Source organism: Pseudomonas sp. App30 (genome assembly GCF_047947025.1).
Classification (GTDB): domain Bacteria; phylum Pseudomonadota; class Gammaproteobacteria; order Pseudomonadales; family Pseudomonadaceae; genus Aquipseudomonas.
Genome location: NZ_CP133165.1, coordinates 5,471,362 through 5,527,857, shown reverse-complemented (window position 1 = coordinate 5,527,857; position 56,496 = coordinate 5,471,362). Strand labels below are relative to the sequence as shown.

Here is a 56,496-nt window from a genome sequence, read left to right as displayed (position 1 = left end):
GCGACAGGGCCTGGCCGAAGCGTTGCTGCGCCTGCATGATCACGCTCAGGGCGGACAGCGAACTGCCGCCCAATTCGAAGAAATCGTCGCTGACGCTGATGGCGTCCATGCCCAGCACCTGCTCGAAGATCTCCACCAGCTGCGCTTCGATGGAGTTGCCCTGGGTGCGCGGCTCGAACTGCGGCGCCGGCACTTGCCGAGCCGGCGCCGCAGTGTTGCCGGGCCAGAAGCGCTGACGCTCGAAGGGGTAGCCGGGCAACGCCACGCGGCGACGGACCGCGCCCTGGTGCAAGGCCGTCCACTGCGGCGCCACGCCCGCTACCCATAGGCGGCCAAGGCCCATGGCCAGGCTGGCACCATCAGCGCCGCTGCTGGCCAGGGTCGCGCTGGCCACGCGGGCATGGGCCGCCAGGGCGTGCTTGCGGATGATCGAGGTGAAGGTCTGCCCCGGCCCCACTTCCAGGAACAACCCACCGGGCACCTGCAGCAAGCGTTCCAGGCCCTCGGCAAAGCGTACTGCCTGGCGCAGGTGGCGCACCCAGTGCGCCGGGTCGGTGGCTTGCTCGGCGGTCACCCAGTCACCCGTGACGTTGGTGAGGTAAGGCGTGGTCGGCGCGTGCAGCGGCACGGCACTGACCTCGGCCATGAACTGCTCCAGCACCGGGTCGAGCATGGCCGAATGGAAGGCATGGGAGGTGGCCACGCGCTTGCAGCGCAGGCCGGCGGCTGCGACTTGCGCCTGCACCGCGTCGATGGCCGCGGGGGCCCCGGCCAGCACGCAGGCGCGCGCAGCGTTGACCACGGCCAGGTCGACGCCGTTGACGGCATACACCTGCAGCTCTTGGGCCGACGCTTCCACGGCGAGCATTGCGCCGCCGGGCAGCGCCTGGATCAATTGGCCACGCCGGGCCACCAGCTGCAACGCATCAGGCAACGCCATGACCCCGGCCAGGCAGGCGGCCACGTACTCGCCCAGGCTGTGCCCCATCATGGCCGCGGGGCGCACACCCCAGTGTTGCAGCTGCTGCGCCAGCGCGTACTCGACCACGAACAGCGCCGGCTGGGTGATGGCGGTCTGCATCAGTTGCTCGCGCGCCGCGTCCGTGGCCGCCGCTGGCGGGTACAGCACGGTGCGAATGTCCAGGCCCATCACCGGCTGCAGCAGCTGTGCGCAGTCATCGATGCAAGCGCGGAACACCACTTCGCTGTCGTACAGCTCACGCCCCATGTTGACCTGCTGCAAGCCTTGCCCGGGGAACAGGAACGTCACCCCGGCGCCAGGGCCGGCCAGGCCGGTGCTGCTGCGCGCGGCGGGCAGCGCCGTGAGCGCCTCGACGGCTGTGGCAGGGGTGTCGCAAACCACCGCGCGGCGGTGCTGGAAGTGGCTGCGGCCCTGTTGCAGGGTGTAGGCGACATCCGCCAGGTCGACACCGGGATTGGCCTGCAGGTGGCTGGCCAGCTGCTTGGTCATGCGCGCCAGGGCCGCCTCGGTTTTTGCCGAAAGCGCCAGCACCTGGCAACCGCCCGCTGGCGGCGCCACGGCAACTGCCGGGGCCTGTTCGAGGATCATGTGGGCGTTGGTGCCGCCAATCCCGAACGAGCTGACGGCCGCGCGGCGCGGCGTGGCCGTGGCCGGCCAATCGCTGAGCGTGGCGCTGACCCGGAACGGGCTCTGCGCCAGCTCGAGCTTGGGGTTGGGCGCCTGGAAATGCAGGGTGCCGGGAATTTGCCCGTGGTGCAGCGCCAGCGCCGCCTTGATCAGGCCGGTGACGCCCGCCGCAGCATCCAGGTGGCCGACGTTGGCCTTGGCCGAACCCAGCACGCAGAACTGCGTGGCGTCGGTGTGACGACGCCAGGCTTGGGTCAGGGCCTGCACTTCGATAGGGTCGCCCAGGTACGTGGCGGTGCCGTGGGCTTCCACCAGGCCAATGGTGGCCGGGTCGACCTTGGCGCGCTGCAGCGCCTGTTCGATCACGTCGGCCTGGCCGTCCACCGCCGGGGCGGTAAAGCCGACCTTGGCGTTGCCGTCGTTGTTGATGGCCGAGCCCTTGATCACCGCCCACACCTGATCGCCGTCGGCTACCGCCGCCGAGAGGCGCTTCAACACCACCAGCGCCCCGCCGCTGCCGCGCACGGTGCCCTGGGCCTGGCTGTCGAACGGCCGGCAGCGGCCGTCACCGGACAGAATGTGGCCGTCCTGGTGCAGGTAGCCGGTGCCATGGGGCACCTCGATCGACACCCCGCCAGCCAGGGCAATGTCGCACTCGCCCAGGATCAGCTGCTGGCAGGCCAGGTGCACCGCCACCAACGAGGTGGAGCACGCGGTCTGCACCGTCAGCGCTGGGCCGCGCAGGTTGAGCTTGTAGGCCAGGCGCGTGGAGAGGAAATCCTTTTCATTGAGGATGGTGGTCTGGAACAGCTCGGCGGCACTGCCCGGGTTGGTTTCCAGGTAGTGCAGCAGGTAACCCGAGCGCCCGGTACCGCCGTACACGCCAATGCGCCCGCTGTAATCGGCATTGGCATAACCGGCGTGCTCCAGGGCGTGCCAGCCGGTTTCCAGGAACAACCGCTGCTGGGGGTCCATCAGCAGCGCTTCGCGTGGCGGGTAGCCGAAGAACGCGGCGTCGAACTGCTCGACCTGATCGAGCACGCCCTTGCGCTTCACGTAGCGCGGGTCGGCCAGCAGCGCGGGGGCGACGCCAGCGGCCAGCAGCTGTTCGTCGCTCAGCTCGCCCACCGACTCGACGCCGGCGGCCAGGTTGCACCAGAACGCCTCGACGTTGGCCGCGCCGGGGAAGCGCCCGGCCATGCCGATGATGGCGATATCGGTGTCCACGCCCACGCTGCTCAGGCGCGGCGCCTGGGGTGCGGGGCGGGTGCCTTGGGGGGCGCCGCGCAGGTGTTCGGCCAGGGTACGGATGTTGGCGAAGCGGAACAGGTCCATGGTCGCCACGCGGTAGCCCAGCACCTTCTCCAGCTCGAGCTCTACCCGCACCAGGTCCAGGGAGTTGCCGCCCACCTCGAAGAAGTTGTCGTCGATGCCCACGGTCTCAAGCTTGAGCACCGTGGTCCAGGCCGCGGCGATCTGCTGTTCCAGCAGGTCCCGGGGGGCGACCAAGTGGCTGCTGGCCCGCTGCTCGGCCGGGCTTGGCAAGGCGGCGCGGTCGATCTTGCCGTTGGGGGTCAGGGGCCAGGCGTCAAGCAGCATGATCGCCGCCGGCACCATGAAATCCGGCAAGATGCCCTGGGCGTGGGCACGGATGTCGGCGGCGGTCACGGTGGCCGCGTCGGCAATGGCGTAGGCCAGCAGCGACGGCGTGCTGCCACCGGCGATCACCAGTGCTTCGCGCACGCCGGCACAGGCGGCAATCACCGCTTCCACTTCGCCCAGTTCGATGCGGAAACCGCGAATTTTCACCTGGTGATCCAGGCGGCCCAGGTACTCCAGGCTGCCATCGGGCAGGTAGCGGGCCAGGTCGCCGGTCTTGTACAGGCGCGCCTCACCGCCCTCGAACGGGTTGGCGATAAAGCGTTCGGCGGTCAGGTCCGGGCGGTTGAGGTAGCCACGGGCCAGGCCCACGCCGGCGATGTGGATCTCGCCGGCGATGCCCACCGGCACCTGTTGCAGGCGCGAGTCGAGCAGGTACAGGCGGGTGTTGGCCAGCGGCTGGCCGAGGGTGACCCGCGTGGTCTCGGCACCCAGCACGGCCATGGTCGCGCACACGGTGGCTTCGGTGGGGCCGTAGGCGTTGAGGAAGCGCCGGCCGGGAGCCCAGCGCTTGACGATGTCCAGGCTGCAGGCCTCCCCCGCCGCCGCCACGGTGCGCAGGGTGGGCACCTCTTCGGGCTGCAGCAGCGCCAGCACCGACGGCGGCAGGGTGACCACCGTGACGGCGTGGCGGGCGATGGTGTTGATCAGCGCCGAGCCGGGCATGATGTCTGCCTTGGCCGCCAGGCACAGCGCTGCGCCGGCGCACAGGGCGGTGAAGATCTCCGACACCGAGGCATCGAAGCTCACCGAGGCGAACTGCAGCACGCGGCTCTGCTCGCTGATGGCGAAGCCCTCGATCTGGGCATGGACCATGTTCGACAGGCCGTAGTGCTCCAGCATCACCCCCTTGGGCCGGCCGGTGGAGCCGGAGGTGTAGATGATGTACGCAAGGTCGTCGGGCCGCGACACCCGCTCGGGGTTGCTGGCAGGCTCCTGGGCGATGGCCGCGGCGTGGGTATCCACGCACAGCTGTTGCACCTTGGCCGAGGCTGGCTCGGCGCCCGCGCCTGCGCGGGTCAGGAGCAGGCTCAGGCCCGAGTCCTCCTGCATGTAGGCCAGGCGGTCCGCCGGGTAGCCGGGGTCCAGGGGCAGGTAGGCGCCACCGGCCTTGACGATGGCAAGGATACCTACCACCAGCTCGGGGCTGCGCTCCATGCTCACGCCCACCGGCTGTCCCGGCTGCAGGCCATTGCGGCGCAGGTAATGGGCCAGGCGGTTGGCCCGGGCGTTGAGCTCGGCGTAGCTGATGGCCTGGTCTTCATGGAGCAGGGCCACGCGGTCCGGCGTGCGCTGGGCCCAGCCTTCCACCCAGTGGTGCACCGGCTCCTGGGGGAAGCGCGCGTCGGTGGCGTTCCAGGCGGCAAAGTTGGCGCGCTCGCCGTCCGTCAGCATCGGCAGGCGGGCAATGGCCTGGGCCGGCGCCTGCACGGCGCTGGCCAGCAGCGCCTGGTAGTGGGCCACCAAGTAGCCGATGCTGCGGGCGTCCCACAGGTCGGTGTTGTACCAGCACACTGCGCGCAGGCAGCCGTCCACCTCCTCGACCACAAAGTCGAGGTCGAATTTCACCCCATGCTGTTCCAGCGGATAGGACTCCAGCGCCAGCCCGCTGAGGTCCACCACCGCGCCGCCCAGGCCCATGCGCGCCGCCGCCACGCCGCTCAGGTGCGCCAGATGGGATTTCTGGTAGGTGAAGGACACCTGGAACACCGGGCTGCGGCTGCTATCGCGGGCCACGTTGAGTTTTTCCACCAGCAGCGGGAACGGGTAGTCCTGGTGCGCCTTGGCGCCCACCAGCACGCTGCGCACATGGCCCAGGAAGTCACTGAACGGCTGCTCGCCGTCCAACTGCGCACGCAAGGCGCACGGGCTGGCGAAATAGCCGACCGTACGCGCATGGCCCTCGGGCGGGCGGCCGAAGCGCGGCGAACCGACGACAATGTCATCCTGCCCGGTGTAGCGGTACAGCAGCACGTAGAAGGCCGCCATCAGCACGGTGTAGAAGGTCACGCCCTGCTCGCGGGCCAGGGCCCGGATCTGCTGGGTGAAGGCCTGGTCGAACTCGAAGGCATGCCCGGCGCCGACGTGGGTCTGCACCCGCGGGCGCGGGCGGTCGGTGGGCAGGTCCAGCACCGGCGGGCGCTGCAGCACCTGCTGCCAGTAGGCCCAATGCTGCTCGCCGGCAGGCGACTCCAGCAGTTGCTGCTGCCAGCCCACGTAGGCCTCGAACGGCAGGCCCATGTCCGGCAGCACCGCCGTTTCGCCCAACACTCGCGCCCGGTACAGCAGGCCCAGCTCTTCCATCAGCACGATCAGCGACCAGGTGTCGGCGGCGATGTGATGGCAGTTCAGGAACAACACCTGCTCATCGGCACGGGCCGAGAACAGCCGGGCGCGAAACACCGGGCCATGCTGCAGGTCGAAGCCCTGGTCGGCCTCCTGGGCCAGGCGTGCATGCAGCGCCTCGGCGCTCCACTGGCTGGCGTCGTGGTGCTGGAAGTCCACCGGCGCCTGGGCATGAATCATCTGCAGCGGCTCGCCCTGGGGGGCCGCGTAGGTGGTGCGCAACACCGGGTGACGATCGACCAGATCCTGCAGGGCACCGGCGAAACCCGCAAGGTCCAGGGCACTGCGAATGGTCCAGGCCATGGGCAGGCCGTACTGTACGCCGTCGGGGTTCAGGCTCCACAAGAACCACATGGCGCGCTGCCCACGGGACAAGGGCGCAGTGGTGATACCAGGGGAAGCAACAACGGGGTGGTCAAGCGAAGAGGTGCCAGGGCGCGAATGCTGCAGAGGGTTGGTCAATCTGGGTTAGCCTAGTGAAGGTCGTTTATTGCCCACGCACTCACCCCCGGCATGGGCGCGCGCTGGGAGGACAGCCACAGGAAAGGGCCAGCCACGGAACGAGGCTCGATGCGGAATACGGGAGAGTCGGGAGTCATCGTGAAACGGGTGGTTCAACGGCGGCTGTGTTTCTGCTGAACCCCCCGATTGCCGGGGTTATCACGCAAACGAATAGCAAACCGCCATCACGCGGCAGTGTACGGAGAATGCGTTCGGCGGTCTATCGAGCAGGGGTGGGGATCCCGACGAACGGTGAGTCGGGATCGCGCCATGGATACAGGGTTTTATGGCTTGTACGGCTCCAGCACCTGCTGGTCCTGCCCTTTCAACACCCACACCAACAACTTCGCCGGCTGGGTCTTGCTGGCATTGCGCGACACCAGGTGCACGGTGCCGGCCGGCTCGTACCAGTACTGCCCCTGCTTGTAGGTCACCGGCGCCTGGCCCTTGAGCTGCGACACCACGCTGCCTTCGAGCACGTAGGCCATCACCGAGCCGGGGTGGCTGTGGGCGTCGGAGGCCTGGCCGGGGGCGTAGTCGACGGTGAGCATGATGGCCTGCTGGCCCGGGGCGTTGGGTGGGCTCTGCTGTTGCAGGATCTTGACGTTGTCGTGGGCGAAGGCGCTGGTGGACAGCAGGGCGGTGGCGAGCAGGATGCGCAGGTTCATCTTCGTGGCCTCTTTTTTGGGGGGATGAGGTGAAGATAGGCCCAGCCGCCGTGGCGTTAAAGCGCCAATGGACGGGAAAAGGGGGTGGCCAATGGCGCGGGACGCGGCCTGCGGCCGCTGCTACGCGGATCGGTGTCAGGGCTCCACGCCGATGGGGAAGAACTCGCCGCTGCTCCACACGCCCAGCCAGCGCTGGCCGTCGATTTCGCGCACGCTGGCCAGTTCGACCAACTGGTAGAAGACGTTGCGGTGCACCAGTGCCTCGAGGTTGCTGCGCACCAGCAGGTATGGCGCCGGTTCCTGGGTGGCAGGGTCGGTCTCCACCCGCAGGGGGTGGTCGGCGTCGGCCACCACGCCATCGTCGACGTTGGTGGTGAAGCGCAGCACCTGGGCTTCGCCCTGCCCCTCCACGTCCAGGGTCACGGCGACGAAGGGCGCATCGTCGACGGTGATGCCGACCTTCTCCACCGGGGTCACCAGCACGTAGTCGTCGCCATCGCGGCGCAGGATGGTGGAGAACAGGCGCACCATGGGCTTGCGGCCGATGGGCGTGCCCAGGTAGTACCAGGTTCCGTCCCGGGCGATGCGCATGTCGATGTGGCCGCAGAAGTCCGGGTTCCACAGGTGCACGGGCGGCAGGCCCTTGCCGCTGCTGGGGATCTGCGCCAACAGATCGTTCGCCTTGCCTGCACCACTCATGCCTTGCTCCTGTAACCGCTTTACGGGCGACTCATGCCCAACAGGATACGAGCGTAATCCTCCAGCGGCGGCTCTAGCAAATCTTCCGGCTTCTGGTTGTGGATGCTCAGCAGGCCACCGCGCATGCGGATGGTGGCGCTGTCGATCAGGTAGCGGGTGTTGGTTTCGATCAGCATCACCTGGATGGTGCCGTTGTCCACGCCCAGGCGGTCGACGGCTTCCTGGTCGGCCCACTCGTCGGCGTTGCCGATACGGTCATCGGCGTTGGCGAAGCGGGTGTACAGCAGGTAGCTGGCGCCGGCGCTGCGAGCCTCGCCCAGGGCTTGCTCCAGGCCCAGGGGCGCGCGGGCGCGGCGGACCATGGGGAAGTAGTCGATGAAGCCGTTGAACGCTGCCTCGGCCACCACGTTAGGCTTGGGGTAGGCGCTGCCCGGCGGGGCGAAGGCGCCCTGGCCGATGTAGATGAACGAATCCGGCTGCAGGCGGAAGTTGTTCAGGCGGCGGGTGTTGCTGTGGTTCAGCACACCGGCGTCGCTCAATTGTTCGCGGGTGGCTTCACCCATATCGCTCACACTCATGCAGCCGCCCAACGCCAACAGCGCGAGCAGCAAGACCAGGCTACGCATCTTTCCTCCAGAGGCCGGTGACGGAAAACCGGCGAATAGCCGCGTGATGCAGCTTTTGCGCCAGTCTGCGTATCCGCCCCGCAAGGTTTAACCGCCGATGATCTTCATCACCGTGGCGCCGCCCGAAAACGCCACCTCCTGCTTGTCGCCCAGGGCCTTCTGCAGCAGGCCCTGCAGAGCCGGCAGCGCCTGTTCGCGGGGCAGTTCCAGCAGGTCGCCGACGTAGTGGCGGTTGCTGGAGGACAGGCAGCCGTGCAGCCACCCGGTGGACGACAGGCGCAAGCGCGAGCAGGTCCGGCAGAACGGCACGCTCTCGTTGGCGATCACGCCAAAATAACCACGCCCTGGCACCTCGTAGCGCAACGCGGTGGCGTCCACCGGTGCGCTGGCCTGTTGGTATTCATAATGTTCGCCGATCAGCGCCAGCAGGGCGTCAAGGCCGATGAACTGGGCGTGAAAGCCGGCGCTGTCGCGGGCCAGGTGGCCCATGCGCATCAGTTCGATGAAACGCAGCTCGAAGCCGCGGTCCAGGCAATAGTCCAGCAGCGGCAGCACCTGGTCGACGTTGCGCCCGCGCAGCGGCACCATATTGACCTTGATGCGCAAGCCCGCCGCCCGCGCCCGCTCCAGGCCGTCGAGCACAGTGCGCAGGTCGCCGCCACGGGCGATGCCGCGGAAGGCGTCGGGGTCCAGGGTGTCGAGGGAGACGTTGAGGCGGCGGATGCCGGTGTCCAGCAGCAGCGGCAGCTTGCGCGACAGCAGCTGGCCGTTGGTGGTGAGGCTGATGTCCGCAAGGCCCAGCGGCGCGACGCCGTGCAGGAACTCTTCAAGGCGTGGGCTGACCAGCGGTTCGCCGCCGGTGATGCGCAGCCGCTCGATGCCGGCGGCTTCGATCAGGTACTGCACGCCGCGCACCAGGGCGGCGGCGGACAACTCGTCCTGCGCGGCCACCAGGCGCTTGCCGTCGGGCACGCAGTAGGTGCAGGCGTAGTTGCAGGCCGCCGTCAGGCTGACGCGCAGGTTGCGGAAGGACCTGCCTTGACGATCGACGATCATGATGACTCCGGCATGGGGGAAGCGGACTGCGAAAATCTGACCGAAAAGTCAGGTTTTTGCAAGCCCCACACATACTTGAGTATGGACCGCGCCATGGGGGTTGGCTTGCCAGCGAGCTTGCCGCAATCAAAAGCTCGCTGGCAAGCCAGCTCCCACAGGGGTTAGGCGGACGGTTCGCTGTCGCGCTTGCGCTTGTTGCCCATGCGTACGCCGATGTCCATCAGGAACTGGAAGAAGCCTTCCTGGTCTTCCAGCACGTTGCTCCAGAACGGCGAGTGGTACAGCGCCACGGCGCCGTGCACCAGGGCCCAGGAGGCGCAGTAATGGAAGTACGGCGGCACGTCCTCGAGCTTGCCCTCGGTGATGCGGCCCTTGATCAGCAGCGTCAGGCGGTCGAAGTTGGAGGCGCGGATCTTGTGCAGCTCCTCGACCATCTCCGGCACCTGGTTGCCCTTCACCACCTTCTCTTCCAGGCGGTCGAACAGGCGGTAGCGCTGCGGGTCACGCATGCGGAATTCGAAGTAGGCGCGCGACAGGGCTTCCTTGTCGCGGTCGACGTCCGCCGAATGCAGCAGTTCGTTCAAGTCGCGCTCGTAGTCGAGCATCAGGCGCAGGTAGATCTCCGCCTTGGACTTGAAGTGCTTGTAAATCGTGCCTTTGCCGATGCCCACGGCATCCGCGATCATCTCGACGGTGACGCTGTCTTCACCCTGTTCCAGGAACAGTTTGAGTGCGGTGTCGAGGATCTCTTGCTCCCGGCGACGAAACTCACGGACCTTACGAGGTTCTTTCTGCATAAGAAGGACTGGATCAAAATCGAAGGCCGGTATTATGCCTAACTTGCAGCAAATTGCACGGAAGTTCCAACCATGACAGCGGTTGCCGACACGTGCCGGTACAATTTTACCACCTGTTTTTTGACGCTTTCAGGGCCCAACCAAGCCAAGAGCACTCAATGGACGCGGACGTATTCCAAATCTGTTTAAAAAACGCTCAATCGCCGGTGGCATAGTGCGCAGGCTAGCCAATACTTGAAGTGTCGACGTGCTCATACCCCCCAAGTGAGACGCCGATAAAGGTGTCAATGGATCGCACGCCTTTGTTTTACTCCTAATGGTCTTAACCCGGATTCACCCCCCAGAACCCGGGTTTTTTTTGCCCCGGATTTGCCTCAGCCGGCGACGTGGGCCAGCGGGAACAGCCGCTTGAAGTTGGCGGTGGTCTGCTCGGCCAGTTGCTCGTAGCTTTCGCCACGCACCAGCGCCAGGAATTCGGCGACTTCGCGCACGTACTGCGGCAGGTTGGGCTTGCCGCGGTGCGGGATGGGCGCCAGGTACGGCGAGTCGGTCTCCACCAGCAGGCGATCGGCCGGCACCTGGCGGGCAACGTCGCGCAGGGCGTCGGCGTTGCGGAAGGTGACGATGCCCGACAGGGAGATGTAATAGCCCATGTCCAGGGCCGCCTTGGCCATGTCCCAGTCCTCGGTGAAGCAGTGCAGCACGCCAGCCTGGGGCAGTTTGGCCTCGCGCAACAGGTCGAGGGTGTCGGCACGGGCACCGCGGGTGTGGATGATCACCGGCTTGCCGATGATGCTGGCCGCTTCCAGGTGCAGGCGGAACGAGGCCTGCTGCAGCTCGGCGGCCTCGGGCTCGTAGTGGTAGTCCAGGCCGGTCTCGCCGATGGCCACCACGCGCGGGTGGTCCAGCTCTTCGAGCAGCCACTTCAGGGCTGGCGCCTCACCGGGCTTGAGGTCCAGCGGGTGGATGCCCACCGAACAGTCGACGTCGGCGTATTGCTCGGCCACGGCCTTGACCGCGCCGGCGTTGTCGGCGCTGACGCCGATGCACAGGAAGTGCCCTACCCCGCGGTCACGGGCCGCCTGCAGGGCGGCATCGAGGGAACCGTCGTGCTGGGCCAGGTCCAGACGATCGAGGTGGCAGTGGGAATCGACAAGCATGGGCATTGGGGCAACTTACATCGTATGAGTGGGGCGGTCGGACTTGATGGCGCCGGCCAGGTAGGTTTCGATCTTGTTACGGGCGGTGTTGTCACCGTCGTTGAACTGCACGCCGACACCGGCGGCGCGGTTGCCCTGGGCGCCCTTGGGGGTGATCCAGGCGACACGGCCGGCGACCGGGATCTTCTCCGGCTCGTCCATCAGGTTCAGCAGCATGAACAGCTCATCGCCCAGCTTGTAGCTCTTGCTGGTGGGGATGAACAGCCCGCCGTTCTTGATGAACGGCATGTAGGCGGCGTAGAGCACCGACTTGTCCTTGATGGTCAGGGACAGGATGCCGTTGCGCGGGCCGGGATTGACTGGCTGATTCATTGAAATTCCTCGATTGCGCCAACTACTGAGGGCCCACCCCGGTGGGCCCCGCTACGCTCTTCAAGCCTGGCCGGGCAAGCCTGCCCAGGACACCAGCAACGCTTCGAGCAACAACACCCGGTTGAGGTTGGCCTTGGCCAGCACCTTCTGGCGCTGCGCCAGGATCCAGTCCTGCGCGGCCAGGACCTTGCCCTGCCCGCTCTTCTGCGCCAGGTACTGCACCACCTTGCGCATGTCCCCCAAGCCTAACCCCTCCTCGTCCTGCGTCAACTGGTAGCGCAGGATCAGGTTGGACCAGTCGCAGAACCAGTCGAACAGCAGCAGCAACGGGATGGCGTTCCAGCTTTCCGCCAGCTGCGTGGGCGAGGCCTGCTGCTTGAGCAGCTTCTTCACCCCGTCCACCACCAGCGCGCGCTGCTCGACCACGCCCTGGGCCTGCAGGCGCACCGCCACCAGCGGCGAGCCAGCGGCCAGGGTCAGCAGCTCTTCGCGCTGCTCGGGTGTGCACTCGGGCAAGGCGCCGGCCAGCCAGTCCAGGCTCATGGCCTGGCTGGGCAACGGGCAGGCCTGCTGCACGCAACGGCTCTTGATGGTGGGCAGCAGGCGGCTGGGCTGGTGGCTGACCAGCAGCAGCACGGTGTTGCCCGAGGGTTCCTCAAGGCTTTTGAGCAAGGCGTTGGCGGCGTTGATGTTCATGGCCTCCACCGGCTCGATCAGCACCACCTTGCGCCCGCCCAGCTGGGCGGTCTGCACCACGAAGCTGACCAGGTCGCGCACCTGGTCGACCTTGATGGCCTTGTCGGCCTCCTCGGGTTCCAGGATGTAGTTGTCCGGGTGGCTGCCTGCTGCCAGCAGGTGGCAGGACTTGCACTGCCCGCAGGCGGCCAGCCCCTGGGGCTGCTGGCACAACAGCAAGGCCATCAGGCGCTCGGCCAGGGCACGCTTGCCGATGCCCTGGGGGCCATGCAGCAGGTACGCGTGGGCGTGCTGGCTACGGCCGGCCAGGTGCTGCCAGAGGCTGTCCTGCCACGGGTAGGCCTCAGCCACGGGCGCGCGCCTCGATGCCAGGCAGCAGGCTGTCGAGTTGCTGCTGCACCTCGCCCAGGGTCAGGGCGGCGTTGACCAGGGTGTAGCGCTCGGGCGCCGCGGCGGCCCGTTGCAGGTAGGTGTTGCGCACCGCGTCGAAGAAGGCCCGGCCTTCCTGCTCGAAGCGGTCCAGGCGGCCCCGCGCGGTGGCGCGGGCCAGGCCCACTTCCACCGGCAGGTCGAACACCAGGGTCAGGTCGGGGCGCAGGTCACCCTGGACGAAGGCTTCCAGGCTGGCGATGCGCGCGTGGCTGAGGCCGCGGCCGCCGCCCTGGTAGGCGTAGGTGGCATCGGTGAAGCGATCGCACAGCACCACCGCGCCACGGGCCAGCGCCGGGCGAATCACTTCGCTCAGGTGCTGGGCGCGGGCGGCGAACACCAACAGTAGCTCGGTGTCGGCGTGCATGGCTTCGTCGCTGGGGGCCAGCAGCAGCTCGCGGATGCCCTCGGCCAGCGGCGTGCCGCCCGGTTCGCGGGTCAGCACCACGTCCAGGCCGGCAGCGCGCAGGCGCTCGGCCAGGTACTCGCGATTGGTGCTCTTGCCCGCGCCTTCGGGGCCTTCAAGGGTAATGAATAAACCGCTCACTGGCTGTCCTTCTGAGTGTCTTGGGGCGCACCGGCTTTGCTGTCGGTGGCCGTGTCGGGGCTTGCCGCCGGTACCGTCGGCGGCTGCGTGGCCGCATCCTGGCCCGGCGCGGGTGCAGGCACCGGGGTGGGCGCAGGGCTGGACCGGTAGTCGGCGCGGCGCTTGAGCTGGAACTCGCGCACGGCGTTGTTGTGCTCGTCGAGGTCGTCGGAGAACACATGGCTGCCGTCGCCGCGGGCGACGAAATACAGGCTGGTGCCGCTGGCCGGGTTCAACGCGGCATGCAGCGCCTCGCGGCCGACCATGGCGATCGGCGTGGGCGGCAGGCCGGCGTTGGTGTAGGTGTTGTACGGCGTTGGCTCGTGCAGGTCGGCGCGGGTCAGCTTGCCGGTGTAGCGCTCGCCCATGCCGTAGATCACCGTGGGGTCGGTCTGCAGCAGCATGCCGGTGGCCAGGCGGCGCACGAACACGCCGGCGATCTGCGAGCGCTCCTGGGGCACGCCGGTTTCCTTCTCCACCAGCGAAGCCATGATCAGCGCCTGGTAGGGCTGGTCATACGGCGCGTCAGGGGCACGGTCGGTCCACTCCTTGGCCAGCACCTCGTCCAGGCGGCTGTAGGCCTGGCCCAGCAGCTCGGCGTCGGTCATGCCGCGCACGTACTTGTAGGTGTCGGGGAAGAACCGGCCTTCGGGGAACACGCCTTCATGGCCCAGGCGGGTCATGACCTCGGCATCGCTCAGCCCGGCCAGGGTGTGCTTGAGCTTCTCCTGCTTGTCGAGGGCAGCGCGCACCTGGCGGAAGTTCCAGCCTTCCACCAGGGTCAGGTTGTACTGCACCACTTCACCGCGCTGCCACACGCCCAGCAGGTCCTTGAGGGTCATGCCCGGGGTCAGGCGGTACTCGCCGCTGTGCAGCGGCGTGCCGGCCAGGTTGAAGCGCCAGTACAGGCGCAGCCAGAAGGCATCGCGCAGCGTGCCCTTGGCCTGCATGCGCATGAAGGTGCCGGTGGGCGTGGAGCCATTGGGCACGTCCAGGAGGTCTTCCTGGGCGACATTAAGGGTTTGGTCCAGTGCGCTGTGCACTTTCCAGGCGGCAACGCCCAGCGTCAGGCCTGCCAGGATAACCAGGGTCTCCAGCAGCACCAAGAATTTACGTCTCACGAATCACACATCCAATAGTGCGCGGGCAAGGCTCTGCAGTTTACGGGTGAGCGGCCCCGGCGACCAGTTCAGTGACGCGAAAGCGCGAACGGGCCAGATGCCATACACGCTGTTGCAGACGAACACTTCGTCGGCCTGCCACAGGTCTTCAGGCCACAGGTCGCGGACCTGCACGGGAATGCCCAGGGCAGCCGCCTGGGCCAACAGCTCGGCGCGCATGACCCCGGCGACGCCACAGCGCACCAGATCAGCGGTCAGCAACTGACCGTCACGCACCAGGAACAGGTTGCTGAACACACCTTCGACCAGGCGCCCGGACATATCCCGCATCAAACCTTCGGCAAAGTCCGGGCCGGACCATTCGGCGCGGGCCAGCACCTGCTCCAGGCGGTTGAGGTGCTTGAGGCCGGCCAGCAGTGGCTGTTCGGCCAGGCGCGTGGCGCAGTCGAACAGGCGCACGCCTTGCTCGGCATGGGCAGCGGGGTAAGCGGCGGGCGGGTTGCCCTGGACCAGGCGCCGGGCCGGCGCCAGGGGGTCGGCGGCGTAGCCGCGCTGGCTGTCGCCACGGGTGACGATGAGCTTGAGCACACCCTCGCCCAGCTGCGCGGCACAGGCCGCCAGTTCAGCCTCGACCAGGGCCGCGTCAAGGCTGATTGCCAGGCGCTGGCAACCCTGCAGCAGGCGCTGCAGGTGGCGCGCCAGCAACAGCGGCTGGCCGGCCTTGACGGCGATGGTCTCGAACAGCCCATCGCCATAGGCCAGGCCGCGGTTCTTCAGCGCCAGCGTGTCCGCCGGCACGCCGTCGACCCAGCTGAGCATCAGCCGTTGAACCGGCGGAACACCAGCGAGCCGTTGGTGCCACCAAAGCCGAACGAGTTGGACAGCACCACGTCGATCGGCATGTTGCGCGCCTGATGCGGGACGAAGTCCAGGTCGCAGCCTTCGTCAGGCTCGTCCAGGTTGATGGTGGGCGGCGCCACCTGGCTGTTGATGGCCAGGACGCTGAAGATCGCTTCCACCGCGCCCGCGGCACCCAGCAGGTGACCGGTCATGGACTTGGTCGAGCTGACCGCGAGCTTGTAGGCGTGGTCGCCGAACACCGACTTGATGGCCGAGGCTTCCGCCAGGTCACCCGCCGAGGTGGAGGTACCGTGGGCGTTGATGTACTGCACATCGCTGCCGTTCACGCCAGCGTCGCGCAGGGCGTTGGCCATGCAGCGGGCGGCACCCGCGCCGTCTTCGGGCGGCGAGGTCATGTGGTAGGCGTCACCGCTCATGCCAAAGCCCACGAGCTCGGCGTAGATGGTGGCACCACGCGCCTTGGCGTGCTCCAGCTCCTCGAGCACCAGGGCGCCGGCACCGTCGGACAACACGAAGCCATCACGGCCCTTGTCCCACGGGCGGCTGGCCCGGGTTGGCTCGTCGTTGCGGGTGGACAGCGCGCGGGAGGCACCGAAGCCGCCCATGCCCAGGCCACAGGCAGCCATTTCGGCGCCACCGGCAATCATCACGTCGGCTTCGCCGTAGGCGATGTTGCGCGCCGCCATGCCGATGCAGTGCGTACCGGTGGTACACGCCGTGGCGATGGCGTAGTTGGGCCCCTGCACGCCCAGGTGGATGGACAGGAAACCGGAAATCATGTTGATGATCGAACCCGGCACGAAGAACGGCGAAATCCGACGCGGCCCGGAGGCGTGCAGGATCTTGCAGGTTTCCTCGATGTTGGTCAGGCCACCGATACCCGAGCCCATGGCCACGCCAATGCGCTCACGGTTGGCATCGGTCACTTCCAGGCCGGCGTTACGCACTGCCTGGAAACCGGCCGCCAGGCCGTACTGAATGAACAGGTCGAGCTTGCGGGCTTCCTTGACCGACAGGTACTCCTCGACGTTGAAGCCTTTGACCGAGCCGCCAAAACGGGTGGAGTAGGCAGAAAGGTCGGTATGCTCGATCAGACCAATGCCACTGCGGCCAGCCAGAATGCCCTGCCAGGTGCTCGGCACATCCGTGCCCAGTGGCGACAGCATACCCATACCGGTGACCACGACGCGTCTACGCGACACAGCGCTCTCCTTATTCTAGGAACAACCTTTACATCTCATCTAAAGAAAAAACCGCACGCCAGCAAAGGCAGTGCGGTTTTTCCATGACAAGAAGCTGCGATTACAAAGTCTTAAGCCTGGTGGCTGGTGACGTAATCGATAGCGGCTTGAACAGTAGTGATCTTCTCAGCTTCTTCGTCAGGGATTTCGGTCTCGAATTCCTCTTCCAGAGCCATCACCAGCTCAACGGTGTCAAGGGAATCGGCACCCAGATCTTCTACGAAGGAAGCAGTGTTCACGACTTCTTCTTCTTTAACGCCCAGTTGCTCGGCGACGATTTTCTTGACGCGTTCTTCGATGGTGCTCATACCTTGTTTTCACTCCTAATGGACATAAGTCAGGCAGCTGGCCAGTGTGCAAGTTTATAGGAAGGCTTCGGCATTTCAAGCTGAAAGCGTCGGCTCCCGATCACACTCACCCGCCACCTAGAATTTGGATGCAGCTTTATAACGGATTTTGAACGACACGTATGACATTTTTTTGAAGCAATCCGTCACATTTCACTTACATGTACATGCCGCCGTTGACCGGGATAGTAGCACCGGTCACATAGGCTGCACCTTCCGAGGCCAGGAAAGCCACCACTTTCGCGATTTCTTCGGCCTGGCCCAGGCGACCCAGAGGGATCTGGGTCTGCAAGGCTTCACGCTGCGCTTCAGGCAGCTCACGGGTCATGTCGGTGTCGATGAAACCAGGGGCCACCGAGTTGACCGTGATTGCACGCGAGCCCACTTCACGGGCCAGCGCGCGGCTGAAGCCCTCGAGGCCCGCCTTGGCAGCAGCGTAGTTCACCTGGCCGACGTTGCCCATGGCACCGACGACCGAACCAATGCTGATGATACGACCCCAGCGCGCCTTGGTCATGCCGCGCAGCACGCCCTTGGACAGCCGGTACAGGCTGTTGAGGTTGGTATCGATGACATCATGCCACTCATCATCCTTCATGCGCAGCATCAAATTGTCGCGGGTGATGCCGGCGTTGTTGACCAGGATGGTGGGTGCACCGAACTGTTCAGTGATGGTCGCCAGTACGGCGGCGACGGATTCGTCGCTGGTCACGTTCAGCTCGAGGCCGGTGCCCTGCACGCCGTTTTCCTTGAGGGTGGCGGCGATGCGCTCGGCGCCCGAGGCCGACGTGGCGGTACCGATGACGGTAGCGCCCATACGGCCCAGTTCCAGGGCGATAGCCTGGCCAATGCCACGGCTGGCGCCGGTAACCAGTGCAACTTTACCTTGCAGGCTCATGCAGGCTTCTCCTATTTCAGGCCTTCGCCGCCGCAACAGCGGCAGCGAACGCGTCTGGGGTATTCAGATTTTCAGTGCTGACGCCATCGGCGCAGCGCTTGTTCAGGCCAGCCAGGACCTTGCCCGGGCCGCATTCGACCAGGCGCGGGGCGCCGTTGGCAGCCAGGTACTGCACCGACTCGACCCAGCGGACCGGCTTGTACAGCTGTTCCAGCAGGTCGCGCTTGAGGGTGTCCAGGTCTGCCGGCACCGCGGCGCTGACGTTCTGCACCACCGGGATCTGCGGGGCCTGCCAGTCGATGGCGTTGATCGACTCGGCGAAGCGTTCGGCAGCAGGCTTCATCAGCGCGCAGTGCGACGGCACGCTGACCGGCAGCGGCAGGGCGCGCTTGGCACCGGCCGCCTTGAGCAGCTCGATGGCACGCTCCACGGCAGCCGCCGAGCCGGCAATCACCACCTGGCCCGGGGAGTTGAAGTTCACCGCGCTGACCACCTCGCCCTGGGCCGCTTCGGCGCAGGCGTTGACCACTACGGCGTCGTCCAGGCCCAGGATGGCAGCCATGGCGCCCTGCCCAGCGGGCACGGCTTCTTGCATCAGTTGGCCACGGCGCTCCACCAGCTTGACCGCGTCAGCCAGGCTCAGGCAGCCAGCGGCCACCAGGGCGCTGTATTCGCCCAGGCTGTGGCCGGCGACGAATGCCGGGCGCTCGCCACCTTCGGCCAGCCACAGGCGCCACAAGGCCACCGAGGCGGCCAGGATGGCAGGCTGGGTCTTGTCAGTCTGGTTGAGGCTTTCTACCGGACCTTCCTGGATCAACGCCCACAGGTCGTAACCCAGCGCGTCGGAAGCTTCCTTGAACGTTTCCAGCACCAGCGGGTACTGGGCGCCCAGCTCGGCGAGCATGCCCAGGGACTGGGAACCTTGCCCTGGAAAGACAAATGCGAGGGATGCAGACATTTAACAAGCCCTTATTGATCTTGTCGTCGGAGAATTGACGTGCAACCGGAGTTGAACGCAAGAAACTGACAGTTGGATGACAGAGAGAACCGGGTGGTCACATTTAAGCACTCCTTGGCGGATATGCCTAAAGCAACAGATTTTCCAGCTGCCCGTGCAGGCGCTGGGGAAGATTTTCCTGAATTTCGGTCAACGCCCGCGAAATCGCGCTCTGGAAGCCCTGCACACCGGCCGAACCGTGACTTTTCACCACGATACCCTGCAGGCCCAGGAAGCTCGCGCCGTTGTGCCGCGCGGGCGCCAGGTCGGCCTGCAGGCGCTTGAGCAGCGGCATAGCCAGGGCGCCGACGGCCCGCGACAGCAAATTGTGTCGAAACAATGCCTCGATACGCCCGCTGATCATGGTCGCCAGGCCTTCGCTGGACTTGAGCAGCACGTTGCCGACAAAACCGTCGCACACCACCACGTCCGCCTCGCCGCGGTACACGCCATCGCCCTCGATGAAGCCGATGTAGTTCAACCCGCGCGCGCCCTGCAACAGGCTCGCAGCCAGCTTCACCTGCTGGTTGCCCTTGATGTCCTCGGTGCCGACGTTGAGCAGCGCCACCCGCGGGCGCACCACGCCCAGCGCCTCGGCGGCCACTGAGCCCATCACGGCGAACTGGAACAGGTGTTCGGCGCTGCAATCGACGTTGGCGCCCAGGTCCAGCAACTGGCACGAGCCGGTTTGCGTGGGAATGGCGGCCACCATCGCCGGGCGATCGACGCCGGGCAAGGTCTTGAGCACGTGGCGCGACAAGGCCATCAGCGCGCCGGTGTTGCCCGCACTCACGCACGCCTGCACCTTGCCGTCACGCAGCAACTCCAGCGCCACCCGCATCGAAGAGTCCGGCTTGCCACGCAAGGCCTGGGACGGCCGCTCGTCCATGCCGATGACTTCGCTGGCTGCAGCAATCTGCAGGCGCGCGCGATCCACACCGGGTTGGCTGGCGATCAATTCTTCAAGGAGTAGGGGGTGACCGACGAGGGTCAGGTACAGCGAGGGGGTAGCAGACAGGCAGGCAAGGCTGGCCTGGACAATGTTGCGGGGACCGAAGTCCCCGCCCATTGCGTCAATCGCGATGACTTGAGCGGACAAGGATTACTCGTCAGCGCCCTTGTCGATCACTTTACGGCCACGGTATACGCCTTCTGGCGAAACGTGGTGGCGCAGGTGTACTTCGCCAGTGGTCTTCTCGACCGACAGGGTGCTAGCCGACAGGGCGTCGTGCGAACGGCGCATGTCACGGGCAGAGCGGGATTTTTTGTTCTGCTGAACAGCCATAATTGATTAACTCCTAAACGTTTGGGTCACGCTTTAACTGCGCCAATACACTGAACGGGTTGGACCGCGTTACCTCGTCCTCGCTCGGCTCGGGCTCATCTGCGCCCGCCGGCTGCTGGCATTCTTCCGGATGATGAGCAGGCACAATGGGCAAGGCGAGCAGAAGCTCCTCCTCGATCAATGCCTGCAGATCCAAAGGATCTTCGCCCAGTTCCAGCACGTCATAACCTTTCGGTAACGACTGGGTATTTGCACCCTCCTTCACCACAGCATAACTGCATTCGCTGTGGATCGGCAGGGTGACCAGCTCAAGACAACGCTGGCATACCATCTTGACTTCGACGTCGAGATGGCTGTGGATAACCACGGCCTTTCGCTCGTCTCGTTCGAAAACGAATTTAGCCTGCACCGTACCGACATTGTCGGAAAGCGGGTCGCAGAGTCTCTCCAAATCGGATAATGGCAGCGAACCTTCAAGGGTTACGCCACGATCGGCCAATTTGCGCGGGTCAACGTGAGGTGGAATCGGGTCATTCAACATAGGCGCAGCATTCTAGGGACGACCCCCTCCCCTGTCAAAGGAAATTAGGCCCTAACCCAATGATAGAATGACCATTCATCCACAGGAGACCGCCATGCTGCCCTTGTTACTTGCCTCGAGCTCGCCTTACCGCCGGGAATTGCTGGGCCGCCTGCGCCTGCCCTTCACCTGCGCCAGCCCTGATATCGACGAGAGCCGCCTGACGGACGAGCCCGCCGAAGCCCTGGTCAAGCGCCTGGCCGAACAAAAAGCTCGCGCCCTGGCGGCCAGCCACCCCGGCCACCTGATCATCGGCTCCGACCAGGTGGCGGTGCTGGGCGAGCAGATCCTGGGCAAGCCCCACGACTTCGACCGCGCCTGCGCGCAGCTGCTGGAAGCCAGCGGCACCAGCGTCACCTTCCTCACCGGCCTGGCGCTGCTCAACAGCGCCACAGGGCACTGCCAGGTGGATTGCGTGCCGTTTACCGTGGAGATGCGCGAGCTGGACCTGGCGAGCATCCAGCGCTACCTGCGGGCCGAGCAACCCTACGATTGCGCGGGCAGCTTCAAGGCCGAAGGGCTGGGGGTGAGTTTGTTCAAGCGCACCCACGGGCCGGACGCGACCAGCCTGGTGGGGCTGCCGCTGATCCGGCTGGTGGATATGTTGTTGCAGGAAGGGGTGCAGGTGCCATAGATCGCCCGTAGCAGCGGCCGCAGGCCGCGCCACAGCCCCCCCCCCTATTTCAACGCAACGAAGGACCGCTGAAGCCCATGTACAGCGCCAGCTTCTCCGCCACGCTGGCGCCCAGCTTCTTGGAGAAGCGGTCCAGGGCCGAATCCTCGACGGTGAAGTCGACCAGCTCTTTCTCGCCCACCACCTCGCGCGCCACGTAGCTGGCGTTGCCCAGGCCGTCGATCAGCCCCAGCGGCAGCGCCTGCTCGCCCGACCAGATCAGGCCGGAGAACATCTCCGGATGCTCCTTATCCTTCAGGCGGTCGCCACGCCCCTGCTTCACCACCGAGATGAACTGGTTGTGCGTGGTATCCAGCACACCCTGCCAGAACTTGGTCTCATCCGGCTTGGCCGGCTGGAACGGGTCAAGGAACGACTTGTGCTCACCCGAGGTGTAGGCGCGACGCTCCACGCCCAGCTTCTCCATGGTGCCGACGAAGCCGTAGCCGGCCGCCGTCACGCCAATGGAACCCACCAGGCTGGCCTTGTCGGCGTAGATCTGGTCGGCGGCGCTGGCGATGTAGTAGGCGCCCGAGGCCCCCAGGTCACTGATCACCGCGTACAGCTTGGTGTCCGGGTGTTCCTTGCGCAGCCGGTGAATCTCGTCGACCACGTAGCCGGCCTGCACCGGGCTGCCGCCAGGGCTGTTGATGCGCAGCACCACGGCCTTGACCTTGGGGTCTTCGAAGGCGGCGCGCAGGCTGCCGATGATGTTGTCGGCGCTGGCTGCCTCCTGATCGGCGATCACCCCGCGCACCTCGATCAACGCGGTGTAATGGGAGCCGCGCGTGGCACTCTTTTCCATGTCCAGCAGCGGCGTGAACGCAGCGAAGGCCAGGAACAGGTAAACGAAGGTCAGCAGCTTGAAGAAAATCCCCCAGCGCCGCGTCCGCCGGTGCTCGATGACATTGGCTTGCAACGTCCTTTCCAGCAATTGCCAGCTCTTGTCATCACCACGCTTTTCGGCGTCGGGCGCTTTCCATTCATCAGACATCGTTCAGCTCCCTCGGGAAAAATTCAATTCGTCGAACTGGCCAACCACTCATGCAATTGGCTGAAACGCTCGATGGCCAGCACCGGCTCGTGCACCAGCAGCGCTTCCAGCGGCATCGCCCCGTAACCCACGGCCACGGCATCCATGCCCGCGTTGCGGGCCATCAGCAGGTCGAACGCCGCATCCCCCACCATCAGCGCGCGTTCGCGCGGCACCTGGCAGTGGGCGAGGATTTCTTCCAGCATCAGCGGGTGCGGCTTGCTGCGGGTTTCATCGGCGGCCCGGGTAATGTCGAAGTACGCTTCCCAGCCGTGCGCCTTGAGCACCCGATCCAGGCCGCGACGCGCCTTGCCCGTGGCCACCGCCAGGCGGTAACCCTGGGCACGGAAGGCTTCCAGCGCCTCCGGCACGCCAGGGAACAGCGTCGAAGGCTCGGCATCCATGGCCATGTAGCAATCGGCATAGTGTTGACGAAAAGCTACGACCTGGCTGTCATCCATTTCCGGATACAGCGTAAGAATTGCCTCTGGCAACGCCAGGCCGATGATGCCCTTGATCGCTTCGTCGCTGCGCTCGGCATAACCCGCGGCGCGCGCCGCCACTTTCATAGCCTCGACAATCCGACCAATGGAATCGGACAGAGTGCCGTCCCAGTCGAAGATCAGCAGGTCATAGTCACGGCGCACTGGCGAGGCGCTCCACGGTCTTGGCCCACATTTCGTCCACCGGCGCCTCGAGCTTCAGCGCGCCGCCATCGGGCAGCGGCACGGTCAGGGCGTAGGCATGCAGGAACAGGCGTTTGCCGCCCAGGTCGCGGATTTCCTTGCTGAACTCCTCGTCGCCGTACTTGCTGTCACCCGCAATGCTGTGACCGGCATGCAGGGCGTGCACGCGAATCTGGTGGGTGCGACCGGTGATCGGCCGGGCCTCGACCATGGTGGCGAAGTCGCCGAAGCGGCGCAGCACCTTGAACAGGGTCAGGGCTTCTTTGCCCTCTTCGTCGATCTCGACCATGCGTTCGCCCGAACGCAGGTTGCTCTTCTGTAGCGGCGCGTTGACCTGCTTGCGCGCCGAATCCCAGCGGCCGCGCACCAGCGCCATGTAGCGCTTGTCGACGCCATCGCCACGCAGGGCGGCGTGCAGGTGGCGCAACATGCTGCGCTTCTTGGCGATCATCAGCAGCCCGGAGGTGTCGCGGTCCAGGCGGTGCACCAGCTCCAGCTCCTTGGTATCAGGGCGCAACTGACGGAAGGCTTCGATCACCCCGTAGTTCAGGCCGCTGCCGCCGTGTACGGCAATGCCGGCCGGCTTGTTGATCACCAGCAGGCCCTTGTCCTCGTACACGATCGAGGCTTCCAGGCGCTGCAGCAGGCCCTGGGCCAAAGGCACGGGCTCGTCGCGCTCGGGCAGGCGCACAGGTGGAATACGGATAATGTCCCCGGCCTGCAACTTGTATTCGGGCTTGATGCGCCCCTTGTTCACCCGCACTTCGCCTTTGCGAAGGATGCGGTAGACCAAGGTTTTGGGCACGCCCTTGAGTGCAGTGATGAGGAAATTGTCGATTCTTTGGCCGGCATATTCCGGCGCAACCTCGAGCAGCTGGACGCCGGAGGTTGGAGGGGTTGTAGTCGTCATTCCTCCATAATAACAATTTTTTATGGATTTGAAGCACTTAATGATTGCTGCTATAGTCGCGAACGCCGCCAAAAGTGGCGGGCAAGCGGATATGCGGTAGTAGACCGGCCCTTGCCAACGCAATTCATGAGGACGCGAGGCCGTCCGACGGGGTTTTTGCTTGATTACGGGGTGGTACGCAACGTAACCGGCGCAGATGTGAGAAGACCGAGAGAAAGCCAAAAAGAGCGGTGTTTTTGCACTCATTTTCAGTTTTTTTTCGATGCCACTCTCATCCCACGCGGTCGTTGTCATCCGGTAACGGCGAATGCTTCGGAAACACAAAGCCTTAGCCATAAATGCGCCAGCACCCCATCGGTGCTTGCGATAAATGCCAACCCGTTGCGGATTCAGCGCGCGGCAGCACCCGAATTATCAGGGATACGTGTAGGGTGGAGATGCACAATCGTCGGACCGTGTAGCACCGCGTCATGTCGAGTACTGCCACAGGCGCCTCACGACACGACCCGGGCTTGATTCAGACGCCTACCGGCGTCCACGCAGGACAATTGATTCCTCCTCCTGACTGAGTGCTTTTGACACCACAGCAAGCAGGACGCGTCGTCGCGACTTCATCCCCGTTGGATGAACCTCGCTGGACACTGCAGTGGCCTCGCCCCTGCTGACGCACCTGACACCGACCGTGAGAAGTCGTGTGTGCCGAACGCCGTTTCCGGCAGCCCGGAAACCGACGGTACTACATGAAAAGAATGCTGATTAACGCAACCCAACCTGAAGAGTTGCGCGTTGCACTGGTAGACGGCCAGCGCCTCTACGACCTGGACATCGAGTCCGGCGCCCGCGAGCAGAAGAAGGCCAACATCTACAAGGGCCGGATCACTCGCATCGAACCGAGCCTGGAAGCCGCCTTCGTCGACTTCGGCTCCGAGCGTCACGGCTTCCTGCCACTCAAAGAAATCTCCCGCGAATACTTCAAGAAATCCCCTGAAGGCCGCGTCAACATCAAGGACGTCCTGAGCGAAGGCCAGGAAGTCATCGTCCAGGTGGAAAAAGAAGAACGTGGCAACAAGGGCGCCGCCCTGACCACCTTCATCAGCCTGGCCGGTCGTTACCTGGTGCTGATGCCCAACAACCCACGTGCCGGCGGCATCTCGCGCCGCATCGAAGGCGAAGAGCGCAACGAACTGCGCGAAGCGCTGAACGGCCTGGTAGCCCCGGCCGACATGGGCCTGATCGTGCGCACTGCCGGCCTGGGCCGCAGCAGCGAAGAGATGCAGTGGGACCTGGACTACCTGCTGCAACTGTGGACCGCGATCAAGGAAGCTTCCCTGGACCGTTCCGCGCCTTTCCTGATCTACCAGGAAAGCAACGTCATCATCCGCGCCATCCGCGACTACCTGCGCCAGGACATCGGCGAAGTGCTGATCGACAGCGTCGAGGCCCAGGAAGAAGCCCTGACCTTCATCCGCCAGGTGATGCCGCAGTACGCCAGCAAGATCAAGCTGTACGAAGACAGCGTGCCGCTGTTCAACCGTTTCCAGATCGAAAGCCAGATCGAGACCGCCTTCCAGCGCGTGGTCGAACTGCCGTCGGGCGGCTCGATCGTGATCGACCCGACCGAAGCCCTGGTGTCCATCGACATCAACTCGGCGCGTGCCACCAAAGGCAGCGACATCGAAGAAACCGCCCTGCAGACCAACCTGGAAGCAGCCGAAGAGATCGCTCGCCAGCTGCGCCTGCGTGACATCGGCGGCCTGATCGTGATCGACTTCATCGACATGACCCCGGCCAAGAACCAGCGCGCCGTGGAAGAAAAAGTCCGCGAATGCCTGGAAGCCGACCGCGCCCGCGTGCAGATCGGCCGCATCTCGCGCTTCGGCCTGCTGGAAATGTCCCGTCAGCGCCTGCGTCCATCCCTGGGCGAAAGCAGCGGCATCGTCTGCCCACGCTGCAACGGCACCGGCATCATCCGTGACGTCGAATCGCTGTCGCTGGCCATCCTGCGCCTGATCGAAGAAGAAGCCCTGAAGGACCGCACCGCCGAGGTCCGCGCCCAGGTGCCGATCCCGGTCGCCGCGTTCCTGCTGAACGAAAAGCGCAACTCGATCACCAAGATCGAACTGCGCACCCGCGCCCGCATCGTGATCCTGCCGAACGACCACCTGGAAACCCCGCATTTCGAAGTGCAGCGCCTGCGCGACGACAGCCCGGAAGCCCAGAGCGCCCAGTCGAGCTACGAGATCGCTGCCGCCGAAGTCGAAGAAGCCCAGCCAGTAGCCGCCACCCGCACCCTGGTACGCCAGGAAGCCGCGGTCAAGACCGCCCCGCCGCGCACTTCCGCGCCGGTGCCGGTTGAAGCCCCGGTTGCACCTGCCGCCCCGGTTGCGCCGGCGCCAGTCGTGCCTGAGCCAAGCCTGTTCAAGGGCCTGGTGAAGTCGCTGGTCAGCCTGTTCGCCACCAAGGAAGAGCCTGCTGCCCCGGTCGTGGTTGAAAAACCAGCCGCTCCAGAGCGCCCACAGCGCAACGAAGAGCGCCGCAACGGCCGTCAGCAGAGCCGCAGCCGTAATGGCCGCCGCGACGAAGACCGCAAGCCGCGCGAAGAGCGTGCGCCACGTGAAGAACGTGCACCGCGCGAAGCCCGCGAGGACGCCCCGGCCGCCCGTGAAGAACGTGCTCCACGCCAGCCGCGCGAGCCGCGTGCACCGCGTGAAGACCGTCGCAGCCGTGAAGACCGCCCGGTCCGCGAACTGCGCGAGCCACTGGACGCCGTAGCCCCGGCCGTACGCGAAGAGCGCCCTGAGCGCGCGCCACGTGAAGAACGTGCCCCACGCGAAGAGCGTGCACCGCGTGAAGAACGTGCGCCACGTGAAGAGCGTGCACCGCGCGAAGAACGCGCCCCTCGCGAAGAGCGTGCTCCACGCGAAGAACGCGCCCCACGTGAAGAGCGTGCACCACGCGAAGAACGCGCCCCACGCGAAGAGCGTGCGCCACGTGAAGAACGTGCCCCGCGCGAGCGCGTGCTGCGTCCCGAGCAGGTTGAAGGTGAAGCCGTAGCCGTGGCCGCCGTTGCCGCTACCGTGGCTGCAGCCGAAGCCGACGAGGCACTGCCGAGCAACGAAGAGCTGCTGCAGGACGAGAACCAGGAAGGCACCGACGGCGAACGCCCTCGCCGCCGCTCCCGTGGCCAGCGTCGCCGCAGCAACCGTCGTGAGCGCCAGCGTGACGCCAACGGCAACGTGGTTGAAGGCAGCGAAGAAGGCCAGGAAGAAGGCACCGAGCCATCGGGCGCCGAACTGGCTGCCGGCCTGGCCGTGACCGAAGCCGTCGCCCACAGCGAGATCAGCGCCCCGGCCGAAGCCGAAGCCGCCGTTCAAGCCGAGCGCGCCACTGCTGCGGTAGAAGAGCCGGTTGTTGTTGAAGCACCTGTTGAAGCCCCTGCTGAAGTAGCTGTGCAAGCTGCCGCTGAAGTGATCGAGGCCCCGGCCCCGGTTGTCGAAGCTGCTGAAGAAGCTGCTGCTCCGGTGGTTCACGCCGAAGTGGTTGCCGACCAGCCGGTCGAAGTAACCCCAGTGGTCGAGACCCCAGCCAGCGAAGCACCGGTTGAAGTCACCCCAGTGGTTGAAGCTGCCCCGGTGGTCGAAGCCAAGCCTGAGCCTGAAGCGTTCGCCGCCCCGGTAGTCGAACAGCCTTCCTTCGTGTTCGAGGCGCCAGCGCCGAAGACCGTCGAAGAAGCTGCCGCCCCTGTGGTCGACATCCAGCCTGAGCCGGTTGCCGAGGTGGTGGAAGCCGCCCCTGCGCCAGTGGTCGAAGCTGCCCCAGTGGTTGAAGCTGCGGTTGAGCCGGTTGTCGAAGCCCAGCCCGAAGTGGTTGCCGAGCCTGTAGTGGAAGCCCCGGCCGTGGTACTGGCCAGCAACGGCCGCGCCCCGAACGACCCACGTGAAGTGCGTCGCCGCAAGCGTGAAGCCGAAGCCGCCGCCGCTGCAGCCGCCGCTGCCGCCCAGGCCGCCGAAGCTGCCCACGCGCCACACGCAGTAGAAGAGCAGCACGAGCACAAGCCGTTCGTCTGACCTTGAAGCGTTAAAAAGCCCCCGCTGCAGCAATGCACCGGGGGCTTTTTTTCGCCTATCGATTACACCCCGCCCCGTAGCAGCAACTGTCTTGAATCTGCGTTGCCTGCATCGCGACTAAAGTCGGCTCCTACGCCATCTGTGGTAGGAGCCGGCCTTGGCCGCGATGCAGGCGACGCGATAGACGAGGTACACGGGGCCCTGTAGCAGCGGCCGCAGGCCGCGTCACAGGCGCCGCAAAAGGTCCGAAGGCAAGTCGATATCGCAATAGATCCCAGGATCGACAACCGCGATCTCGACGACCGTCGCGCCCGCGAACAACCGCCGCGCCCCCTGGTCGCCACTCAGGCCCATCAAGCCAGCCGCAAAAGCGCTGCCAAAGGCCACTGGATGCCCATAGCCCTGCCCTGCCACCGGCACACAGATGATTTGATCGTGAACAGCCATCGACACCTGTCGGTAGGTATCGGGCCGAATGAACGGCATGTCGCCCAGCACCACTAGCCAGCCAGCCGCCAATGGCGCCGCCGCGACGGCAGCTGCCAGGCTGTCACCCATGCCGGGAGAGGGAACAAGGATGACCTGGAAGCCATGCAGGCGACCCAGCTCGGCGATTTCCGGACGATCCGGGCGCGTGACCAGCACCCGCTCGCCGGGCAGCCCATCGAGGCTGCGCAGGGTCTGCGCCAGCACGGGGCGCTCGACCCCGTCCAGGCCAGGGCATGGCGCCAGCAGCTTGCTCTGCCCCGCCTGCGCCTGCGCCTGGAAGCGCGCGCCCTGCCCCGCTGCCAGTACCACGATGCACGGTGTCACGCTGGCGCCTCCAGGTTGGCTTCAGTAGAGGTTAGGCTCCATCTCCAGCGCCACACCGAAGCGCTGGAGGATATCGGCCTGGATACGCATGGCCAGGCCATGCAGTTGCTGCCCGGTGGCCGCGCCGTAGTTGACCAGCACCAGCGATTGCAGGCGATGCACGCCGGCATCACCGTCGCGGAAGCCTTTCCAGCCTGCGCGCTCGATCAGCCAACCCGCGGCCAGCTTGACCTGGCCATCGGCCTGGGGATAGCCCACCAGGTCAGGGTGCTCGGCCTTGATCCGTTCGGCCAGCGCTGCCGGCACCACCGGGTTCTTGAAGAAACTGCCGGCATTGCCCAGCTCGGCAGGATCAGGCAGCTTCTCCCGACGAATGCTGCAGATCGCCGCGCTCACATCAGTGGGCGTCGGCGCCTCGATGCCTTGCTCGGCCAGGCGCTGGCGCACCGGGCCGTAGTCCAGGTGCAGCTGCGCCGCGCGGGCCAGGGTGAAGCGCACGCGCAGGATCAGCCAACGCCCAGGCTCGCGCTTGAACAGGCTGTCACGGTAGCCAAAGGCGCACTCGGCCAGGCTGAAGTCACGCAGCGCGCCGGTGTGGCGGTCCAGGGCGGTGAGGCCGTGGAACACGTCCTTGATCTCGACGCCATAGGCGCCGATGTTCTGCATGGGTGCCGCGCCTACGGTGCCGGGGATCAGGCTGAGGTTCTCCAGCCCGGCCAGGCCCATGGCCAGGGTTTGCAGGACAAACGGGTGCCACGGCTCACCGGCCTCGGCCTCGATCACCAGCTGCTGGCCATCATCGGCCAGCACGCGCACGCCGGTGCTGGCCATGCGCATCACCAACTGCTGCACGTCGGCGGTCAGCAGCAGGTTGCTGCCCCCACCAATGGGCAGCACCGGCACTTGGCACTCCTGGGCCCAGGCCAGCGCCTGGCGCACCTGGTCGTCGCTGTCGACCTCGACGAACCAGCGTGCCTTGACGTCGATGCCAAAGGTGTTGAACGGCTTGAGCGATACCTGCTCACGGATCTGCAGGCTCATAGCCGCCCCTTCAATTCATTGACCAGGCCGGCGCACGCCAGCTCGATCAGGTCCAATACCTGCTCGAAGCCCTGCTCGCCGCCGTAATACGGGTCGGGCACCTCGTCCACCGCGCCGTCGTAACGGCGCAGGAACAGGTCCAGTTCGGCACGGCCGTTGGCCGGCTGCAGGCGCTTGAGGTTGCCCAGGTTGCTGTGGTCCATCGCCAGGATCAGATCATAGCGGCCGAAATCGGTAGCACTGACCTGCTGGGCGCGCTGGGCCGACAGGTCGTAGCCGCGGCGCAGGGCCGCGGCACGGCTGCGGCTGTCCGGCGGCTTGCCCACGTGCCAGTCGCCGGTGCCGGCCGACGCCACCTGCACCTGCTCGGCCAGGCCGGCCGCGCGCAACTGATGGCGCAGCACGCCTTCGGCGGTGGGCGAGCGGCAGATATTGCCCAGGCACACGAACAGGACGCGCATCACGCCTCCAGCAGGCGCCGTACGCGCTCCAGGTCCTGCGGGGTGTCGACACCGGCAGGCGGTGCTTCGACGGCGTCGGCGACGTGGATGCGCACGCCGTGCCACAGGGCACGCAGTTGCTCCAGGCGCTCGGTCTCTTCCAGCCAGCAGGGGCCCCAGGCCACGAAGTCCTGCAGGAAGCCGGCGCGGTAGGCGTAGATGCCAATGTGGCGACGGAACGGCACGCCGGCAGGCAGGCTGTCACGGTCGTTGGCGAACTGGTCGCGGGCCCACGGCAGCGTGGCGCGGCTGAAGGTCAGCGCCAGGCCATTGAGGTCGGCGACCACTTTCACCACGTTGGGGTTGAACAGCGATTCGACGTCCTCGATGGGCTCGGCCAGGGTGGCCATGCCCGCTTCGGCGTGGGCGGCCAGGTTGGCGGCCACCTGGTCGATCACCGCCGGTGGAATCAGCGGCTCGTCGCCCTGTACGTTGACCACGATGGCATCGGCAGCCAGGCCCAGGGCCTGGGCCACTTCGGCCAGGCGGTCGGTGCCCGACTCATGGTCGGCGCGGGTCAGCAGCACTTCGGCGCCGAAGGCCTGGCAGGCCTCGACGATGCGTGCATCGTCAGTGGCAACCACCACGCGCTGGGCCGCACTCTTGCGCGCCTGTTCCCAGACGTGCTGGACCATCGGCTTGCCGGCAATCAGCTGCAGTGGCTTGCCCGGCAGGCGCGTCGAAGAGAAACGCGCCGGAATGACAACCGTGAACGCCTGGCTCATTTATCCAGGCGCTCTTCGTCGGTCAGGGTGCGTGCTTCGCTTTCCAGCATCACCGGGATGCCGTCGCGGATCGGATAGGCCAGGCCAGCGCCCTTGCTGATCAGCTCGGTCTTGTCGGCGCTGAGTTTCAGCGGGCCCTTGCAGATCGGGCAGGCGAGGATGTCGAGCAGTTTGGTGTCCATGTTAGGTCCTTGGCAAAAGAGCAAGCGTGAAGCGAAAAGGGTCAGGTACGCGCCAGCAGGCTGGGCAAGCGGGCGTCGAACCAGGCGACGAAGCCCGGCGAGGGCTGTGCGTCGACGGCCAGGTACCACCAGTCGTCCCGGGCGAAGGCGCGGCATTTGACGGCGTCCTTCTCGGTCATGACCAGCGGCAGCGACGGGCTGAACGTCAGCGCCGCCAGGCTGTATTCGGCGTGGTCGGCGAATGCGTGGGCCTGTGGCCGCCAGTGTAGCGCCTGCAGGGTATTGAAGAAACGTTGCGGGTTGCCGATGCCGGCCACCGCATGCACGGCATGGCCGGGGGCGAACAGGTCGAGGCCACGGCGCTCACCGGTCAGCACGTTGACCAGCGCGGTAGGTTGCAGGGTGAAAGCGAAGCCCTGGTCGCGGTCCTGCTCGGCGCCGTTGAACAGCACGGCATCCACCGCCTGCAAGCGCTCGACGGGTTCGCGCAGCGGGCCGGCGGGCAGGCAGCGCTGGTTGCCCAGGCCGCGGGCGGCATCGATCAGCACCAGCTCCAGGTCACGGGCCAGGCGGTAATGCTGCAGGCCGTCGTCGGAGAGAATCAGGTCCAGCGGCTCGGCCGCCGTCAGCGCCTGCACGGCACGGCTGCGGTCGGGGTCGATCATCAGGGGCACGCCGCTGCGCTGCACGATCAGTAGCGGCTCGTCACCGGCCACCGCCGCGCTGTCGCTGGCGCCAACGCGCCACGGCAGCTGCGGCGGCTTGGCACCGTAGCCACGGCTGACCACGCCGACCTTGAGGCCCTGGCGCCGGCAGTGCTCGATCAGCCAGAGAATCATCGGCGTCTTGCCGGTGCCACCGACAGTGACATTACCCACCACCAGCACCGGCACCGGAGAACGGTAGATAGTGCCCTCGCCGCGCAGGAAGCGCTGGCGCTTGCCAGCCACGACGCGGCGGTACAGGCACTCCAGCGGTCGCAGCAGCGCCAGCGCCGGGTGACCGTTATACCAGGCCGCCAACATGCGATCGGAAAAGGCCATCAGTTGTTCGCCTGCGCCTCGACCGTGGTCATGCTCAGGTGGCTGAAGCCCAGCTTGCCGGCGGCGTCCATGGCGGTGATCACCGCCTGGTGCGGGGTCTTGCCGTCGGCGCTGATCGACAGCGGCAACTTGCTGTCGCCGCCAGACTCGGCCTGCAGCGCATCCATCAGGGTGTTCAGGTCACTCTTGGGCAGCAGCTTGTTGTTCACCGAGTAGACGCCGTCGGCGCTGATGGCAATGTCCAGGGTCTTGCCGGCGTCCTGCTCGGGGCTGCCGCTGACCGCTTCGGGCAGGTCCACGCGCAGCTGCGTCTGCTTGGTGAAGGTGGTGGTGACCACGAAGAACAGCAGCAGCACAAACACCACGTCGATCAGCGACACCAGGTTGATGTCGATCTGCTCTCGTTGCTTGCGGCGGAACTTCACGCTTTGTCCTCGGCCAGATCGACCTCGCGGTCACCCTGCACCATTTCCACCAGCTTGATCGCTTCCTGCTCCATGCCCACTACCAGCTCGTCGATGCGACGTTGCAGGAAACGGTGGAAGAACACCGCCGGGATACCCACCATCAGGCCCGAGGCGGTGGTCACCAGCGCCTTGGAGATACCACCGGCCAGCACCGCCGGGTTAGTGGCCATGTTGGCGCCCATGAACGAGCTGAAGATTTCAATCATGCCCAGCACGGTACCCAGCAGCCCCAGCAGCGGCGCCATGGCGGCGATGGTGCCCAGGGTGCTGATGTAGCGTTCCATTTCGTGAATGACGCGGGCCGCGGCCTCTTCGATGCATTCCTTCATGATTTCGCGGCCATGGCGCGAGTTGGCCAGGCCCGCGGCGAGGATTTCACCCAGCGGCGAATCGGCGCGCAGCTCCTTGAGCTTTTCCTTGTCCAGCTGCTTGTCGCGGATCCAGCGCCAGACCTGACCCAGCAGGTGCGGCGGGGTCACGCGGCTGGCACGCAAGGTCCACAGGCGCTCGGCGGTGATGCCCAGCGCGGCGATGGAACTCAGAATGATCGGCAACATCATCCAGCCGCCGGATTTGACCAATTCCCACACAGTAAGGACCCCCTCGAAAAAGTTCGCCACTCTAACATAGGGGGGCCGAGGGTCGTAGACCGTCATGTCGGGTCACGCCAGAAGCGCCGCCGCTCGCGCTCGCCACGCACCCCGTCGAAGCGCCCCAGACGCAGGTGCAGCGCACCCTGCACGGCGTTGTCGTGGACTTCGATGCCGTTGGCGCGGTAACGCTCGACCACCAGCGGGTGCGGATGCCCGAACGAGTTGTTATGGCCGCGGGAAATCAGCGCGCCGCGCGGTTTCATGGCCGTCAGCAGCAATTGCGATGACGAGGTGCGGCTGCCGTGGTGGGGCGACTGCAACCAGTGCCCGGCCAGGTCCAGGCCACTGGCCACCAACGCACGCTCGGCAGCGGCGTCGATATCCCCACCCAACAGCAGCTTCTCGCCATTCGCCTCCACCAGCAGCACGCAGGACGACGGATTGCTCTCCCGCGCCGCCGCCCAGCGCCACACGGTGAATTGCACCCCATCCCACTGCCACTGGTGCCCGGCCTCGCAGGGCTGCGCGCCCAGCTGCGCCGGCAATTGCCCAGCCTCGCCGCTCCACACTGCGGCCACCGGCACCCCGCGCATCACCGCCGGGGCGCCACCGGCGTGGTCCATGTGCGCGTGGCTGATCAGCATCAGGTCCAGGCGCCGCACGCCCAGGCCATGCAGGTTGGGCAACACCACCCGCTCACCGGCATCCTGCCCCGGCGTGCGCGGGCCGGTGTCGTACAACAGTGCGTGATTGCGCGTACGCACCAGCACCGCCAGGCCTTGCCCCACGTCCAGCTGGGTCACCTGGGCCTGGCCATGGGGCACTGACGCCTGGGGCGGCAGCGCCGCCAGCAGCACCAGCGGCCAGCCCAGCGGACGCAAGGGCATGCCAGCTGGCAGCAACAGCAGCAACGTGCCGGCCAGCACCAGCAGCCACGCGCCCAGGGGCAACGCCGGCGGCAGCCACGCCGGCACCCGCGCCGCCAACCAGCCCAGGGCGTCGAACAACACGGCCAGCAGGCCGCCCGCCAGCCACAGCAGCCCTTCGCCCACCCACGGCAGCGGCAGCAACAGGGCGCCCAGCAGCGCCGTGGGCAACACCGCCAGGCTCACCCACGGCACCGCCAGCAGATTGGCCAGCGGGCCGCCGAGGCTCACGGGCAACCCCAGCGCCAGCATCGCCGGCAGCAAACCCACGGCCATCAGCCATTGCGCGCGGGTCCAGGCGCGCCACCACGGCCAGGCACCCAGCCTGCCGGAAAACACCAGCATCAACACCGCCACCGCCGCGAACGACAGCCAGAACCCAGGCAGCAGGCTCACCAGTGGGTCGCTCAGCAACACCGCGTTCAACGCCACCAGCAGCGGCAGCCACACCCCCAGATGGCGGAAGCGCAGGCGCCACAACAGCACCAGCCCGAGCATGATGCACGCCCGTCGCACCGGCACCTGGAACCCGGCCAGCAGCCCGTAGCCCAGCGCCGCGGCGAAGGCCAGGCCACACGCCCAGGGCAGCCAGGGCAGCGCCCGCGGCCACAGCCCGAAACGCGCCAGCGCTGCCACGAGGCCGTAGACCAGGCCGGCCAGCAGGCCGATGTGCGTGCCGGAAATCACCAGCAGGTGCACGGTGCCAGTGGCTTGCAGCACGTTCCATTGCTCGCGACTGATGGCCGAACCGTCGCCCATCACCAGCGCCACCAGCACGCCCTGGTAGCCCTGGGCATCCACCGCCAGCAGGCGTTGGCGCAGGCCGTCGCGCCAGGCTCCTTGCGCCGGGGCCTGCAGCTGGCCGTCCTTGACGCTGCCGGTGGCGCCGATGCGCCGGGCCAGCATCCAGGCTTCGGCATCCAGGCCCGCCGGGTTCACCAGCCCCCGCGGCCGCTTCAACGTCACCGCCAGGCGCCAGCGCTCACCGGCATTGACCACCGGCCCGTTGAACCACGACAGGCGCACCGTGGCTGGCAGGGCATGGCGCCGCGCCTGCGGGTCGCTCACCTCGAAACGCACGGAGGCGCCCTGGTTGTCCGGCAGCCCGCTGACTCGCCCCTCCAGCCACAGGGTCTGGCCATCCAGGGCGAGCGACAGACGGTCATCCAGCGCACGCTGCCCTTGCCAGGCCGCCCAGGCCAGGCCCAGCACCAGCAGCCCCAGGCGCGCCCAACGCCACCAGCACAGCGCCATGCCCAGCGCCACGAGCCCCAGCAACAGCGGGGTGCCTGGCAGCACCGGGAGAAAACGCAGCGCCACCAGGCCCGTGGCCAGTGCCAGCATCGCAGTACGCATACACTCATCCTTGAGCAGCAGGGCGACCAGCATCCGCGCAAACCCGGGGAAGCGCTGCTCAATATTTGTCACAAAGTCTGAACGGAGCTGTCAGCAAAGCCGGGCATACTGAGGGCCACCCTCCCTGCCCGCGCCGCGAGAACCTGGATGCCACGCCGCCTGTTCAAACGCTACATGCCCGACCCCGAGCGCTTGCGCGGCAACAAGTCGCTACGCTTTCTCGGGCGCCTGTTGCATGACCCGAACCTGTGGCACCTGAACCGCCGGGGGGTGTCCCGGGCCATGGCGGTGGGGCTGTTCGCCGCTTTCCTGCCCATTCCCTTGCAGATGCTGGTGGCGGCCGCGCTGGCGGCGCTGGTGCGTGGCAACCTGGCCATTGCGGTGAGCCTGGTATGGCTGACCAACCCGCTGACCATGGCGCCGGTGTTCTTCGTCACCTACCAGGTGGGGACGTGGCTGATGGGCACCCCGCCGCGCAGCCTGCCGGACGACCTGAGCTGGGAATGGGTGAGCAGCCAGCTGGCCACCTTGTGGCAGCCGTTCGTGCTCGGGTCGGTGGTGACGGGGCTGGTGATGGGCGCCCTAGGATACGTGGCCACCCAGGGCTACTGGCGCTGGTGGGTGGCCCGCCAATGGCGCCGCCGCCACACCACCCCGTAGCAGCTGCCGCAGGCGGCGTCCGGGGTCGGCGCGGCGCCAGAGGATGCGCGGCGCCGGGGGACGCGGCCTTTGGCCGCTGCTACGGGAGCGGTGCTTAACTGCGCATGCCGCGGCCGCTCACCAGCAAGCGTGCGCAACCGATGTACAGCACCACCGTGGCCACCAGCATGAACGCCACCGCGATGCTGATGCGGATGTCCGACACACCCAGGATGCCGTAGCGGAAGGCGTTGACCATGTGCAGCACCGGGTTCACCAGCGACACGGTCTGCCAGAACGGCGGCAGCAGGGTAATGGAATAGAACACCCCGCCCAGGTAGGTCAGCGGCGTCAGCACGAAGGTCGGGATGATGGAAATATCATCGAAGTTGCGCGCAAACACCGCGTTGATGAAGCCCAGCAGCGAGAAAATCGTCGCGGTCAGGATCACCACCAGCAGGGTGATACCCAGGTGGTGCACCTGCAGGTGGGTGAAGAACAGCGACAGCAGGGTGACGATGATGCCCACCATCAACCCGCGCAGCACGCCACCGATCACGTAGCCGGTCAAAATGATGTGCGGCGACACCGGCGACACCATCAGTTCCTCGATGGAGCGCTGGAACTTGCTGCCGAAGAAGCTCGACACCACGTTGCCATAGGAGTTGGTGATCACCGACATCATGATCAGCCCCGGCACGATGTACTCCATGTAGGTGAAGCCACCCATGCCGCCGATCTGTCGGCCGATCAGGTTACCGAAGATCACGAAATACAGGACCATGGTGATGGCCGGGGGCAGCAGGGTCTGCGGCCAGATGCGCATGAAACGGCGCACCTCGCGGTAGACGATGGTGTTCAGCGCGACCCAGTTGGCTTTGACTTCGAAACTCATACGGCCACCTTCGCCAGGTTTTTCTCAACCAGGGACACGAACAGCTCCTCCAGCCGGTTGGTTTTGTTGCGCAGGCTCAGCACCTCGATGTGTTTCAAGGCCAGTTGGCCGAACAGCGCGGTAATGCCCACTTCCTTGTCCACCTGCACCTCCAGGGTGTGCGGGTCAATCAACCGGCAAGGGTAACCCTCGAGCACGGGCGCCTCGGCCAGGTCGGCCTTGAGGTCCAGCAGGAAGGTCTCCACGTGCAGCTTGCCCAGCAGGTTGCGCATGCTGGTGTTCTCGACGATGGTGCCGTGGTCGATGATGCCGATGTTGCGGCACAGCTGTTCGGCCTCTTCCAGGTAATGCGTGGTGAGGATGATGGTGGTGCCCTGCTGGTTCAGTTCGGTGAGGAAGCTCCACATCGACCGGCGCAGCTCGATGTCCACGCCCGCGGTGGGTTCGTCGAGAATCAGCAGGCGTGGGTTGTGGATGAGTGCGCGGGCGATCATCAGCCGGCGCTTCATGCCGCCCGACAGCGACCGTGAAGGCACGTCGCGCTTGTCCCACAGGCCCAGCTGGGTCAGGTACTGCTCCGAGCGTTCCTTGGCGATGCGCGGCGGGATGCCGTAGTAGCCCGCCTGGGTCACGACGATGTCGAAGGTCTTCTCGAACTGGTTGAAGTTGAACTCCTGGGGCACCACGCCGATGCTGCGCTTGAGCGCCGCCGGGTCGCGGTCCAGGTCGTGGCCGAAGATATTCACCGTGCCGCTGGTCTTGTTCACCAGGGTAGAGAGAATGCCGATGGTGGTGGACTTGCCAGCGCCGTTGGGGCCCAGCAAGGCGAAGAAGTCGCCTTCAGCCACGTCCAGGTCAATGCCCTTGAGGGCCTGGAAACCGTTGCCGTAGGTCTTGGTCAGCTGCCGGATGGACAGAGCAGAACTCATAGTTGAACCATGCACCGAAAAAAGAAAGGAAGGGTCGATAAACCTTAATAAAGACGCCGATCACCGTCACAAGGTGCGGCGGGCATGACCAATGGTGCTAGCACGCGGCGCACATGTACAGTGATCAACATCGATAATACTTATCAGGTCAACGCGGTCATGACCGCCTTGCGATAGGCCGGGCGCTGTTGCAGGCGCTCGTACCAGGCTTCCAGGTGCGGCATGGGCGGCCGTTCGATGGGCATCTCGAACCAGGCATAGATGAAGCAGCCCAGGGGTATGTCGCCCATGCCCACTTCGCTGCCCGACAGGTAGGGCTGCTGCGCCAGCGCCTCGTTCGCCACGGCCAGCACCTCGACCACGGCCTTGAACGCGGCGTTGATCTGCACCCAGTCCTGCTGCTCGGCAGGGGTGCGCAGCACGCCCCAGAACAGCGGCTTGAAGGGGTCGGCCAGGGTCGAGGTGGTCCAGTCCATCCACTTGTCGGCGCTGGCGCGCGCGGCGGGATCGGCGTTGAACCACGTCGATTCACCGCCATACTGCGCGCACAGGTAGCGAACAATGGCGTTGGACTCCCACAGCACCAGCTCGCCATCCTCGATCATCGGCACCCGGCCATTGGGGTTCTTGCTGCGGTACTCCGCCTCGTTGACCAGGCCAAACGCGCCACCGGCATCGATGGCCTGGTACGGCAGCTGCAATTCTTCTGCGCACCACAGCACCTTGCGCACGTTGGACGAGTTCTTGCGTCCCCACACCTTGAGCATTCTGTGTCTCCCGGCTGAATAGTCCGAGGAGTCTACTACCGGTCGGCGAGCGCCCCCCATGATTTTTTCCACCCCGTGGCGGCAACAGCTGGCAACGAACTCCCCGGCAATGCGGGGGTCACTAGTCTGGCAAGCGGTCTACGCTTCCTCAGTGCGCCGCCCCGTCATCATGGAGGACTGAATATGCTGTTGTTGTGGATCGTGGTACTGGTCGTCGGCAAGGCCTGGCTGTTCCATCGGCGCGTGGCGCCCCTGCCTGCCCTGGGCATTATTGCCGTATACCTGCTGGCCATGGGCATGTTCAGCCACGCGCCGGGCTGGCTGCTGGCGATATTCTGGGTGCTGCTCATTGCCAGCGCCCTGCCCCTGCTGTTGCCCGACCTGCGCCGCAAGCTGTTCACCGCCCCCCTTTTCAATTGGTTCCAGCGCACGCTGCCGCCCATGTCGCAGACCGAGCGCGAAGCCATCGACGCCGGCACCGTGTGGTGGGATGGCCAGCTGTTCAGCGGTCGCCCCGACTGGCACACCCTGCTGGGCTACCCCAAGGCGCAGCTGACCGCCGAGGAACAGGCCTTCATCGACGGCCCTACCGAAGCGCTGTGTGCCATGGTCAGCGACTGGCAGATCGGCCAGGACCTCGACCTGCCGCCCGAAGCCTGGGCACATATAAAGGAACACGGCTTCTTCGCCCTGATCATTCCCAAGGAGTACGGCGGCAAGGGCTTCTCCGCCTACGCCCACTCCCAGGTGGCGATGAAACTGGCCACCCGCAGCGGCGACCTGGCGTCCACGGTCATGGTCCCCAACTCCCTGGGCCCGGCCGAGCTGCTGCTGCACTACGGCACCGACGAACAACGCAACCATTACCTGCCGCGCCTGGCCCGCGGTGACGACATCCCCTGCTTCGCCCTCACCGGCCCGCTGGCCGGCTCCGACGCCGGCGCCATGCCTGACACCGGGGTCATCTGCAAAGGGCAATGGCAGGGCGAGGAAGTCATCGGCCTGCGCCTGAACTGGGAAAAGCGCTACATCACGTTGGGGCCGGTCGCGACCCTGCTGGGCCTGGCCTTCAAGGCCCACGACCCCGACCACCTGCTGGGTGAAGAGACGGACCTGGGCATCACCCTGGCGCTGATTCCCACCGACACGCCCGGCGTCACCATCGGCCGCCGCCACCTGCCCCTGGGCGCCGCCTTCATGAACGGCCCCAACGCCGGCAAGGACGTGTTCGTGCCGCTGGACTACCTGATCGGCGGCCAGGCCATGCTCGGCAAGGGCTGGATGATGCTGATGAACTGCCTATCGGTGGGCCGCTCCATCTCACTGCCGGCAGTGGGCACCGGTGCGGCCAAATACACCAGCCTGGTCACGGGCCAGTACACCCAGGTGCGCGAACAGTTCAACGTGCCGCTGTCTGCTTTCGAGGGTATCCAGGCTGCCATGGCGCGCATCGGCGGCAACGCCTGGCTGATGGACGCGGCGCGCATGCTGACGGCGAACGCCGTGGATCTTGGGGAAAAACCTTCGGTATTGTCGGCGATCCTCAAGTACCACCTCACCGAGCGTGGCCGCGAATGCATCAGCCACGCCATGGACGTGCACGGCGGCAAGGGCATCATCATGGGGCCCAACAACTACCTGGGCCGCAACTGGCAAGGGGCGCCCATCTTCATCACCGTGGAAGGCGCCAACATCCTTTCGCGCAACCTGATGATCTTCGGCCAGGGCGCCATTCGCTGCCACCCCTTCGTCCTCAAGGAAATGGCCCTGGCCGCCCGCGAAGACAAGGCCCAGGCACTGGTGGAGTTCGACGCCCTGCTGCTCAAGCACATCGGCTTCGCCATCGGCAACGCGGCCAGCACCTGGGTGCTCAACCTGGGCCTGGGGCATTTCGAGCACGCCCCCGGCGACGCCATCAGCCAGGGCTATTTCCGCGCACTGAACCGCCAGGCCGCCGCCTTTGCCCTGCTGGCCGACCTGAGCATGATGCTGCTGGGCGGCGAGCTCAAACGCCGGGAACGCCTGTCGGCGCGCCTGGGCGACGTGCTCAGCAATCTCTACCTGGGCTCGGCGGCGCTCAAGCGCTACCACGACCAAGGCTCGCCGGAATACCTGCAACCACTGTTGCACTGGGCCATGGAAGAAAGCCTGGGCCAGGCCGAGCGGGCGCTGGATGAGCTGCTGAAGAATTTCCCCAGCCGTATTCTGGGCTGCCTGCTGCGCGTGGTGGTGTTCCCGTTCGGCCGCCGCCACACCGGGCCTTCCGACCGCCTGGACGCCGAAGTGGCCGAAGTGATCGGCCGCGCCAAGGGTGACCCGGCGCTGGAAGAACTGCTAGCGGGTTGCTACCGCCCCACCGCCGAGGGCGACCCGGTGGCCGCGCTGCAAACGGCCTGCGACCTGCTGGCCGCCAGCCGCCCCTTGCAGAAAAAACTGCACACCGCCTACAAGGCCGGCCAGTTCACCCCTGCCCCGGAAGAAACCCTGATAGACGCGGCCCTGCAGGCCGGCGTGCTGCAGGCAGGCGAAGCCGAGACCCTGCGCCAGGCCGAAGTCGCGCGGCGCAAGGTCATCGACGTGGACGATTTCGACAAGGCGCAACTCAAGCCGGGCGACGGCCTGGTTCGATGACACACCTCCTCCCGGGCGCGTATACTCCCGCGCCCGTTTTACCCAAGAGGACCTTCAACATGGCCACCCCCTACATCGACCACCAGCTTGTGCTGCTCGATCACCTGCGCGGCATCCTGGTCGCCCTGGGTGAAGCCGAACAGGTACCCGACGAAAGCCACGCCCTGTTCCTGGAGCGCTACGACGAACTGCGCATGGAACTGCCTATCGACCCGGTCGCCAGCGCCTACCTGGGCCAGGACCTGATGTGCCAGATCATCCAGCGCTACCCGCAGATCGCCCACCTGATCCCCCGCGACCTGCTGTGGTTCTTCGGCGGCGACTGCCTGCACTACATGCCCGACGAAGAGATCGACCTGTACCAGGCCCTGGAAGAGCGCCGCTTCGAAGCGGAGGAGAACGAGGAACCGTTCGACTGGAACCAGGAGAAGCAATTGCTGGCCCTGTCGCTGCAGGACAGCAGCAAGCACTGATTGCCACCGCTCACGAAAAAGCCGCTCGATGAGCGGCTTTTTTTTGCCTGCGATGGCGATATTTTCTCGAGGCAAACAAAAACGCCGCTCAGTGAGCGGCGTTCTTGATTTAATTTGGAGCGGGAAACGAGACTCGAACTCGCGACCCCGACCTTGGCAAGGTCGTGCTCTACCAACTGAGCTATTCCCGCAGAAGACAACTTCGTGTATCAGCCATCTTGTCCGAACCGTTGATGTTCATCAGCGTTTCGATGGGGCAGATTTTGAAGCTATTTGAAGATCTTGGCAAGCACTTTTTTCAAAAAAATCGTTTTTTTTCACAGGGTTAGCGAAATAGCCGGTTAAAGGCCCCCGTAGCAGCTGCCGAAGGCTGCGTCTCGGGCGCGGACGGTGAACCTGACGCGTCCGGGACGCAGCCTTCGGCAGCGGCTACGGTCCGCCCATAACAATGACTATTTTTTCGCACAAACAAAAACGCCGCTCAATGAGCGGCGTTCTTGATGAATATGGAGCGGGAAACGAGACTCGAACTCGCGACCCCGACCTTGGCAAGGTCGTGCTCTACCAACTGAGCTATTCCCGCAAATGGCGTCCCCTAGGGGACTCGAACCCCTGTTACCGCCGTGAAAGGGCGGTGTCCTAGGCCACTAGACGAAGGGGACACGCTGCCCGGAACACATGGTGTGTGTTTCGGTGCCCAGATCCGCACCCTGAGGCTTGGTTCTGGTTTCACTCAACCCCGCCCGAAAGCGAAGCTGTTTAAAAATGGAGCGGGAAACGAGACTCGAACTCGCGACCCCGACCTTGGCAAGGTCGTGCTCTACCAACTGAGCTATTCCCGCATTGGCGTCCCCTAGGGGACTCGAACCCCTGTTACCGCCGTGAAAGGGCGGTGTCCTAGGCCACTAGACGAAGGGGACACACTACAACATTCACTCCCTGCTGCGTTTCGCTGTGTGCTTTACGCTGCAAGTGGCGCGCATTCTAGGGGTGGTTTGGGAAGTCGTCAACCCCCAATGATAAATTTATTTAAATCAATGACTTCCCTGCCGATAGCCTGACCGGGAGCGGCGTTCGCCGGCCCGGCGTGGCGGCCTTCAGGCGATAGCCTCTATCCGGGCCGTGGCTTAGCCACTACACTCAAATGGACGACAATCTGACGAGGCTTACACGGTGACACCACTCATGATCACCCTGATTATAGTAGCGGGGATCGTTGCATTGATCGCCATCGGTTATCTCAATAACGTGGTGGAGACCAACAAGCTGGAGAAGACCAAGCTCAAGCATGAGCTGGCCGACCGCTTGCGCCGCTGTGGCGAGATCACCGAGACCTTCCCCGGGCAATTCATGACACCGGCATTGAAGCTGCTGCTGACCCGCCTGGAACTCAACCTCAACCAACGCATCCTGGCCCAGGACAAGGGCAACGCCGCCATCAAGGCGCGCCTGGTGGAACTGGAAGCGGAAATCGCCAAGGGCGAAGGCATTGCTGTAAAGAATGCACCTATCCCTATCCAGACCGAGGTCAAGGCCAAGGACGTGCGTTTCCTGCTCGAAGCCCTGCACGCCCAGGTGACCCGCGCGGCCCAGGACGGCTTCCTGCCGGCCAACGAGGCCAAGCACTGGATCCGCGAGATTCGTCATATATTGGTGCTGCTGCACATCGAGTTCTTCAACAACCTGGGGCAGGCGGCGCTGCAGGCCGAACAACCGGGCCAGGCGCGCCTGGCGTTCGAGCGCGGCGCCCAATACCTGCGCAAGCAGCCGGAGCCCGCGGTTTACCAGGAACAGCTCAAGTACATGGAGAAGTTGCTGGCGCGGGCCAACGCCCTGGTGCTGGACAGCACCGCACCGAGCGAAGACGACCACAACGAATTGACCGAGGGGCTGAAGGAAGTCGAGCCCGAGTGGAAGAAGAAAGTTATCTACGATTGATCGGCATCACCCCATCGCGACCAAGGTCGGCTCCTACCACGCAGGAGCCGACCTTGGTCGCGATGGGGGCAATGAAATATCAGCAATCGGTGGAACGCAGGAAAATCTCCACCATCTTTTCCATCCCCGCCTGGTCCGCTTCGCTGAAGCGCGCCAGCTTGGGGCTGTCCAGGTCCAGCACGCCAATCAGGCGGCCATCCTTCACCAGCGGAATCACCAGCTCACTGTTCGAGGCACTGTCGCAGGCGATATGGCCGGGGAACGCGTGCACGTCTTCCACGCGCTGGGTCTGGCGGGTGGCCGCCGCGGCGCCGCACACCCCCTTGCTGAACGGAATGCGCACGCAGGCCACCTGGCCCTGGAACGGCCCCAGCACCAGCTCTTCATTGCGGTTGATATAGAAGCCGGCCCAGTTCAGGTCGTCCACATAGTTGTAGAGGAACGCCGAGAACTGCGAGGCGTTGGCAATGAAGTCGCGCTCGTCGGCGAGCAGCGATTCCAGTTGCGCGGTCAGCATCGCGTAGCCTTCGAGGCCCTGGCCGGTGCTGTTCAAATCGATCATTGCGGTTGCTCCAGTAATGTGAGACCTACCCAGTAACGGGCAAATTGATAGGCGCAGCGGCCATTGCGGTTGCCACGGCCGGTGGCCCAGCGTGCCGCCAGGATGTCCAGCTCCGCGGTGCGCTGCCACTGCAGGCCGGCCTGGCGGGCGAATTCGCCGATCCAGTGCTCGACCACGTTGAGATAATGCTCCTGGCTGAACGGGTAGAACGACAACCACAGGCCAAACCGGTCCGACAGGGCGATCTTGTCTTCCACCGCCTCGCTGGGGTGGATCTCGCCATCGACGTTTTGCCAGTGGGCGTTGTCGCTCTCCTTCTCCGGCACCAGGTGCCGGCGGTTGGAGGTAGCGTACAGCAGCACGTTGTCCGGTGCCGACTCCAGTGAACCGTCGAGCACGCTCTTGAGGATACGGTAATCACCCTCCCCCGCCTCGAATGACAAATCGTCGCAGAACAGCACGAAGCGCTGGGGCAGGCCCGCCAGTTGCTCCACCACGCGCGGCAGGTCGGCCAAATGGTCGCGCTCGATTTCGATCAGCCGCAGCCCCTGCCCCGCGTACTCAGCCAGCAGCGCGCGCACCAGCGACGACTTGCCGGTGCCCCGCGAGCCCCACAGTAAGGCGTGGTTGGCCGGCAAGCCCTGGAGGAACTGGCGGGTATTGCCACCCAGCTGGTCGCGCTGGCGGTCCACGCCGATCAGGTCGGTGAGCCGCGTGCTCAGGCTGACCTGCAACGGCAGCAAATAGCCCGTGCGGCCGTCGCGCTGCCAGCGCGCGGCCAGGCATTGTTCCCAGTCGAGCGCCGGGCGCACGGCGGGCAACAACGGCTCCAAACGCGCCAGCACCGATTCGGCGCGTTGCAGGAATGCCTCCAGACGCGAATCCATGACTTCTCCTTTGCACATTTTCACAGTAAAACGCGCGCGGACGCTGTCGATATACTGAAATCACAGCGCCGATAAGGACACGACATCAGCTATGCTTGCCCAGCGCGCACGGAACGAACCCTTGGCCCGGTATATATGGATATAAAGTTCACCCACAGACTGTCATACAAGCAGGCTCGACTGACAGTAGTGGTCGGTTTCATTATCGGGACATTGCTGAGCATTGTGCAGATCGGCATCGATTATGCCAACGTCGACGCGGCCATCAACCGCGAAATGGTCTCGCTGCTCGAGATCAGCCACAACCCCGCTTCACGCATCGCCTACAACATCGACGCCGAGCTGGCCAAGGAACTGGCCGCAGGGCTGCTGCATTCCGAATCCATTGTCGGCGCACGCCTGTCCGACAACAACAATACCGTGCTGGCCAACGTCAGCCGGCCGCGCCTGGAAAGCCGCTACCGCTTCGTCAGCGACTTCCTGTTCGGCGAGCGCCGTACCTACGACGACGCGCTGTTCCTCAGCCACATGCCCACCGAGCGCCTGGGCACCCTGCACCTGGACGTCGACACCCTGGCCTTCGGCACGCGCTTCCTGCGCCGCGCCGAGATCACCCTGTTCTCCGGCTTCCTGCGCAGCCTGCTGCTGGCGGCCATCATGCTGGCGTTGTTCTACACCATGCTGACCAAGCCGCTGGTGCGGGTGATCAGCGCCCTGAGCAACTCCAACCCCCACGCGGCCAAGCCTACCAAGCTCGACTACCCGCCTGGCCACGAGAACGATGAAATCGGCGTGCTGGTGCGTGCGGCCAACCAGCAGTTCGTCAGTATGAGCACCGAGATCCAGCAACGGCGCACGGCCGAAAACCGCCTTACCGACTACCTGGCCGAGCTGGAGAACATCGTTTCGGCGCGCACCACCGAGCTCAAGGCCAGCAACATCCGCCTGAGCCTGTCCAACGAAGAGCTGGAGAACGCCCGGCGCACGGCCATGGAAATGGCCCAGGCCCGGGCGGCGTTCCTGGCCAACATGAGCCATGAGATCCGCACCCCGCTCAACGGCCTGCTGGGCATGATCGCGCTGTCGCTGGACAGCCCGCTGAACGCCGAGCAGCGCCAGCAGCTGTCCATCGCCCATGACTCGGGCAAGGTGCTGGTGGAACTGTTGAACGACATTCTCGACCTGTCGAAATTCGACGCAGGCCAACTGGAGCTGGAACGCATTCCCTTCGACCTCGGCGCGCTGGTGGAAGACACCGCCAACCTGCTGTCGCAGAACGCTGCGCCCAGCGTCGAGCTGGCCTGCCTGATCGACCCCCGGTTCCCCGCCATGGTGCTGGGCGACCCCACCCGGGTGCGACAGATCGTCAGCAACCTGCTGTCCAACGCCCTGAAGTTCACCCGCTTCGGCCGCGTGGATGTGCGCCTGAGCACCTACCCCGGTGGCGTCAGCATCGAGGTGTGCGACACCGGCATCGGCATTCCCCAGGAAGCCCAGGTCAAGATCTTCCAGCCGTTTACCCAGGCCGGCGCCGGCATCACCCGCCAATATGGCGGCACCGGCCTGGGCCTGGCACTCACCAACAACCTGTGCGAGGCCATGCAGGGGCGCCTGAGCATCAGCTCCGAGGCCGGTTTCGGCAGTCGCTTCAGCGCCGACCTGCCACTGCTGACCCATACGCCGGCCGTCGCCCCGCCTTTATTGAAGGGCAAGGTCATTGCCATCAGCCCGGCCAGCAGCGGCCTCGCCGAGCTGCTGCAAAGCCTGCTGCCTGGTTGGGGCCTGGACTACCAGCGGCTGAGCACCGACGCGCCGCTGGAAGGCCTGAACCCCGACCTGCTGATTACCGACTGCCTGGACTGCCTGTTCGGCCTGCGCCCGGCCATTACCGCGCCGATCCTGCTGGTGACCGCCTACGGCAACTTCCTGCCCAGCGAACAGGCCACGGCCCTCAGCCCGCTGCAACAACAGGCCCGGCCACTGGCGCGCAACGCCCTGTACCAGACCCTGCGGCGCACCCTGCTGGGTGACGAGCCCAGCCAGCAACTGGCGCTGGAGCGCGGCGAGGCGCTGCCCCGCCGCGCGCGCATCCTGCTGGTGGAGGACAACCCGGTGAACCAGCTGGTGGCCAAGGGCATGCTCAGCAAGCTGGGCTGCGAGGTGACGGTGGCCGCCCACGGTGGCGAGGCCCTGGCGGCACTGGAAGACAAGGAATACGACCTGGTGCTGATGGACTGCAACATGCCGGTAATGGACGGCTACGAGGCCAGCCGGCGCATCCGCCAGAGCGGGCGCTGGCCGCAGCTACCCATCGTGGCGCTGACCGCCAACGCCATGCCCGAGGAGCGCGAGCGCTGCCGTGCGGCGGGCATGAGCGATTACCTGGCCAAGCCGTTCCGTCGCGAAGAGCTGATCACCCTGATCGACCACTGGATCCCACTCAACCTCGCGCCGTGAGCTGCGCCAGCAGGTGCTCCAGCCCCTGCTGCAAGGGCTGCAGCTGGTTGAGGTCCAGCCCACTGGCGCAAATCAGCCGCTCGCGCAATGCAGCGGCCTGGTCGCGCAGCGCCAAGCCCTGATCGGTCAGGCCCAGGTGCACTTCACGTTCGTCGTGCACGGCACGCCGGCGCACTACCAGGCCCAGCTGTTCGATGCGCTTGAGCAACGGCGTGAGGGTGCCTGAATCCAGCATCAGCCGCTCGCCCAAAGCCTTCACCGTGGGCTGTTCCGGCGCGCTGGCGTGCCACTCCCACAGCACCAGCATGGCCAGGTACTGCGGGTAGGTGAGGCCCAGGGCGTCGAGCATCGGCTTGTAGCCACGGGTCACGGCGCGGGAGGCGGCATACAGCTTGAAACACAACTGGTCGTCCAGCAGCAGGCCGGTCATTTCAGCAGCGCTTGGATCTCGCCGTCCAGCTCCTGGGGCTTGGTGGTGGGGCCGAAGCGCTTGACCAGCTTGCCGTCCTTGCCAATCAGGAACTTGGTGAAGTTCCACTTGATGCCCTGGGACCCCAGCAGGCCCGGCGCGCGCTTTTTCAGCTGTACGAACAGCGGGTGGGCGTGGGCGCCATTGACGTCGATCTTCTTGAATAAAGGAAAGGTAACGCCGAAGTTCAGCTCGCAGAACTGCGAGATCTGGTCTTCACTGCCAGGCTCCTGCTTGCCGAACTGGTTGCAGGGAAAGCCCAGCACCACCAGGCCCTGGTCCTTGTAGTCCTGCCACAGCTGCTCCAGCCCCTTGTATTGCGGGGTGAAGCCGCACTTGCTGGCGGTGTTGACCACCAGGATGGCCTTGCCGGCGAAATCGGCCAGGGTTTTCTGCTCACCGGTGATGGTGGCGCAAGGAATGTTCAGCAGGGCGTCGCTCATGGCAGGTCCTCCGTGGGTGGAAGGATAACCATAGCGTGCAATTCAATTGCACACAATTCAAATAAACTCCCGTAGCATCGGCGGGGCGGCCATCCGCCGAAGGCCGCGTCCTGGCCGAGGGTGCGCGGCGCCTGGGACGCGGCCTGGGGCCGCTGCTACGGGAATTGTTACTCGCGGGGTACCAGGTCCAGGCACACCGAGTTGATGCAGTAGCGCAGGCCGGTCGGCGGCGGGCCGTCGGGGAACACATGGCCCAGGTGGGCGTCGCAGGTCGCGCAGGTGACTTCGGTGCGGATCATGCCGTGGCTGGTGTCACGGATCTCGATCATCGCACTGTCTTCGATCGGCGCGTAGAAGCTCGGCCAGCCGCAACCGGAATCGAACTTGGTGGTCGAATCGAACAGTGCGGCATTACAGCACACGCAATGGTACACGCCATCGGTCTTGGTGCTGTTGTACTTGCCCGTGAACGGGCGTTCGGTGGCCTTGAGGCGGCAGACGTTGTATTGCTCGGGGTCGAGCATCGCCTTCCATTCTTCCTCGGTCTTGGTGAACTTGGTCATCGGGTTACCTCGGCAGCTGAAAAACCCCGATCTGTCCCTTTTCCGGGGATCGGGTGGCACGTATGATTGCGCCTTGTTCAGACCCCAGTCTGTCACCCACGCCAGGCGCATTCAATTTCATTTTCACCGCGCCATCTCGCGGCACTTTTTTTCCTTGGGATTCCATCATGCAGGTCAGCAAATCGAACAAGCTCGCCAACGTCTGCTATGACATTCGCGGGCCGGTGCTCAAGCACGCCAAACGCCTGGAGGAGGAAGGCCACCGCATCCTCAAGCTGAACATCGGCAACCCGGCGCCGTTTGGCTTCGAGGCGCCGGACGAAATCCTCCAGGACGTGATCCGCAACCTGCCCACCGCCCAAGGGTACAGCGACTCCAAGGGCCTGTTCAGCGCGCGCAAGGCCGTGATGCAGTACTACCAGCAGAAGCAGGTGGAAGGCATCGGCATCGAGGACATCTACCTGGGCAACGGCGTCTCCGAGCTGATCGTGATGGCCCTGCAGGCCCTGCTCAACAACGGCGACGAGGTGCTGGTACCGGCGCCTGACTACCCGCTGTGGACCGCCTCGGTGAGCCTGGCCGGCGGCCACGCCGTGCACTACCTGTGCGACGAGCAGGCCAACTGGTGGCCTGACCTGGACGACATCAAGGCCAAGATCACCCCCAACACCAAGGCCATGGTGATCATCAACCCGAACAACCCCACCGGCGCGGTGTATTCGAAGGAAGTGCTGCTGGGCATGCTGGAAATCGCCCGCCAGCACAACCTGGTGGTGTTCTCCGACGAGATCTACGACAAGATCCTCTACGACGACGCCGTGCACGTGTGCACCGCTTCGCTGGCCCCGGACCTGCTGTGCCTGACCTTCAACGGCCTGTCCAAGTCCTACCGCGTGGCCGGCTTCCGTTCCGGCTGGATCGCCATCTCCGGGCCCAAGCACAACGCCCAGAGCTACATCGAAGGCATCGACATCCTGGCCAACATGCGCCTGTGCGCCAACGTGCCGAGCCAACACGCCATCCAGACCGCCCTGGGCGGCTACCAGAGCATCAACGATCTGGTACTGCCCAACGGCCGCCTGCTGGAGCAGCGCAACCGCACCTGGGAACTGCTCAACGACATTCCTGGCGTGAGCTGCGTGAAGCCCATGGGCGCGCTGTACGCGTTCCCGCGCATCGACCCGAAAGTGTGCCCGATCCACAACGACGAGAAGTTCGTGCTGGACCTGCTGCTGTCGGAAAAACTGCTGGTGGTGCAGGGCACCGCATTCAACTGGCCATGGCCTGACCACTTCCGCGTGGTCACCCTGCCGCGCGTCGACGACCTGGAACAGGCCATCGGCCGCATCGGCGGCTTCCTGAAGAACTACAAGCAGTAATACCCCCCCGTAGCAGCTGCCGCCAGGCTGCGTCAGCCCCACCCCGTGGAGCCCTGACGCAGCCTGGCGGCAGCTGCTACGCATTTGGTAACACTTCTCCGAACAACCACTGATCCCGCCACCCCACGGCGGTAGCGCCCTGCTGTCTAGAATCATGGTTGTGACACAGTTTGAAATAGTCGCGTTGTTGAATCGCCGGGGCCCTCCCCTTATATACCCGTCAACGCGACAATTTCTTCCGTTAGGAGTACGTAACAACCATGATGCGCATCTTGCTGTTTCTAGCCACCAACCTTGCGGTCGTGCTGATTGCCAGCATCACCCTGAGCCTTTTTGGCTTCAACGGGTTCATGGCAGCCAACGGCGTGGATCTGAACCTCAAACAACTGCTGGTCTTCTGCGCCGTGTTCGGCTTCGCCGGCTCGCTGTTCTCGCTGTTCATCTCCAAGTGGATGGCGAAAATGAGCACCAGCACGCAAATCATCAGCCAGCCACGCACCCGCCACGAACAGTGGCTGCTGGCGACCGTTGAACAGCTGTCCCGCGAGGCCGGCATCAAGATGCCCGAGGTGGGCATCTTCCCGGCCTACGAGGCCAACGCCTTCGCCACCGGCTGGAACAAGAACGATGCCCTGGTGGCGGTCAGCCAGGGCCTGCTGGAGCGCTTCTCGCCCGACGAGGTGAAAGCGGTGCTGGCCCACGAGATCGGCCACGTGGCCAACGGCGACATGGTCACCCTGGCGCTGGTGCAGGGCGTGGTGAACACCTTCGTGATGTTCTTCGCGCGCATCATCGGCAACTTCGTCGACAAGGTCATTTTCAAGAACGAGGAAGGCCAGGGCATGGCCTACTACATCGCGACCATCTTCGCCGAACTGGTGCTGGGTATCCTGGCCAGCGTCATCGTCATGTGGTTCTCGCGCAAGCGTGAATTCCGCGCCGACGAAGCCGGCGCTCGCCTGGCGGGCACCGGGGCGATGATCGGCGCCCTGCAGCGCCTGCGCTCGGAACAGGGCGTGCCAGTGCACATGCCTGACACCCTGACCGCCTTCGGCATCAACGGCGGCCTCAAGCACGGCCTGGCTGGCCTGTTCATGAGCCACCCACCGCTGGAAGACCGCATCGAGGCGCTGCGCCGCCGCGGTTGATGGAGGCGCAACACCACCTGTAGCCGCTGCCGTAGGCTGCGCTGGCCCTGAGCCACACTGGAGATCTCCAGCGTACACAAGGGCCAGCGCAGCCTGCGGCAGCGGCTACGAGGTGAGGTGGTAGGCGCGCTCGTGCAGGCGCTGGGCGCCGGCATCGACGAACTTGCCGCCCTCCCCCAGGATGTCCCGGCACTCCAGCTGCTCGACCTGCCACTGACCGCCCCACAACGCCTGCACTTCATCATCCGGCACCGCGAACGGCGGCCCGGGGAGCACGTCCTGGTCGTAATCCAGCGTCACCAGCAGCCCCGCGCAGCCTTTGGGCAGAATCGCCGTCAGGTGCTGCACGTAGCGGCGACGCATCTCCGGCGGCAAGGCAATCAGCGCAGCGCGGTCGTACAGCGCCGTACAACCGGCCACGTCCTGCGCCGTCAGCGCGAAAAAATCCCCGCACCACAGCTGCACATCACCCGCCTGGTAGCGCGTGAACGCGCCCTCGGCGTGTACTTGGGGTTGCAGCTGCCGCTCATGGAAAAATGCCTGCACGGCCTTCTCCGCCAGCTCCACGCCCAGCACCCGCACGCCCTGCCCCGCCAGCCACGCCAGGTCCAGGCTCTTGCCGCACAAGGGCACCAGCACCTGGGCGCCAGGCGCAACGCCCAGGGCCGGCCAATGGCGCTGCAGGTACGGGTTGACCTGCGCCTGGTGAAAACCGATCTGGTTGCGCTGCCAGCGCTCCTGCCAAAAATCAGCCTGCATGCTTTACCCCATCAATTCGATCAAACGGCACTAAAACTTATATTAGATTTAGATCAATCACTGGCCGATGATAATCCCATCTCAACGCTCAGGACTTCAATCATGCTGCCCAGCCTGTTCATCTCCCACGGTTCGCCCATGCTCGCCCTGCAGCCCGGCGCCAGCGGCCCGGCACTTGCCAGGCTGGCCGCCGAACTGCCGCGCCCAAAAGCCATCGTGGTGGTGTCGGCGCACTGGGAAAGCCGCGAGCTGCTGGTGGCCAGCAGCCCGGCCCCGGAAACCTGGCACGACTTCGGCGGCTTCCCGCCCGAGCTGTTTGCCGTGCAGTACCCGGCGCCCGGCGAACCCGCCCTGGCCGCGGACATTGCCCAGCGCCTGACCGACGCCGGCCTGCCGGCGCGCCTGGACCCACAACGGCCGTTCGACCACGGCGCCTGGGTGCCGTTGTCGCTGATGTACCCGGCGGCCGACATTCCGGTGGTGCAGGTGTCGCTGCCCAGCCGCCTGGGGCCGCAGTTGCAACACCTGGTGGGCCAGGCCCTGGCCGGCTTGCGCGGCGAAGGCGTGCTGCTGATCGGCTCGGGCAGTATCACCCACAACCTGCGCGAACTGGACTGGCACGCCGGCCCGGAAAGCGCCACGCCGTGGGCCAAGGCCTTCCGCGACTGGATGCTGGAAAAACTGCAGGCCGATGACCAGGCCGCGCTGTTCGACTACCGCCAGCAAGCGCCCTTTGCGGCGAAGAACCACCCCAGCGACGAGCACTTGTTGCCGCTGTACTTCGCCCGCGGCGCAGGCGACACCTTCGGCCTGGCCCACGCGGGCTGGACCCTGGGCGCGCTCGGCATGGATATCTATCGCTTCGATTGACAGACGCCGCCTGGCGGCAGCTGCTACGCAGGGCCTCTGTAGCAGCGGCCGCAGGCCGCGTCCCGCCCCACACGCAGGCAAAAAAAATCCCCGGCACCAGGCCGGGGATTTTTCATTTCAGATCAGCCGCAAGGCAGGATCAGTCTTCGCGATAGCGACGCAGCTTCAGCTGCTTGCCGGCAACGCGAGTGTCCTTGAGCTTGGCCAGCAGCTTCTCCAGACCTTCCTCAGGCAGCTCGACCAGGCTGAAGCTGTCGCGTACCTGGATACGGCCGATCGCTTCGCGGGCCAGGCCGCCTTCGTTGAGGATAGCGCCCAGCAGGTTCTTCGCGGCGATACCGTCGCGAGCACCCAGGGCAGTACGGCAGCGTGCACGGCCTTCGCCCAGAGGCATTGGCGCGCGACGCTCGCGGTCACCACGCTCAGGACGGTCACCACCGGTACGCTCACGCGGCGCGCTGGTCGGCACCAGTGGCTGCTCGCGCTCTACCGCTTCCAGGGTCAGCGCCTGGCCATTGGTGGCCTTGCGCAGCAGGGCAGCGGCCAGGGCACGTGGAGTGCAGCCGATGTCAGCGGTCAGGCGGTCCAGCAGGTCGCCATGGGTGGCTTCTGCGTCGGCAACCAGCGGCGCCAGGCCGTTGGTCAGCTTCTTGATGCGGGCATCAAGCACAGCCTGGGCGTTCGGCAGGCGAACTTCGGCAACCTTCTGGCCAGTTACACGCTCGATAACCTGCAGCATGCGGCGCTCACGCGGGGTGACCAGCAGCAGGGCACGGCCTTCGCGACCGGCACGGCCAGTACGGCCGATACGGTGAACGTAGGACTCTGGGTCGTACGGCATGTCGACGTTGAACACGTGAGTGATGCGCGGTACGTCCAGGCCACGGGCAGCGACGTCGGTAGCGACGACGATGTCCAGGCGGCCATCCTTCAGCGAGTCGATGACGCGCTCACGCTGGTTCTGGGCAATGTCGCCGTTCAGGGCGGCAGCCTTGTAGCCTTTGGCTTCAAGGGCGCTGGCCAGGTCCAGGGTGGCTTGCTTGGTACGCACGAAGGCGATCAGGGCGTCGAACTCTTCCACTTCCAGCAGGCGCAGGACAGCGGAAGTCTTCTGGTCAGCGTGAACCAGCAGGTGAGCCTGCTCGATCGCGGTAACGGTCTGGGTCTTGCTCTGGATCTTGACGTGTTTCGGGTCTTTCAGGTGACGCTCGGCGATTGCGCGGATCGACTGCGGCAGGGTAGCCGAGAACAGTACGGTCTGACGCGACTCGGGCATGGCCTTGAAGATGACTTCCAGGTCGTCCATGAAGCCCAGCTTGAGCATTTCGTCGGCTTCGTCGAGAACCAGGTGGTTCACGGTGGCCAGGACCTTCTCGTCACGACGCAGGTGGTCGCACAGACGGCCAGGGGTTGCCACGACGATTTGCGCGCCGTTGCGGATAGCTTTCAGTTGCGGGCCCATCGGGGCACCGCCATACACGGCCACTACGGTTACGCCAGGCATCTGCTTGGCGTAGGTTTCGAATGCAGTGGCTACTTGCAGCGCCAACTCACGGGTTGGCGCCAGGATCAGGGCTTGCGGCTCGCGCTTGCTCGGGTCGATGCGATTCAGAATCGGCAGTGCGAAGGCAGCGGTTTTACCGGTACCAGTCTGCGCCTGGCCGATCATGTCATGACCTTCCAGGATGATTGGGATCGATTGCTGCTGAATAGCCGACGGCTCTTCGTAGCCAGTCGCGATGACGGCTGCAACAATGTTCGGGTTAAGTCCGAGAGCGGCGAAGCCGCCGGTTTCCTGGGTCATGGGTCTGCCTCTAAGTGCATCCGCAAAGACCCATGCTCCAAAGCTGCGCATGCCTTGTAAGACTCGAGAGTCACCCTGGCAGCTTTGTCGGCGGGGATTTGCGAAAACGATTGAATGAAAAAAAAGAAACGTTAGGAAGAGTCCGCGGAACGGACGTGCAGTCGAAGTTGTCTTCGGGGGATTGCGCTACCTAAACGTGGCCTGATTAAAGACCGGCGCGCACTATACCTGAAATCACCGTGCACGTGAGAGTTTTTTATCGTTATCAGACGGCTGAACCCACGATTGTCACAGGCTTTGCGCAACATCGGCCGCGCGTCTATTTTGCTAGAGACCTGCGCGCCCGGCGCCCTGGCTTAATCGTTTCACCCCTTGCCCCCGAGGATGCCGATATGAGCCAACCCTGCCCCGGCCACGTCAGCCGCGAACTGCGTGGCAACGTGATGTTGATCGGCCTGGACCGCGCCGCCAAGCGCAACGCCTTCGACCTGCCCCTGCTGGAACAATTGAGCCTGGCCTACGGCGAGTACGAGCGCGAGCCCGCCGCCCGCGCCGCGGTGCTGTACGGCCACGGCGAGCACTTTAGCGCCGGCCTCGACCTGGCGGCGGTGAACACCGCCTTCGTGCAGGGCTGGAAGCTGCCGGAAGGCGGCCTGGACCCGTGGCGCGTGGGCCTGGGGCCGACCTTGAGCAAACCGCTGATCGTCGCCGCCCAAGGCTATTGCCTGACCATCGGCATCGAGCTGATGCTGGCCGCCGACATCAACCTGTGCGCCAGCAACACGCGCTTCGCGCAGATGGAAGTGCAGCGCGGCCTGTTCCCCTTCGGCGGCGCCACCGTGCGCCTGCAACAGATAGCCGGCTGGGGCAACGCCATGCGCTGGCTGCTGACCGGTGACGAGTTCGACGCCCACGAGGCCCTGCGCCTGGGGCTGGTGCAGGAAGTGATGGCCAGCGAGGACCTGCTGCCCAACGCCCTGCACCTGGCCGAACGGATTGCCGCCCAGGCGCCGCTGGGCGTCAAGGCCACCCTGGCGTCGGCGCGGCTGGCGGTGCTGGAGGGCGAGGCGGCCAGCGTCGCCACCCTGCACGCCCAGGCGCACCTGCTGCTGGGCAGCGACGACGCCCGCGAAGGCCTGGCGGCGTTTCACGAGCGCCGGCCCGGCACCTTTACCGGGCAGTGACTCAGGAGGCCGGGCGCAGCTGCGCGATCAGCGCCTGCAGCGAGTAGCCCAGGCGCGGCGCCAGGGCATCGGCGCGGGCTTTCAGGCCGTCGAGGTCGAGGTCCTGGTCCAGCTCGGCGGGAATGATCAGGATCACATTGCCCTCGGTCA

The 56,496-nt window shown here is 65.4% G+C and carries 52 protein-coding genes, 5 tRNA genes and 1 pseudogene (2 of these 58 cut by a window edge); 11 read left to right on the top strand and 47 right to left on the bottom strand.

The features are described 5' to 3' along the window. The 19 genes from RAM80_RS25455 to RAM80_RS25365 form a co-directional block, all read right to left on the bottom strand. Positions 1-5,989, bottom strand: partial view of an amino acid adenylation domain-containing protein gene (locus RAM80_RS25455; protein ID WP_416423159.1) — the 5' portion only. 905 nt of this gene lie to the left of the window's left edge; 5,989 of the gene's 6,894 nt are visible here — the first part of the coding sequence; the start codon lies at positions 5,987-5,989; the stop codon falls past the left edge of the window. A gap of 410 nt (positions 5,990-6,399) precedes the next feature. After that, a complete protein-coding gene (locus RAM80_RS25450) occupies positions 6,400-6,783 on the bottom strand; it encodes a cupin domain-containing protein (RefSeq protein WP_416423158.1) in 384 nt (127 codons plus the stop codon). A 135-nt stretch (positions 6,784-6,918) separates the two neighbouring features. Next, on the bottom strand, positions 6,919-7,482 hold the full coding sequence (locus RAM80_RS25445) for a DUF1285 domain-containing protein (protein WP_416423157.1): 564 nt from the start codon (positions 7,480-7,482) through the stop codon (positions 6,919-6,921). Positions 7,483-7,502: 20 nt separating this feature from the next. Continuing rightward, the gene (locus tag RAM80_RS25440; protein WP_416423156.1) at positions 7,503-8,108 is read right to left on the bottom strand and encodes a DUF4823 domain-containing protein; all 606 of its coding nucleotides are present in this window, start codon (positions 8,106-8,108) and stop codon (positions 7,503-7,505) included. Positions 8,109-8,195: 87 nt separating this feature from the next. After that, positions 8,196-9,164, bottom strand: a complete 969-nt coding sequence (locus RAM80_RS25435; RefSeq protein WP_416423155.1) for a GTP 3',8-cyclase MoaA — start codon at positions 9,162-9,164, stop codon at positions 8,196-8,198. A gap of 161 nt (positions 9,165-9,325) precedes the next feature. Then, positions 9,326-9,961 (bottom strand): TetR/AcrR family transcriptional regulator, encoded by a 636-nt coding sequence (locus RAM80_RS25430; RefSeq protein WP_416423154.1) that lies wholly within the window; start codon positions 9,959-9,961, stop codon positions 9,326-9,328. Between the two features lie 374 nt (positions 9,962-10,335). Continuing rightward, complete coding sequence (locus RAM80_RS25425) at positions 10,336-11,121, bottom strand: TatD family hydrolase (protein WP_416423153.1); 786 nt, start codon at positions 11,119-11,121, stop codon at positions 10,336-10,338. 15 nt (positions 11,122-11,136) lie between these two features. Then, on the bottom strand, positions 11,137-11,493 hold the full coding sequence (locus tag RAM80_RS25420) for a PilZ domain-containing protein (protein WP_416423152.1): 357 nt from the start codon (positions 11,491-11,493) through the stop codon (positions 11,137-11,139). A gap of 60 nt (positions 11,494-11,553) precedes the next feature. Beyond that, on the bottom strand, positions 11,554-12,540 hold the full coding sequence (locus tag RAM80_RS25415; protein WP_416423151.1) for a DNA polymerase III subunit delta': 987 nt from the start codon (positions 12,538-12,540) through the stop codon (positions 11,554-11,556). Further along, positions 12,533-13,165, bottom strand: a complete 633-nt coding sequence (tmk, locus tag RAM80_RS25410; protein ID WP_416423150.1) for a dTMP kinase — start codon at positions 13,163-13,165, stop codon at positions 12,533-12,535. Before tmk ends, RAM80_RS25415 begins: the two co-directional genes overlap by 8 nt. Continuing rightward, positions 13,162-14,325, bottom strand: coding sequence for an endolytic transglycosylase MltG (mltG, locus tag RAM80_RS25405; RefSeq protein ID WP_416423149.1), 1,164 nt, complete (start codon positions 14,323-14,325; stop codon positions 13,162-13,164). Before mltG ends, tmk begins: the two co-directional genes overlap by 4 nt. 3 nt (positions 14,326-14,328) lie before the next feature. Then, positions 14,329-15,144, bottom strand: a complete 816-nt coding sequence (gene pabC, locus RAM80_RS25400; RefSeq protein ID WP_416423148.1) for an aminodeoxychorismate lyase — start codon at positions 15,142-15,144, stop codon at positions 14,329-14,331. Beyond that, complete coding sequence (gene fabF, locus RAM80_RS25395) at positions 15,144-16,388, bottom strand: beta-ketoacyl-ACP synthase II (RefSeq protein WP_416423147.1); 1,245 nt, start codon at positions 16,386-16,388, stop codon at positions 15,144-15,146. Before fabF ends, pabC begins: the two co-directional genes overlap by 1 nt. Before the next feature lie 110 nt (positions 16,389-16,498). Beyond that, positions 16,499-16,735, bottom strand: coding sequence for an acyl carrier protein (gene acpP, locus RAM80_RS25390; RefSeq protein ID WP_003175607.1), 237 nt, complete (start codon positions 16,733-16,735; stop codon positions 16,499-16,501). 196 nt (positions 16,736-16,931) lie between these two features. Continuing rightward, positions 16,932-17,672 carry a 3-oxoacyl-ACP reductase FabG gene (gene fabG / locus RAM80_RS25385; RefSeq protein ID WP_416423146.1) on the bottom strand — a complete coding sequence of 247 codons (741 nt, stop codon included), beginning with the start codon at positions 17,670-17,672 and terminating at the stop codon, positions 16,932-16,934. 16 nt (positions 17,673-17,688) lie between these two features. Further along, positions 17,689-18,630 carry an ACP S-malonyltransferase gene (fabD, locus tag RAM80_RS25380; protein ID WP_416423145.1) on the bottom strand — a complete coding sequence of 314 codons (942 nt, stop codon included), beginning with the start codon at positions 18,628-18,630 and terminating at the stop codon, positions 17,689-17,691. A gap of 127 nt (positions 18,631-18,757) precedes the next feature. Further along, positions 18,758-19,768: a phosphate acyltransferase PlsX gene (gene plsX, locus RAM80_RS25375; protein ID WP_416423144.1), complete on the bottom strand. Its 1,011-nt coding sequence runs from the start codon at positions 19,766-19,768 to the stop codon at positions 18,758-18,760. A 3-nt stretch (positions 19,769-19,771) separates the two neighbouring features. After that, on the bottom strand, positions 19,772-19,954 hold the full coding sequence (gene rpmF, locus RAM80_RS25370; protein ID WP_008375086.1) for a 50S ribosomal protein L32: 183 nt from the start codon (positions 19,952-19,954) through the stop codon (positions 19,772-19,774). 13 nt (positions 19,955-19,967) lie between these two features. Continuing rightward, a complete protein-coding gene (locus RAM80_RS25365) occupies positions 19,968-20,495 on the bottom strand; it encodes a YceD family protein (protein WP_158155984.1) in 528 nt (175 codons plus the stop codon). Positions 20,496-20,589: 94 nt separating this feature from the next. Between RAM80_RS25365 and RAM80_RS25360 the strand changes: the two genes are divergently transcribed. Beyond that, entirely contained in the window at positions 20,590-21,168 is a 579-nt protein-coding gene (locus RAM80_RS25360) for a Maf family protein (protein ID WP_416423143.1), read from the top strand. Between the two features lie 49 nt (positions 21,169-21,217). Here the strand turns inward: RAM80_RS25360 and RAM80_RS25355 are convergent, their stop codons facing one another. From RAM80_RS25355 to rluC, 3 genes are read right to left on the bottom strand one after another with little or no spacing between them, the layout of a single operon-like run. Further along, the gene (locus RAM80_RS25355) at positions 21,218-22,201 is read right to left on the bottom strand and encodes a S49 family peptidase (protein ID WP_416423142.1); all 984 of its coding nucleotides are present in this window, start codon (positions 22,199-22,201) and stop codon (positions 21,218-21,220) included. A 23-nt stretch (positions 22,202-22,224) separates the two neighbouring features. Continuing rightward, on the bottom strand, positions 22,225-22,887 hold the full coding sequence (locus RAM80_RS25350; protein ID WP_416423141.1) for an HAD-IA family hydrolase: 663 nt from the start codon (positions 22,885-22,887) through the stop codon (positions 22,225-22,227). Then, the gene (gene rluC, locus RAM80_RS25345; RefSeq protein WP_416423140.1) at positions 22,877-23,836 is read right to left on the bottom strand and encodes a 23S rRNA pseudouridine(955/2504/2580) synthase RluC; all 960 of its coding nucleotides are present in this window, start codon (positions 23,834-23,836) and stop codon (positions 22,877-22,879) included. Before rluC ends, RAM80_RS25350 begins: the two co-directional genes overlap by 11 nt. Positions 23,837-24,576: 740 nt before the next feature. Between rluC and rne the strand changes: the two genes are divergently transcribed. Then, positions 24,577-27,903 (top strand): ribonuclease E, encoded by a 3,327-nt coding sequence (gene rne, locus RAM80_RS25340; protein WP_416423139.1) that lies wholly within the window; start codon positions 24,577-24,579, stop codon positions 27,901-27,903. Positions 27,904-28,128: 225 nt separating this feature from the next. Here rne and RAM80_RS25335 read toward each other — a convergent pair whose 3' ends face one another. The 9 genes from RAM80_RS25335 to RAM80_RS25295 form a co-directional block, all read right to left on the bottom strand. Further along, a complete protein-coding gene (locus RAM80_RS25335; RefSeq protein ID WP_416423138.1) occupies positions 28,129-28,716 on the bottom strand; it encodes a nucleotidyltransferase family protein in 588 nt (195 codons plus the stop codon). A gap of 21 nt (positions 28,717-28,737) precedes the next feature. Further along, positions 28,738-29,757, bottom strand: a complete 1,020-nt coding sequence (murB, locus tag RAM80_RS25330) for a UDP-N-acetylmuramate dehydrogenase (RefSeq protein ID WP_416423137.1) — start codon at positions 29,755-29,757, stop codon at positions 28,738-28,740. Next, a complete protein-coding gene (locus RAM80_RS25325; RefSeq protein WP_416423136.1) occupies positions 29,754-30,218 on the bottom strand; it encodes a low molecular weight protein-tyrosine-phosphatase in 465 nt (154 codons plus the stop codon). Before RAM80_RS25325 ends, murB begins: the two co-directional genes overlap by 4 nt. Beyond that, entirely contained in the window at positions 30,218-30,982 is a 765-nt protein-coding gene (gene kdsB, locus RAM80_RS25320; protein ID WP_416423135.1) for a 3-deoxy-manno-octulosonate cytidylyltransferase, read from the bottom strand. The genes RAM80_RS25325 and kdsB overlap by 1 nt, the downstream gene beginning before the upstream one ends. After that, positions 30,979-31,164, bottom strand: coding sequence for a Trm112 family protein (locus RAM80_RS25315; RefSeq protein ID WP_027977460.1), 186 nt, complete (start codon positions 31,162-31,164; stop codon positions 30,979-30,981). Before RAM80_RS25315 ends, kdsB begins: the two co-directional genes overlap by 4 nt. Positions 31,165-31,205: 41 nt before the next feature. Further along, positions 31,206-32,207, bottom strand: coding sequence for a tetraacyldisaccharide 4'-kinase (lpxK, locus tag RAM80_RS25310; protein ID WP_416423134.1), 1,002 nt, complete (start codon positions 32,205-32,207; stop codon positions 31,206-31,208). After that, entirely contained in the window at positions 32,207-32,632 is a 426-nt protein-coding gene (locus RAM80_RS25305; protein ID WP_416423133.1) for an ExbD/TolR family protein, read from the bottom strand. Before RAM80_RS25305 ends, lpxK begins: the two co-directional genes overlap by 1 nt. Next, positions 32,629-33,264, bottom strand: coding sequence for a MotA/TolQ/ExbB proton channel family protein (locus RAM80_RS25300; protein ID WP_416423132.1), 636 nt, complete (start codon positions 33,262-33,264; stop codon positions 32,629-32,631). Before RAM80_RS25300 ends, RAM80_RS25305 begins: the two co-directional genes overlap by 4 nt. A gap of 62 nt (positions 33,265-33,326) precedes the next feature. Beyond that, positions 33,327-35,549: a DNA internalization-related competence protein ComEC/Rec2 gene (locus tag RAM80_RS25295; protein ID WP_416423131.1), complete on the bottom strand. Its 2,223-nt coding sequence runs from the start codon at positions 35,547-35,549 to the stop codon at positions 33,327-33,329. A 147-nt stretch (positions 35,550-35,696) separates the two neighbouring features. Between RAM80_RS25295 and RAM80_RS25290 the strand changes: the two genes are divergently transcribed. After that, positions 35,697-36,209, top strand: a complete 513-nt coding sequence (locus RAM80_RS25290; protein WP_416423130.1) for a DUF2062 domain-containing protein — start codon at positions 35,697-35,699, stop codon at positions 36,207-36,209. A 94-nt stretch (positions 36,210-36,303) separates the two neighbouring features. Here RAM80_RS25290 and RAM80_RS25285 read toward each other — a convergent pair whose 3' ends face one another. The 3 genes from RAM80_RS25285 to RAM80_RS25275 form a co-directional block, all read right to left on the bottom strand. Further along, the gene (locus RAM80_RS25285) at positions 36,304-37,083 is read right to left on the bottom strand and encodes an ABC transporter permease (RefSeq protein ID WP_416423129.1); all 780 of its coding nucleotides are present in this window, start codon (positions 37,081-37,083) and stop codon (positions 36,304-36,306) included. Then, positions 37,080-38,012 (bottom strand): ABC transporter ATP-binding protein, encoded by a 933-nt coding sequence (locus RAM80_RS25280; protein WP_416423128.1) that lies wholly within the window; start codon positions 38,010-38,012, stop codon positions 37,080-37,082. Before RAM80_RS25280 ends, RAM80_RS25285 begins: the two co-directional genes overlap by 4 nt. A gap of 143 nt (positions 38,013-38,155) precedes the next feature. Continuing rightward, a complete protein-coding gene (locus RAM80_RS25275; RefSeq protein WP_416423127.1) occupies positions 38,156-38,779 on the bottom strand; it encodes a glutathione S-transferase in 624 nt (207 codons plus the stop codon). 183 nt (positions 38,780-38,962) lie between these two features. Between RAM80_RS25275 and RAM80_RS25270 the strand changes: the two genes are divergently transcribed. Further along, complete coding sequence (locus tag RAM80_RS25270; protein ID WP_416423126.1) at positions 38,963-41,410, top strand: acyl-CoA dehydrogenase; 2,448 nt, start codon at positions 38,963-38,965, stop codon at positions 41,408-41,410. Positions 41,411-41,469: 59 nt separating this feature from the next. Beyond that, on the top strand, positions 41,470-41,883 hold the full coding sequence (locus RAM80_RS25265; RefSeq protein WP_416423125.1) for a PA2817 family protein: 414 nt from the start codon (positions 41,470-41,472) through the stop codon (positions 41,881-41,883). Positions 41,884-41,998: 115 nt separating this feature from the next. Here the strand turns inward: RAM80_RS25265 and RAM80_RS25260 are convergent. From RAM80_RS25260 to RAM80_RS25240, 5 genes are all read right to left on the bottom strand, one after another. Then, positions 41,999-42,074 (bottom strand) — tRNA-Gly (locus RAM80_RS25260). A gap of 316 nt (positions 42,075-42,390) precedes the next feature. Beyond that, positions 42,391-42,466, bottom strand: a tRNA-Gly gene (locus tag RAM80_RS25255). A gap of 3 nt (positions 42,467-42,469) precedes the next feature. Next, positions 42,470-42,545: transfer RNA gene (locus RAM80_RS25250), tRNA-Glu, on the bottom strand. Between the two features lie 104 nt (positions 42,546-42,649). Continuing rightward, positions 42,650-42,725 (bottom strand) — tRNA-Gly (locus RAM80_RS25245). Positions 42,726-42,727: 2 nt separating this feature from the next. Beyond that, positions 42,728-42,803: transfer RNA gene (locus RAM80_RS25240), tRNA-Glu, on the bottom strand. A gap of 253 nt (positions 42,804-43,056) precedes the next feature. Here RAM80_RS25240 and RAM80_RS25235 point away from each other — a divergent pair. Next, a complete protein-coding gene (locus RAM80_RS25235) occupies positions 43,057-43,821 on the top strand; it encodes a hypothetical protein (RefSeq protein ID WP_416423124.1) in 765 nt (254 codons plus the stop codon). Positions 43,822-43,900: 79 nt separating this feature from the next. Here the strand turns inward: RAM80_RS25235 and RAM80_RS25230 are convergent, their stop codons facing one another. Together RAM80_RS25230 and RAM80_RS25225 are read right to left on the bottom strand one after the other, a co-directional pair. Continuing rightward, a complete protein-coding gene (locus tag RAM80_RS25230) occupies positions 43,901-44,383 on the bottom strand; it encodes a GAF domain-containing protein (RefSeq protein WP_416423123.1) in 483 nt (160 codons plus the stop codon). After that, entirely contained in the window at positions 44,380-45,270 is an 891-nt protein-coding gene (locus RAM80_RS25225) for an ATP-binding protein (protein WP_416423122.1), read from the bottom strand. The genes RAM80_RS25230 and RAM80_RS25225 overlap by 4 nt, the downstream gene beginning before the upstream one ends. Positions 45,271-45,405: 135 nt before the next feature. Here RAM80_RS25225 and RAM80_RS25220 point away from each other — a divergent pair, with 135 nt between their 5' ends. Further along, a complete protein-coding gene (locus tag RAM80_RS25220) occupies positions 45,406-47,727 on the top strand; it encodes a response regulator (protein ID WP_416423121.1) in 2,322 nt (773 codons plus the stop codon). On the opposite strand, the gene RAM80_RS25215 is transcribed toward RAM80_RS25220, so the two are convergent. From RAM80_RS25215 to msrB, 3 genes are all read right to left on the bottom strand, one after another. Further along, positions 47,711-48,157, bottom strand: coding sequence for a MarR family winged helix-turn-helix transcriptional regulator (locus RAM80_RS25215; RefSeq protein ID WP_416423120.1), 447 nt, complete (start codon positions 48,155-48,157; stop codon positions 47,711-47,713). The genes RAM80_RS25220 and RAM80_RS25215 overlap by 17 nt on opposite strands. Further along, positions 48,154-48,639, bottom strand: coding sequence for a glutathione peroxidase (locus RAM80_RS25210; RefSeq protein ID WP_416423119.1), 486 nt, complete (start codon positions 48,637-48,639; stop codon positions 48,154-48,156). The genes RAM80_RS25215 and RAM80_RS25210 overlap by 4 nt, the downstream gene beginning before the upstream one ends. Positions 48,640-48,806: 167 nt before the next feature. Further along, entirely contained in the window at positions 48,807-49,202 is a 396-nt protein-coding gene (gene msrB, locus RAM80_RS25205) for a peptide-methionine (R)-S-oxide reductase MsrB (RefSeq protein WP_416423118.1), read from the bottom strand. Between the two features lie 167 nt (positions 49,203-49,369). On the opposite strand from msrB, the gene RAM80_RS25200 reads away from it, so the two are divergent. Both RAM80_RS25200 and htpX read left to right on the top strand, forming a co-directional pair. Beyond that, a complete protein-coding gene (locus RAM80_RS25200; RefSeq protein WP_416423117.1) occupies positions 49,370-50,581 on the top strand; it encodes a pyridoxal phosphate-dependent aminotransferase in 1,212 nt (403 codons plus the stop codon). Between the two features lie 260 nt (positions 50,582-50,841). Then, positions 50,842-51,729: a protease HtpX gene (gene htpX / locus RAM80_RS25195; protein ID WP_416423116.1), complete on the top strand. Its 888-nt coding sequence runs from the start codon at positions 50,842-50,844 to the stop codon at positions 51,727-51,729. A 105-nt stretch (positions 51,730-51,834) separates the two neighbouring features. Here htpX and RAM80_RS25190 read toward each other — a convergent pair whose 3' ends face one another. Continuing rightward, positions 51,835-52,488: a thiopurine S-methyltransferase gene (locus RAM80_RS25190; protein WP_416423115.1), complete on the bottom strand. Its 654-nt coding sequence runs from the start codon at positions 52,486-52,488 to the stop codon at positions 51,835-51,837. A 102-nt stretch (positions 52,489-52,590) separates the two neighbouring features. Here RAM80_RS25190 and RAM80_RS25185 point away from each other — a divergent pair, with 102 nt between their 5' ends. Next, entirely contained in the window at positions 52,591-53,358 is a 768-nt protein-coding gene (locus RAM80_RS25185; protein WP_416423114.1) for a DODA-type extradiol aromatic ring-opening family dioxygenase, read from the top strand. A 139-nt stretch (positions 53,359-53,497) separates the two neighbouring features. Here RAM80_RS25185 and RAM80_RS25180 read toward each other — a convergent pair. Then, positions 53,498-55,196, bottom strand: a pseudogene (locus RAM80_RS25180) (DEAD/DEAH box helicase). Positions 55,197-55,554: 358 nt separating this feature from the next. Between RAM80_RS25180 and RAM80_RS25175 the strand changes: the two are divergent. Continuing rightward, entirely contained in the window at positions 55,555-56,346 is a 792-nt protein-coding gene (locus tag RAM80_RS25175) for a crotonase/enoyl-CoA hydratase family protein (RefSeq protein ID WP_416423113.1), read from the top strand. A 1-nt stretch (position 56,347) separates the two neighbouring features. On the opposite strand, the gene RAM80_RS25170 is transcribed toward RAM80_RS25175, so the two are convergent. Next, positions 56,348-56,496, bottom strand: partial view of a spermidine synthase gene (locus RAM80_RS25170; RefSeq protein WP_416427558.1) — the final stretch only. The gene runs 553 nt beyond the window's last position; only the last 149 of its 702 coding nucleotides appear in the window; the start codon falls outside the window, past its right edge; its stop codon occupies positions 56,348-56,350.

Excerpts from the sequence above, each read along its gene's own strand:
- RAM80_RS25280 (WP_416423128.1), bottom strand. The coding sequence starts at position 38,012 with ATGAGTTCTGCTCTGTCCATCCGGCAGCTGACCAAGACCTACGGCAAC.
- RAM80_RS25285 (WP_416423129.1), bottom strand. The coding sequence starts at position 37,083 with ATGAGTTTCGAAGTCAAAGCCAACTGGGTCGCGCTGAACACCATCGTC.
- RAM80_RS25215 (WP_416423120.1), bottom strand. The coding sequence starts at position 48,157 with ATGACCGGCCTGCTGCTGGACGACCAGTTGTGTTTCAAGCTGTATGCC.
- RAM80_RS25420 (WP_416423152.1), bottom strand. The coding sequence starts at position 11,493 with ATGAATCAGCCAGTCAATCCCGGCCCGCGCAACGGCATCCTGTCCCTG.
- RAM80_RS25440 (WP_416423156.1), bottom strand. The coding sequence starts at position 8,108 with ATGCGTAGCCTGGTCTTGCTGCTCGCGCTGTTGGCGTTGGGCGGCTGC.
- pabC (WP_416423148.1), bottom strand. The coding sequence starts at position 15,144 with ATGCTCAGCTGGGTCGACGGCGTGCCGGCGGACACGCTGGCGCTGAAG.
- RAM80_RS25290 (WP_416423130.1), top strand. The coding sequence starts at position 35,697 with ATGCCACGCCGCCTGTTCAAACGCTACATGCCCGACCCCGAGCGCTTG.
- htpX (WP_416423116.1), top strand. The coding sequence starts at position 50,842 with ATGATGCGCATCTTGCTGTTTCTAGCCACCAACCTTGCGGTCGTGCTG.
- RAM80_RS25425 (WP_416423153.1), bottom strand. The coding sequence starts at position 11,121 with ATGCTTGTCGATTCCCACTGCCACCTCGATCGTCTGGACCTGGCCCAG.
- RAM80_RS25445 (WP_416423157.1), bottom strand. The coding sequence starts at position 7,482 with ATGAGTGGTGCAGGCAAGGCGAACGATCTGTTGGCGCAGATCCCCAGC.
- RAM80_RS25270 (WP_416423126.1), top strand. The coding sequence starts at position 38,963 with ATGCTGTTGTTGTGGATCGTGGTACTGGTCGTCGGCAAGGCCTGGCTG.
- RAM80_RS25360 (WP_416423143.1), top strand. The coding sequence starts at position 20,590 with ATGCTGCCCTTGTTACTTGCCTCGAGCTCGCCTTACCGCCGGGAATTG.
- RAM80_RS25275 (WP_416423127.1), bottom strand. The coding sequence starts at position 38,779 with ATGCTCAAGGTGTGGGGACGCAAGAACTCGTCCAACGTGCGCAAGGTG.
- RAM80_RS25190 (WP_416423115.1), bottom strand. The coding sequence starts at position 52,488 with ATGCAGGCTGATTTTTGGCAGGAGCGCTGGCAGCGCAACCAGATCGGT.
- msrB (WP_416423118.1), bottom strand. The coding sequence starts at position 49,202 with ATGACCAAGTTCACCAAGACCGAGGAAGAATGGAAGGCGATGCTCGAC.
- acpP (WP_003175607.1), bottom strand. The coding sequence starts at position 16,735 with ATGAGCACCATCGAAGAACGCGTCAAGAAAATCGTCGCCGAGCAACTG.
- murB (WP_416423137.1), bottom strand. The coding sequence starts at position 29,757 with ATGAGCCTGCAGATCCGTGAGCAGGTATCGCTCAAGCCGTTCAACACC.
- RAM80_RS25325 (WP_416423136.1), bottom strand. The coding sequence starts at position 30,218 with ATGCGCGTCCTGTTCGTGTGCCTGGGCAATATCTGCCGCTCGCCCACC.
- RAM80_RS25315 (WP_027977460.1), bottom strand. The coding sequence starts at position 31,164 with ATGGACACCAAACTGCTCGACATCCTCGCCTGCCCGATCTGCAAGGGC.
- RAM80_RS25450 (WP_416423158.1), bottom strand. The coding sequence starts at position 6,783 with ATGAACCTGCGCATCCTGCTCGCCACCGCCCTGCTGTCCACCAGCGCC.
- rne (WP_416423139.1), top strand. The coding sequence starts at position 24,577 with ATGAAAAGAATGCTGATTAACGCAACCCAACCTGAAGAGTTGCGCGTT.
- RAM80_RS25225 (WP_416423122.1), bottom strand. The coding sequence starts at position 45,270 with ATGGATTCGCGTCTGGAGGCATTCCTGCAACGCGCCGAATCGGTGCTG.
- rluC (WP_416423140.1), bottom strand. The coding sequence starts at position 23,836 with ATGACGACTACAACCCCTCCAACCTCCGGCGTCCAGCTGCTCGAGGTT.
- fabG (WP_416423146.1), bottom strand. The coding sequence starts at position 17,672 with ATGAGCCTGCAAGGTAAAGTTGCACTGGTTACCGGCGCCAGCCGTGGC.
- RAM80_RS25200 (WP_416423117.1), top strand. The coding sequence starts at position 49,370 with ATGCAGGTCAGCAAATCGAACAAGCTCGCCAACGTCTGCTATGACATT.
- RAM80_RS25355 (WP_416423142.1), bottom strand. The coding sequence starts at position 22,201 with ATGTCTGATGAATGGAAAGCGCCCGACGCCGAAAAGCGTGGTGATGAC.
- rpmF (WP_008375086.1), bottom strand. The coding sequence starts at position 19,954 with ATGGCTGTTCAGCAGAACAAAAAATCCCGCTCTGCCCGTGACATGCGC.
- RAM80_RS25175 (WP_416423113.1), top strand. The coding sequence starts at position 55,555 with ATGAGCCAACCCTGCCCCGGCCACGTCAGCCGCGAACTGCGTGGCAAC.
- RAM80_RS25365 (WP_158155984.1), bottom strand. The coding sequence starts at position 20,495 with ATGTTGAATGACCCGATTCCACCTCACGTTGACCCGCGCAAATTGGCC.
- RAM80_RS25220 (WP_416423121.1), top strand. The coding sequence starts at position 45,406 with ATGGATATAAAGTTCACCCACAGACTGTCATACAAGCAGGCTCGACTG.
- fabD (WP_416423145.1), bottom strand. The coding sequence starts at position 18,630 with ATGTCTGCATCCCTCGCATTTGTCTTTCCAGGGCAAGGTTCCCAGTCC.
- RAM80_RS25435 (WP_416423155.1), bottom strand. The coding sequence starts at position 9,164 with ATGATCGTCGATCGTCAAGGCAGGTCCTTCCGCAACCTGCGCGTCAGC.
- lpxK (WP_416423134.1), bottom strand. The coding sequence starts at position 32,207 with ATGGCCTTTTCCGATCGCATGTTGGCGGCCTGGTATAACGGTCACCCG.
- RAM80_RS25210 (WP_416423119.1), bottom strand. The coding sequence starts at position 48,639 with ATGAGCGACGCCCTGCTGAACATTCCTTGCGCCACCATCACCGGTGAG.
- RAM80_RS25185 (WP_416423114.1), top strand. The coding sequence starts at position 52,591 with ATGCTGCCCAGCCTGTTCATCTCCCACGGTTCGCCCATGCTCGCCCTG.
- RAM80_RS25230 (WP_416423123.1), bottom strand. The coding sequence starts at position 44,383 with ATGATCGATTTGAACAGCACCGGCCAGGGCCTCGAAGGCTACGCGATG.
- RAM80_RS25265 (WP_416423125.1), top strand. The coding sequence starts at position 41,470 with ATGGCCACCCCCTACATCGACCACCAGCTTGTGCTGCTCGATCACCTG.
- RAM80_RS25295 (WP_416423131.1), bottom strand. The coding sequence starts at position 35,549 with ATGCGTACTGCGATGCTGGCACTGGCCACGGGCCTGGTGGCGCTGCGT.
- kdsB (WP_416423135.1), bottom strand. The coding sequence starts at position 30,982 with ATGAGCCAGGCGTTCACGGTTGTCATTCCGGCGCGTTTCTCTTCGACG.
- RAM80_RS25430 (WP_416423154.1), bottom strand. The coding sequence starts at position 9,961 with ATGCAGAAAGAACCTCGTAAGGTCCGTGAGTTTCGTCGCCGGGAGCAA.